This is a genomic window from Bradyrhizobium sp. 197, from assembly GCF_023073375.1.
Taxonomy (GTDB): Bacteria; Pseudomonadota; Alphaproteobacteria; order Rhizobiales; family Xanthobacteraceae; genus Bradyrhizobium.
Window position 1 is genome coordinate 115344 of the sequence record NZ_JADPJJ010000007.1, and the last position, 57430, is coordinate 172773.

Annotated in this window: 51 protein-coding genes (2 of these 51 only partly in view); 20 read left to right on the forward strand and 31 right to left on the reverse strand. The window is 64.4% G+C overall.

Translation table 11 applies throughout. The annotated features are described in order from the left end of the window. The 6 genes from IVB27_RS02390 to IVB27_RS02415 all read right to left on the reverse strand — a co-directional run. Window positions 1-399, reverse strand: partial view of an adenylate/guanylate cyclase domain-containing protein gene (locus IVB27_RS02390; protein ID WP_247441113.1) — the 5' end (the start) only. Its footprint begins 792 nt before the window's first position; 399 of the gene's 1191 nt are visible here — the first part of the coding sequence; it begins with the start codon at window positions 397-399; its stop codon lies beyond the left edge, outside the window. Window positions 400-513: 114 nt separating this feature from the next. Beyond that, window positions 514-1098 (reverse strand): HutD/Ves family protein, encoded by a 585-nt coding sequence (locus tag IVB27_RS02395; RefSeq protein WP_247441115.1) that lies wholly within the window; start codon window positions 1096-1098, stop codon window positions 514-516. A 45-nt stretch (window positions 1099-1143) separates the two neighbouring features. Continuing rightward, the gene (locus tag IVB27_RS02400) at window positions 1144-1659 is read right to left on the reverse strand and encodes a hypothetical protein (protein WP_247441118.1); all 516 of its coding nucleotides are present in this window, start codon (window positions 1657-1659) and stop codon (window positions 1144-1146) included. A 199-nt stretch (window positions 1660-1858) separates the two neighbouring features. Beyond that, window positions 1859-3013 (reverse strand): ABC transporter substrate-binding protein, encoded by a 1155-nt coding sequence (locus IVB27_RS02405; RefSeq protein WP_247441120.1) that lies wholly within the window; start codon window positions 3011-3013, stop codon window positions 1859-1861. A gap of 26 nt (window positions 3014-3039) precedes the next feature. After that, window positions 3040-3885: an amidohydrolase family protein gene (locus tag IVB27_RS02410; RefSeq protein ID WP_247441121.1), complete on the reverse strand. Its 846-nt coding sequence runs from the start codon at window positions 3883-3885 to the stop codon at window positions 3040-3042. 25 nt (window positions 3886-3910) lie between these two features. Beyond that, on the reverse strand, window positions 3911-4753 hold the full coding sequence (locus tag IVB27_RS02415) for a shikimate dehydrogenase (RefSeq protein WP_247441123.1): 843 nt from the start codon (window positions 4751-4753) through the stop codon (window positions 3911-3913). Window positions 4754-5317: 564 nt separating this feature from the next. On the opposite strand from IVB27_RS02415, the gene IVB27_RS02420 reads away from it, so the two are divergent. Next, the gene (locus tag IVB27_RS02420) at window positions 5318-5617 is read left to right on the forward strand and encodes a hypothetical protein (protein WP_247348914.1); all 300 of its coding nucleotides are present in this window, start codon (window positions 5318-5320) and stop codon (window positions 5615-5617) included. A 60-nt stretch (window positions 5618-5677) separates the two neighbouring features. Here IVB27_RS02420 and IVB27_RS02425 read toward each other — a convergent pair whose 3' ends face one another. From IVB27_RS02425 to IVB27_RS02435, 3 genes are read right to left on the reverse strand one after another with little or no spacing between them, the layout of a single operon-like run. After that, window positions 5678-6523: an SDR family NAD(P)-dependent oxidoreductase gene (locus tag IVB27_RS02425; RefSeq protein ID WP_247348915.1), complete on the reverse strand. Its 846-nt coding sequence runs from the start codon at window positions 6521-6523 to the stop codon at window positions 5678-5680. A 1-nt stretch (window position 6524) separates the two neighbouring features. Then, window positions 6525-7085, reverse strand: coding sequence for a carboxymuconolactone decarboxylase family protein (locus tag IVB27_RS02430; protein ID WP_247348916.1), 561 nt, complete (start codon window positions 7083-7085; stop codon window positions 6525-6527). Then, a complete protein-coding gene (locus IVB27_RS02435; RefSeq protein WP_247348917.1) occupies window positions 7063-7764 on the reverse strand; it encodes a TetR/AcrR family transcriptional regulator in 702 nt (233 codons plus the stop codon). The genes IVB27_RS02430 and IVB27_RS02435 overlap by 23 nt, the downstream gene beginning before the upstream one ends. A 105-nt stretch (window positions 7765-7869) precedes the next feature. On the opposite strand from IVB27_RS02435, the gene IVB27_RS02440 reads away from it, so the two are divergent. The 5 genes from IVB27_RS02440 to IVB27_RS02460 all read left to right on the forward strand — a co-directional run bounded on the left by IVB27_RS02440 (window position 7870) and on the right by IVB27_RS02460 (window position 12620). Next, window positions 7870-9072, forward strand: a complete 1203-nt coding sequence (locus IVB27_RS02440) for an ABC transporter substrate-binding protein (protein ID WP_247348918.1) — start codon at window positions 7870-7872, stop codon at window positions 9070-9072. 4 nt (window positions 9073-9076) lie between these two features. Further along, window positions 9077-9970, forward strand: a complete 894-nt coding sequence (locus IVB27_RS02445; protein ID WP_247441124.1) for an MBL fold metallo-hydrolase — start codon at window positions 9077-9079, stop codon at window positions 9968-9970. A 10-nt stretch (window positions 9971-9980) separates the two neighbouring features. After that, complete coding sequence (locus IVB27_RS02450) at window positions 9981-10949, forward strand: Bug family tripartite tricarboxylate transporter substrate binding protein (RefSeq protein ID WP_247348920.1); 969 nt, start codon at window positions 9981-9983, stop codon at window positions 10947-10949. Window positions 10950-11172: 223 nt separating this feature from the next. After that, window positions 11173-11712, forward strand: coding sequence for a VOC family protein (locus IVB27_RS02455; RefSeq protein WP_247348921.1), 540 nt, complete (start codon window positions 11173-11175; stop codon window positions 11710-11712). A 95-nt stretch (window positions 11713-11807) separates the two neighbouring features. Continuing rightward, complete coding sequence (locus tag IVB27_RS02460) at window positions 11808-12620, forward strand: class I SAM-dependent methyltransferase (RefSeq protein ID WP_247348922.1); 813 nt, start codon at window positions 11808-11810, stop codon at window positions 12618-12620. A 24-nt stretch (window positions 12621-12644) separates the two neighbouring features. On the opposite strand, the gene IVB27_RS02465 is transcribed toward IVB27_RS02460, so the two are convergent. Together IVB27_RS02465 and IVB27_RS02470 are read right to left on the reverse strand one after the other, a co-directional pair. Further along, a complete protein-coding gene (locus IVB27_RS02465) occupies window positions 12645-14207 on the reverse strand; it encodes a L,D-transpeptidase (protein WP_247348924.1) in 1563 nt (520 codons plus the stop codon). Window positions 14208-14490: 283 nt separating this feature from the next. Next, on the reverse strand, window positions 14491-15927 hold the full coding sequence (locus IVB27_RS02470; RefSeq protein ID WP_247348925.1) for a lipopolysaccharide biosynthesis protein: 1437 nt from the start codon (window positions 15925-15927) through the stop codon (window positions 14491-14493). A gap of 306 nt (window positions 15928-16233) precedes the next feature. Between IVB27_RS02470 and IVB27_RS02475 the strand changes: the two genes are divergently transcribed. Beyond that, complete coding sequence (locus IVB27_RS02475; RefSeq protein ID WP_247441126.1) at window positions 16234-17301, forward strand: endo-1,4-beta-xylanase; 1068 nt, start codon at window positions 16234-16236, stop codon at window positions 17299-17301. Window positions 17302-17313: 12 nt separating this feature from the next. Here IVB27_RS02475 and IVB27_RS02480 read toward each other — a convergent pair whose 3' ends face one another. The 4 genes from IVB27_RS02480 to IVB27_RS02495 all read right to left on the reverse strand — a co-directional run bounded on the left by IVB27_RS02480 (window position 17314) and on the right by IVB27_RS02495 (window position 23710). Then, entirely contained in the window at window positions 17314-18267 is a 954-nt protein-coding gene (locus IVB27_RS02480; protein ID WP_247348927.1) for a DUF6492 family protein, read from the reverse strand. Between the two features lie 109 nt (window positions 18268-18376). Then, window positions 18377-18979, reverse strand: coding sequence for a DUF6036 family nucleotidyltransferase (locus IVB27_RS02485; protein ID WP_247441127.1), 603 nt, complete (start codon window positions 18977-18979; stop codon window positions 18377-18379). A 472-nt stretch (window positions 18980-19451) separates the two neighbouring features. Further along, complete coding sequence (locus IVB27_RS02490) at window positions 19452-20243, reverse strand: protein-L-isoaspartate O-methyltransferase family protein (RefSeq protein ID WP_247441128.1); 792 nt, start codon at window positions 20241-20243, stop codon at window positions 19452-19454. Then, a complete protein-coding gene (locus IVB27_RS02495) occupies window positions 20240-23710 on the reverse strand; it encodes an ATP-binding protein (protein ID WP_247441129.1) in 3471 nt (1156 codons plus the stop codon). The genes IVB27_RS02490 and IVB27_RS02495 overlap by 4 nt, the downstream gene beginning before the upstream one ends. A gap of 142 nt (window positions 23711-23852) precedes the next feature. On the opposite strand from IVB27_RS02495, the gene IVB27_RS02500 reads away from it, so the two are divergent. The 4 genes from IVB27_RS02500 (at window position 23853) to IVB27_RS02515 (ending at window position 32559) form a co-directional block, all read left to right on the forward strand. Continuing rightward, window positions 23853-30305 carry a non-ribosomal peptide synthetase gene (locus IVB27_RS02500; RefSeq protein WP_247441130.1) on the forward strand — a complete coding sequence of 2151 codons (6453 nt, stop codon included), beginning with the start codon at window positions 23853-23855 and terminating at the stop codon, window positions 30303-30305. Between the two features lie 142 nt (window positions 30306-30447). Further along, on the forward strand, window positions 30448-30618 hold the full coding sequence (locus IVB27_RS02505) for a hypothetical protein (RefSeq protein ID WP_247348931.1): 171 nt from the start codon (window positions 30448-30450) through the stop codon (window positions 30616-30618). Window positions 30619-30850: 232 nt separating this feature from the next. Then, window positions 30851-31582: a 4'-phosphopantetheinyl transferase family protein gene (locus tag IVB27_RS02510; protein ID WP_247441131.1), complete on the forward strand. Its 732-nt coding sequence runs from the start codon at window positions 30851-30853 to the stop codon at window positions 31580-31582. Then, complete coding sequence (locus IVB27_RS02515; RefSeq protein ID WP_247441132.1) at window positions 31579-32559, forward strand: LLM class flavin-dependent oxidoreductase; 981 nt, start codon at window positions 31579-31581, stop codon at window positions 32557-32559. The genes IVB27_RS02510 and IVB27_RS02515 overlap by 4 nt, the downstream gene beginning before the upstream one ends. Before the next feature lie 2 nt (window positions 32560-32561). Here IVB27_RS02515 and IVB27_RS02520 read toward each other — a convergent pair whose 3' ends face one another. From IVB27_RS02520 to IVB27_RS02530, 3 genes are read right to left on the reverse strand one after another with little or no spacing between them, the layout of a single operon-like run. Next, the gene (locus IVB27_RS02520; RefSeq protein WP_247441133.1) at window positions 32562-33395 is read right to left on the reverse strand and encodes an ABC transporter ATP-binding protein; all 834 of its coding nucleotides are present in this window, start codon (window positions 33393-33395) and stop codon (window positions 32562-32564) included. A gap of 13 nt (window positions 33396-33408) precedes the next feature. Next, window positions 33409-34209 carry an ABC transporter permease gene (locus tag IVB27_RS02525; protein WP_247441134.1) on the reverse strand — a complete coding sequence of 267 codons (801 nt, stop codon included), beginning with the start codon at window positions 34207-34209 and terminating at the stop codon, window positions 33409-33411. 4 nt (window positions 34210-34213) lie between these two features. Next, window positions 34214-35611 carry an ABC transporter substrate-binding protein gene (locus IVB27_RS02530; protein WP_247441136.1) on the reverse strand — a complete coding sequence of 466 codons (1398 nt, stop codon included), beginning with the start codon at window positions 35609-35611 and terminating at the stop codon, window positions 34214-34216. Between the two features lie 327 nt (window positions 35612-35938). Between IVB27_RS02530 and IVB27_RS02535 the strand changes: the two genes are divergently transcribed. Then, window positions 35939-36778 carry a Crp/Fnr family transcriptional regulator gene (locus tag IVB27_RS02535; RefSeq protein ID WP_247441138.1) on the forward strand — a complete coding sequence of 280 codons (840 nt, stop codon included), beginning with the start codon at window positions 35939-35941 and terminating at the stop codon, window positions 36776-36778. A 12-nt stretch (window positions 36779-36790) separates the two neighbouring features. Here the strand turns inward: IVB27_RS02535 and IVB27_RS02540 are convergent, their stop codons facing one another. The 3 genes from IVB27_RS02540 to IVB27_RS02550 form a co-directional block, all read right to left on the reverse strand. After that, entirely contained in the window at window positions 36791-37816 is a 1026-nt protein-coding gene (locus IVB27_RS02540) for a histone deacetylase family protein (RefSeq protein ID WP_247348938.1), read from the reverse strand. Between the two features lie 124 nt (window positions 37817-37940). Continuing rightward, complete coding sequence (locus IVB27_RS02545; RefSeq protein WP_247441139.1) at window positions 37941-38882, reverse strand: SMP-30/gluconolactonase/LRE family protein; 942 nt, start codon at window positions 38880-38882, stop codon at window positions 37941-37943. After that, window positions 38839-40911: a PQQ-dependent sugar dehydrogenase gene (locus IVB27_RS02550; RefSeq protein WP_247441141.1), complete on the reverse strand. Its 2073-nt coding sequence runs from the start codon at window positions 40909-40911 to the stop codon at window positions 38839-38841. The genes IVB27_RS02545 and IVB27_RS02550 overlap by 44 nt, the downstream gene beginning before the upstream one ends. Before the next feature lie 205 nt (window positions 40912-41116). Here IVB27_RS02550 and IVB27_RS02555 point away from each other — a divergent pair, with 205 nt between their 5' ends. The 3 genes from IVB27_RS02555 to IVB27_RS02565 all read left to right on the forward strand — a co-directional run bounded on the left by IVB27_RS02555 (window position 41117) and on the right by IVB27_RS02565 (window position 43394). Beyond that, window positions 41117-41350 (forward strand): DUF6894 family protein, encoded by a 234-nt coding sequence (locus tag IVB27_RS02555; protein WP_247348940.1) that lies wholly within the window; start codon window positions 41117-41119, stop codon window positions 41348-41350. Between the two features lie 9 nt (window positions 41351-41359). Beyond that, window positions 41360-41536, forward strand: coding sequence for a hypothetical protein (locus tag IVB27_RS02560; protein WP_247441143.1), 177 nt, complete (start codon window positions 41360-41362; stop codon window positions 41534-41536). Window positions 41537-41804: 268 nt separating this feature from the next. Beyond that, on the forward strand, window positions 41805-43394 hold the full coding sequence (locus IVB27_RS02565; protein ID WP_247441145.1) for a gamma-glutamyltransferase: 1590 nt from the start codon (window positions 41805-41807) through the stop codon (window positions 43392-43394). Between the two features lie 2 nt (window positions 43395-43396). Here the strand turns inward: IVB27_RS02565 and IVB27_RS02570 are convergent, their stop codons facing one another. From IVB27_RS02570 to IVB27_RS02585, 4 genes are read right to left on the reverse strand one after another with little or no spacing between them, the layout of a single operon-like run. Next, entirely contained in the window at window positions 43397-44683 is a 1287-nt protein-coding gene (locus IVB27_RS02570) for an NAD(P)/FAD-dependent oxidoreductase (protein WP_247441147.1), read from the reverse strand. Between the two features lie 12 nt (window positions 44684-44695). Continuing rightward, window positions 44696-45427 (reverse strand): amino acid ABC transporter ATP-binding protein, encoded by a 732-nt coding sequence (locus IVB27_RS02575; protein ID WP_247441149.1) that lies wholly within the window; start codon window positions 45425-45427, stop codon window positions 44696-44698. Further along, window positions 45424-46077 carry an amino acid ABC transporter permease gene (locus tag IVB27_RS02580; RefSeq protein ID WP_247348947.1) on the reverse strand — a complete coding sequence of 218 codons (654 nt, stop codon included), beginning with the start codon at window positions 46075-46077 and terminating at the stop codon, window positions 45424-45426. The genes IVB27_RS02575 and IVB27_RS02580 overlap by 4 nt, the downstream gene beginning before the upstream one ends. 31 nt (window positions 46078-46108) lie before the next feature. Continuing rightward, window positions 46109-46867 carry an ABC transporter substrate-binding protein gene (locus tag IVB27_RS02585; protein WP_247441150.1) on the reverse strand — a complete coding sequence of 253 codons (759 nt, stop codon included), beginning with the start codon at window positions 46865-46867 and terminating at the stop codon, window positions 46109-46111. Between the two features lie 181 nt (window positions 46868-47048). Here IVB27_RS02585 and IVB27_RS02590 point away from each other — a divergent pair, with 181 nt between their 5' ends. Then, on the forward strand, window positions 47049-47705 hold the full coding sequence (locus IVB27_RS02590; RefSeq protein WP_247441151.1) for a helix-turn-helix domain-containing protein: 657 nt from the start codon (window positions 47049-47051) through the stop codon (window positions 47703-47705). Window positions 47706-47974: 269 nt separating this feature from the next. Here IVB27_RS02590 and IVB27_RS02595 read toward each other — a convergent pair whose 3' ends face one another. Together IVB27_RS02595 and aptA are read right to left on the reverse strand one after the other, a co-directional pair. Further along, window positions 47975-49240, reverse strand: coding sequence for a D-amino acid dehydrogenase (locus IVB27_RS02595; RefSeq protein WP_247441153.1), 1266 nt, complete (start codon window positions 49238-49240; stop codon window positions 47975-47977). 70 nt (window positions 49241-49310) lie between these two features. Further along, window positions 49311-50639 (reverse strand): omega-aminotransferase AptA, encoded by a 1329-nt coding sequence (aptA, locus tag IVB27_RS02600; protein WP_247348951.1) that lies wholly within the window; start codon window positions 50637-50639, stop codon window positions 49311-49313. A gap of 161 nt (window positions 50640-50800) precedes the next feature. Here aptA and relB point away from each other — a divergent pair, with 161 nt between their 5' ends. Both relB and IVB27_RS02610 read left to right on the forward strand, forming a co-directional pair. After that, complete coding sequence (relB, locus tag IVB27_RS02605) at window positions 50801-51349, forward strand: type II toxin-antitoxin system RelB family anti-toxin (protein WP_247348952.1); 549 nt, start codon at window positions 50801-50803, stop codon at window positions 51347-51349. A gap of 140 nt (window positions 51350-51489) precedes the next feature. After that, window positions 51490-51642 carry a hypothetical protein gene (locus tag IVB27_RS02610; RefSeq protein ID WP_247348953.1) on the forward strand — a complete coding sequence of 51 codons (153 nt, stop codon included), beginning with the start codon at window positions 51490-51492 and terminating at the stop codon, window positions 51640-51642. A gap of 38 nt (window positions 51643-51680) precedes the next feature. On the opposite strand, the gene IVB27_RS02615 is transcribed toward IVB27_RS02610, so the two are convergent. The 3 genes from IVB27_RS02615 to IVB27_RS02625 are packed head-to-tail and all read right to left on the reverse strand — an operon-like array spanning window position 51681 to window position 55484. Then, a complete protein-coding gene (locus IVB27_RS02615; RefSeq protein WP_247441154.1) occupies window positions 51681-53942 on the reverse strand; it encodes a xanthine dehydrogenase family protein molybdopterin-binding subunit in 2262 nt (753 codons plus the stop codon). Then, window positions 53935-54990: an FAD binding domain-containing protein gene (locus IVB27_RS02620; RefSeq protein WP_247441155.1), complete on the reverse strand. Its 1056-nt coding sequence runs from the start codon at window positions 54988-54990 to the stop codon at window positions 53935-53937. The genes IVB27_RS02615 and IVB27_RS02620 overlap by 8 nt, the downstream gene beginning before the upstream one ends. Beyond that, on the reverse strand, window positions 54987-55484 hold the full coding sequence (locus IVB27_RS02625; protein ID WP_247441156.1) for a (2Fe-2S)-binding protein: 498 nt from the start codon (window positions 55482-55484) through the stop codon (window positions 54987-54989). Before IVB27_RS02625 ends, IVB27_RS02620 begins: the two co-directional genes overlap by 4 nt. Window positions 55485-55724: 240 nt before the next feature. Here IVB27_RS02625 and IVB27_RS02630 point away from each other — a divergent pair, with 240 nt between their 5' ends. Both IVB27_RS02630 and IVB27_RS02635 read left to right on the forward strand, forming a co-directional pair. Further along, window positions 55725-56366, forward strand: coding sequence for a TetR/AcrR family transcriptional regulator (locus tag IVB27_RS02630; protein WP_247441183.1), 642 nt, complete (start codon window positions 55725-55727; stop codon window positions 56364-56366). Between the two features lie 53 nt (window positions 56367-56419). Continuing rightward, entirely contained in the window at window positions 56420-56827 is a 408-nt protein-coding gene (locus IVB27_RS02635; RefSeq protein WP_247441158.1) for a DUF4864 domain-containing protein, read from the forward strand. Here IVB27_RS02635 and IVB27_RS02640 read toward each other — a convergent pair. Next, a protein-coding gene (locus IVB27_RS02640; protein ID WP_247441160.1) for an MFS transporter crosses the window boundary here: on the reverse strand, window positions 56824-57430 show its final stretch. 659 nt of this gene lie beyond the right edge of the window; the window shows 607 of its 1266 coding nt (coding positions 660-1266); its start codon lies beyond the right edge, outside the window; the stop codon is at window positions 56824-56826. The genes IVB27_RS02635 and IVB27_RS02640 overlap by 4 nt on opposite strands.

A 57430-nucleotide genomic window follows, 5' to 3' on the forward strand; every position in this document is an offset into this window, starting at 1 on the left:
GTATTCGGTCAGGCCTTTCGCGCGCATCTCGTCGTAGAGGGCGTGCTTGCGGCCGAGCGAGGGGTCGCGTTCGAGATTCTCGCGCACCTCGGTTGCGCCGTCGAACATTTCGTTGGCGGGACTGCCGATGTATTCGGACCGCTCGCGGACGTCATAGTCGACCCGCGCAATCTCCGCCTCGCGCATGCCGTCGGACCACATGAAGCGGGCCCCGAGCCATTGCGGGTGCTGGATCAGCACGTGAAGCGTCGACCGCGCCAGCGGAATGCCGGCCTGCTGGAGCCGGATGCACATCTCGGCAAAGATGTTGTCGATGAAGCGCTGGTCGCGCGTGCCGTTGGTCAGCCAGTCGACGACGCCGTCGGACAGCGTGGCGGAGTTTTTGTCTGGCGCGGTCATATCCTGCCCTTCAGCGGCGGTCTGCATCAGGCCAGATATCGTGCTCCGACGCTGCGGCGTCAACCTGGCCAGATGCACGGATTGTGCGCATCGCTCGGTGGGCAGGATCGCCGTTCAACCGACGATCCGGATAGACCCCAGCACGGCCAGCCCCGAAACGAGCACGAGCGTCGATGCCCCGGTCAGTTCGACCTTCAACGTGTTTTCGTGCGAAATCGCAAAACCCACGCCGTCGAGACGAATGCTGCAATCGCCGGACACCGCATGGACGAGATGCGTGCCGGCGGGCAGTTGCCGCTCACCGGGCTCCCGGAGTGCCAACAGCTCGATCTCCGCCGCACCGCGCCGCGCCATCAGATTGACGACCTCGACCGGGCCGGCCTCGAGCTCGGTGACGATCTCCATCTCGCCGGTGAAGCGCACGGTCGTGAACGGCTCGCGCTCGTCGAACTCCCGCACCGGGGCTTTGAGCACCAGCCCGCGCCCGCCGATCACCATCTGCAAGCGGTCGATGCCGGACATATGGGAGAACGGCCCGGGCGCCACGATCGGCGTGGACGCGAAGCGCCACAGCAGGCTGTCCCAATCCTTCACCGCGCTGCCTGGGCGATGCGCATCCGCGATATCGGTAAAGATGCCGCCGCCGTTCTTCCAGGACGAACGGGCGTAGTCTTCGGATTTCAGCAGCGTGGTTTTCATTTGTATGGGCGTCCGACGGGGATCACCCGCACATCATTAATCGTCTCACACCTTCGCGTCGAGCGTGCTGCTCAGCTCGTTGACGAGCGAATCCACGAACTGGTTCTGATAGGCCGAGATGCCGTTGAAATACACGGGGCCGCCGGCTTGCACCAGCATGCCGCCGCCGGAGATGGCGGCATCCTTGGCGCCGCCTGCTGACTTGGTGTCGAGCTGGCCCATAGCGTCGTTGAGCTGCGCGGAGGTCTTGTCGTCCATCTCACCATTGGCCTGAAGCGTGGCAAGCAGCGACCGATAGGCACTGCCGAGATCGGCTCCCGTACCGCTCTCGGCCGTGGCGGAGAAGGTGCCGTTGGTCTTGCCGGAATAGCTCTTGTAGGTCAGCGTCTCCGTGCTGGTGCCGTCGGCATTGGCTTTGCTGTCGAGCATCAGCTCGAACGCGCTGCCATAGGCTCCCGTCGTCAGCATGTTCGGATCGTTCGGATTCTTGCTCTTGCTTGCCCCTGATTTGTCGGAGCCTGCGGTCCAGTTCGGCGGGACGGTGTAGCTGACGCTGGTCACGTCGTCATTCCTGTGTTCATTGCGCGGAAATATTCAGCAATTTTTGTGCCAGCGAAGGATCAGTTGATTTGCCTCGACTTTCTTCTCCAGAGCTGGCGGGCAGACGTTGCCGCGTCGTGCAATGCTGCAAAAAATGCCCGGCAGTTTGATCCCACCGCGTGATTGCCCGAGGCTTGCGTCATTGCAGCGGGAGGGCTGCTCACTCGCCCTTGCCACTCTTCAGCTTCGGCAGCGTCTCGACGATCTTCTGCTTGCCGTCGACGATCTCGGCGAGAAAACTGGCGCGGTCGATGTCGCCGTTCTGGTCCCAGCTTGCCTCCATCAGCATGCCAGGCGCCTTCTCCGGCGCCAGCGTCAGGCCCTTCATCGCGGCGCCAAACGCCTTGCTGTCGAACTTTCCGACTTTCTCGGTCACGTATTTGACGAGATAGACGGCGGTGTAGCCCTTGATGCCGTTATGGTCGGGCCGGTATTTGTAGCGCTCGCTGAACTTCCTGGTGAAATCCTCGATCGCCTGCACCGGTGCATCGGCGGAAAGGCCGACATGGCCGCGCACGCCGTTGGCGGCGGGACCGGCGAGCTCGACCACCTTCTGGCTGAGCAGCGTGGTCTCGCCGAACAGCGGGGTCGAAAGACCCTGCCGCTTCGCCTCGATCAGGAAGCGGGCGCTCTCCTCCTCGTTGGTGTAGACGAAAACGGCGTCGGCCTTGGCGCCCTTGAGCTTGATCACATCGGAGCCGAAATCGACCTGGCCCTGCTCGGTGGAGATGTCGGCCGCGATCTCGATGTTGCGCGCCTTCATCTCCTTGGCGAAATTGTCGTGGCCGCCCTTGCCGAAATCATTGTTGACCCAGACCAGCGCAACTGTCTTCACCTTGAGCTTGTCATGCAGATAGTTGGCGATCTTCGGCATCGAGAATTGCTGGCCGAAGGCGGTGCGGAACACCCAGGGGTTTCCTTGCGTGGTGATGTCGGCCGCCTCGGCGCCGACGATCTGCGGGATCTCGGCTTGTTGCGTCAGCGCCATGTTGACCTTGACCGAGCCGGAATAGATCGGCCCGAGCACGACATAGGGATCCCTGTCCAAGACCTTCTGCACCTGCGCACGCGAGACGCCGGGGTTGCTCTGGGTATCCAGATGCTCGGTCTGGATCTTTCGGCCCAGGATGCCGCCGGCAGTGTTGATCTCGTCAACGGCGAGTGCGACCCCGTCGCGCCAGTTGGTGCCCGACACCGCGCCGGGGCCGGAGAGCTCGATGACATCGGGGATGTAGACCGTGCTCTGCGCCTGCGCTCCACTTGCGCCTAGCGCTGCCGCGATCGCAACGACGACCGTCCCTGCAAGGTGTCTCATGATGTCTCCTCCCCTTTGTTGTCTTGTTATGCTTGATCTACCGCGCCGTCGAAGCCGAGCAGCCTTGCCGGCGTGCGCCAGAGCAGGCGGTGCTGGTCGCCCGGATCCGGAAACAGTTTTGTCAGCACCGCGAGCAGCGGCCCGTAGTCGAGCCGTTCGGCTGCGCGCAGGAACGGATAGTCCGAGCCCCAGACGCAGCGATCGATCGTGAAGGCTTCGACCAGTGCGGCGATGAACGGCCAGGTGTCCTCATAAGGATGTGGCTGCTGCGAGAACTTGTAATAGCCGGACAGCTTGACATGCGCGTCGCGCTCGCGGCCGATCGCCAGCAGCGCCTGGAATGCTTTGCCCCTCACGCCCTGCGCGACCGAGGGACGACCGCAATGGTCGAACACCAGGCGCACATGTGATTTTTCGATCAGCGGCAGAAGGTCGAGCAGCTGGTCCTGCTCGACCTGGATCTGGAGGAACAGGCCGAGGCTGGTCAGCTTCTCCAGCAGCGGCGCGGTGTCGCGATAATAATCGGCGCCGTGGAACGGCACGTTGAAGGCGACGCCGATCACGCCGGCCGCCTTCAAGCGTTCGAGCTCGCTGATACCGACGTCGTTCTCAACCACGGCGACACCCTTGAAGCGGCCGCCGCCCTGAACCAAGGTGTCGAGCAGGATGCGGCTGTCGTTGCCGTAACCGGTGTTGGTGGCGACGATCAGCGCATGCCTGACGTCGAAGGCGTCGAACACGCGGATGAGCTGTGACGCGGGCGCGATCTCCTGCCCGCTCGGACGGTATGGCGTGTCGCCCGAATAGGGAAAGCGAGCGGGATCGATGGCGTGGACGTGGCAATCGATCCTGGGGGACGCCGGCAGTGTCATGGCGCAGAACTCCCCATTGTGCGTGTCAGAACGTCGCTTCGATCGCCTTGATCAGCGCGGGCGTCACGTCGGGCATCACGCCGAACCAGGCCTTGAAGGCGTGCCGGGCCTGGTTGAGCAGGAGGCCGAGCCCGTTCACGGTCATGCAGCCGCGCGCACGGGCGTCGGCCAGGAACGGCGTCTCCAGCGGCGTGTAGATGAGATCGGCGGTGAGCGTTTCGGGCCTCAAGCGCGACAGGTCGATCTCAAGCGCACTCTTGCCGACCATGCCACGATCGGTGCAGTTGACGAGGAGGGCGACATCGCCGAGCGCCGCGCCGCGATCGTCCCAGGCAACCGTGCGGATGGCGGAACCGAAGTCGTTTGCAAGGGCCTGCGCCTTCTCCGCCGTGCGGTTGGCGATGCGTATCTCGCGCGCGCCGTTTTCGAGCAGCGCCACGACCACGGCACGCGATGCGCCGCCGGCGCCCAACAAGAGGATCGGCCCGGCGTCGCCGCGCCAGTCGGGCCTGGCATCGCGCAGGCTCTGGACAAAACCGTTGCCGTCAGTGTTGAAGCCGGAGAGCGTGCCGTCTTCTTCGACGACGATGGTGTTGACGCCACCGATGCGCCTCGCGGTCTCGTTGACGCGGTCGAGCAGCGGCATCGCCGTCTGCTTGTGCGGCATGGTGACGTTGCATCCGCGGAAGCCGAGCGCGACAAGTCCGCGGAGCGCATCCTCCAGCCGCTCCGGTCCCACCGCGAGCGGGACATAGGCGCCGCGGATGCCGTGGGCCTTCAGCCAGTAATTGTGAATGACGGGCGAGCGCGAATGCGCGACCGGCATGCCGATCACGCCCGCCAAACCAAACCCATCCGCCTGCGGCATGCTGCGCTTCCACCCAAACCGCGCCCTTCGGCGCGCGACCATTTTATTTGGTCAATTGTACAAATCATTAGAGGGAATGGCTATCGCGCGCAATCTGAATCTCGGGATGGCGGTACGGATGGAAACCGGCGTCGGCCAACTGAGGGGCCGCCTCCTCTTGCCCTTGTCCGGTGGAATTTAGGTCAGAAGTACACCCCTTTTTGGTGCCTTGCACGAAGTTCGGAGTACCGTAATAATCCATACATTGGGTTATCCGTTCGCGCTTCGGCTAGGCAATTGCGTAACGCGCTCCTTTCAGTGGGAGAATTGCAATGCCCGTGTTGGACTTGCCGCACTGGTTGATGATTGCAGGCTCCGCGTTGGTATTGGGCGGGCTCATTGGCTTAGGGGTTAACCGCAACAAGCAAGTTGAGACCGATCCCATTCTGCTCCCGGGCGACTTAACGGCATGGAGAGCCGAGGGATCAGAGACCTCGGGCATTGCGGCCGCCCGGGATTCGCACAGGTGAGCACTGACGACTTGCGCCCGTGGCCAATTCCGCGGAGCAAACTCTGGAGAGTCATATGGCCCTGCACTTTGCTCGCATCGATACTCCGGTGAATGAGCTTGAAATCTGGATGGCATGCAGCGGCGGATTTTCGTTTGTGATCAGTAACGAAAACCGCACCGGTCCTGGCCTTCACGGAAAGCCGGGCCTGGTTGCCTCATGGCGACCCGTCCAGGTGAACAAGTCCGCAATCAAACTTGGCGGCTCACCCTTCAATACCTTCGCTGAAGCCGAGAAGGCGTGCGAGGCTCTCCTGAAAGCACTTGAGCAGATGAACGCATTGCAAACCCGGACGATTGCGGCCTCGCCGCAATGAAGAGAGGCCTCTGCTTCGGCGGGTGCGTCCAATTCCGCGGTGCAGGATTGCGCTTGCGTCTTACATTCCGCTCAAACCACTATCCACCGCGAGCGTTTGCGCGGTGACGTAGACGCTCTCGTCCGAGAGGAAGAACAGCACGGCGTAGGCGACTTCCCAGGCTGTCGCCTGGCGGCCGAAGGGGACGTGGCCCTTGCCGCGGTTGGGTCGGCCGGCGCCGGCCTCGCGGCCATTCGGCGTGTCGATGAGGCCGGGATAGACAAGATTGGCGCGGATGCCGCGGCGCGATCCGAGATGGGCGATGTTGCGCATCAAGCCGCCGAGCGCGGCTTTCGATGAATCATACACCGCCATCTGCGAGCCGGCCTTCAGTGCGGCGATCGAGGAGATGAACACGACGGCACCGCCATCGTCGAACTTCGGCATCGCGGCGCGGCAGCACAGCATCGGGCCGCGCACGTTGACGTCGTAGATCCTGTTCCACTCCTCGGGGCTGACGGCATCGAGGCCGACCTTGCCGAAGGTGCCGATATTGAGCACCATGCCGTCGAGGCCGCCCATGGCGCGATGCGCCTCGTCGATCATGCGCACGACGTCGGCTTCGGACGTGACGTCGGCCGCGATCGCAAAAGCTTCGCGGCCTTCGTCCGTGATGCGCTTCACCGTCTGCTCGGCCGAGGTGTGGTTGAGGTCGGCGACCGCAACCTTCGCGCCTTCGCGGGCGCAAAGAATGCTCATGGCGCGGCCATTGCCGATCGGATCGGTGGCGGCGTCGAACACGCGTTGTCCACCGCCGACGATCAGGATGCGGCGCCCTTTGAGACGTCCCCTGCCCGGCGCTTCGCCCAATGACTCGGCGCTTGGCGGGCGGACGTAACGGTCCGGCTTGCTATCGGTATCCGTCATCTCAGGCGCCCGGCTTCTTGCCGCCGTCGTAGACTTTCATGCCGGCGGCAGGATCGAGATCGGTCTCGGTCGCCTCGGTGAGACGCGCCATCATCATGTAGAAGCCGAGGGCGACGATGGATTCGACGATCTCCTGGTCGCTGAAGTGTTTTCGCGCGGCAGCGAACGTGGCTTCGGGAACGCGGACGTTCTCGACTACCTCGCGGCCGAGCTTCAGCAGCGCGCGCTGGGCATCGCTTAAGCCGGCGGCATCGTAGTCGGCGCGTTCGACCGCATCGATCTGTGCTTGCGTGCAGCCGACGCCAAGCGCGATCGGCACGTGCTGGCGCCATTCATAGGCGCCGCCTTCGAGCTGCGCGGCCTGCAGGATCAGGAGCTCGCGGTTGACAGCGCTGAGCTTCTGCTTGTGCAAGATCGAATTGCCGAGCCGCATCGCCGGGATCATGTTGGCCTCGGCGTGGGCCATCATGCGGAAAATATTCAGCTTGACCGGCATGCGGTCGAACGAAGCGCGGATGTCGCCGCTGGTCGTCTCCGGATCAATCAGGGGCAGCCTTGCCACGATTCTCTCCCTTGGCTTTTCGTTTCTTGTTGTCGTTTGTCCCGCCATCCGCCGCGATCAGCGACAGGAAGAAGGCGAGATAGCGGTCGATCGCCTCGATCACCTTCGGCCGCGGCGACGGTGCCGCGCCCATCACGTAATGTTCGAGACGGATGTAGATGAGCCCGGCCGCGAACAGCCGCGCGGTCTCACGCGGATCCGGCGTCGAGACCAGGCCGGCGAGCGCAAAGCCGCGAAAATAATCCGTCATCATGCTCTGCTCGCGCGCGTAAAAATGATCGGCGAATTTGGCGCGGATGCCGGGCACGCGGTTGCGCTCGGCGGTGATGACCTTCTGGAACTGGTGCTCGCGCGGATCGGACCATTGCTCGACGAGGTCCAATGCAAACTGCCGGCAAAACGCGGCGGGCTGACGCGCGAGCTGCTTGTAGCGCGGCTCCTCCAGCCTGCTCGCCGAGCTGGCGGGACCGTGCTCGCTGACGATCGCCTCCAGGATCGCGGCCTTGCCGGCGAAATGGTTGTAGAGACTGCTCTCGCGGATGCCGACGCGACGCGCGAGCTCGCGCATCGAGGCGCCGCCATATCCGCTGTGCGCAAACAGATCGAGCGCTTCGGCGAGGATGCGCTCGCGGGTGGTGGGCGCAGCCGCTTCTGCCGCGCTGGTGGTGTGGACAGCCATGGTGCTTGACTAACGAACGATCGTTCGCTAGTCAACCGTACGAACGATCGTTCGTTTCAACTCCGCGCCTTGAGAAGCGGAGAGCAAATTTGGGGAGACGACGTCATGGCGCGCTTCGCCCGCCTTCGCGCGGCCTGCATCCTGTTGCCGATGCTCGCAACAAGCACCGCTCAGGCCCAAAGCAAATACGATCCCGGCGCCGACGACAAGACCATCAAGATCGGCACCACCGCGCCGCTGAGCGGCCCAGTGTCGGCCTTCGCGCAGATCGCGAAATCGGCGGAGGCGTATTTCCGCAAGGTGAACGACGACGGTGGCGTCAACGGACGCCGCATCCAGATGATCATCGCGGATGATGCCTACAGCCCGCCGAAGACGGTGGAGCAGACGCGGCGGCTGGTCGAGAGCGAGGAAGTGCTGCTGATCTTCGGCGGCGTCGGCACACCGACCAACAGCGCCGTGCACAGATATCTCAACGACCGCAAGGTGCCCCAGCTCTTCCTAGGGTCCGGCGCCGCCAAGTGGGACGATCCGAAGAACTTTCCGTGGACCGTCGGCTGGCAGCCGACCTATCGCGACGAGGCGATCGCTTACGCCAGATACATCAAGGCCAGCCATTCCAGCGCGAAGATCGGCGTGCTCTATCAGAACGACGATCTCGGCAAAGATTATCTGAGGGCGCTGGAGGAAGGCCTCGGCAGTGGCGAGGCGATCGTGGCGCGCGCGGCCTACGAGACCTCGGCGCCGACGGTGGACACCCAGATCCTGCAACTGAAGACCGCCGGCGCCGATGTGGTGCTGGTGGCGGCAACGCCGAAATTTGCCGCGCAGGCGATCCGCAAGATCGGCGAAATCGGCTGGAAGCCTGTCACCATCATCTCCAACGTCTCGGCCTCGATCAGCGGCGTGCTGGCGCCGGCGGGCAAGGACAATTCCACCGGCGTCATCTCCAGCCAATATCTGAAGGACGCGACCGACCCGGCGTCAAAGGACGATGCCGGCTACAAGGAATGGCTCGCCTTCATGGACAAATACCTGCCCGAGGCCAACAAGAGCGACTGGCTCAACGTCTATGGCTACACCATCGCGCAGACGCTGGTCACCGTGCTGAAAAGTGCCGGCAACGACCTCACCCGCGCCAATGTGATGAAACAGGCAACGACCATGAAGGACGTGCGCCTGCCGATGCTGATCAACGGCACCGCGGTCAACAATTCGCCCGAGCATTACACGCCGATGACGAGTCTCCAGCTGATCCGTTTCGACGGCACGCGCTGGGTGCCGTTCGGCGATCTCCTGAAGAACTGAGCAAATGCGGCAGGTCAGGATCGGCAGCATGCGGGTCGATCTCGTCAGCGAGATCCCCGCGCTCGCGTTCGACAAGACCTGGCTGTTCGCCAACGTCACCGACGAGGTGATCGCGGCGAACCGGAGCTGGCTCGATCGTCGCTATATCGAGCCGGAGACCGGCCGCTTCATCCTCAGCCACCATTCGTATCTCGTGCGCACGCCGCGCTGGACCGCCATCGTCGACACCTGCTGCGGCAATCACAAGCAGCGGCCGCGCGTCCTGGCGTGGAACAACCTCAACCAGCCCTATCTCGAAAACATGCAGGCGCTCGGCGTCAAGCCCGAACAAGTCGACTTCGTGATGTGCACGCATTTGCATGTCGACCACGTCGGCTGGAACACGCGCCTCCTCGACGGCCGCTGGGTGCCGACCTTCCCCAACGCGCGCTATCTGATGGGCCGAGACGAGTACCGGCATTTCGAAGCCGCGCACAATGCCGCGCCGAACAACCCGGTGAACCACGGCTCGTTCGAGGATTCGGTGCTGCCGGTAGTCGCGGCCGGCCTTGCCGAGCTCGTCGAGACCGATCATCGCCTGTTTAGCGATCGCGATGCCGCCTTGCGCTTCGCGCCGGCGCCGGGCCACACCGCCGGCAACATGCAGATCCATCTCAATGGCGGCCACGATCACGCGGTGATGTCGGGCGATGTCATCCATCATCCGATCCAGTGTGCTGCGCCGTGGCTGTCGAACGCCGCCGATGTCGATCCGGCCGCGGCGATCGCAACGCGGCTCGCGTTGCTCGAAGAGCTCGCGGATACGCCGAGCTATCTGCTCACCGGCCATTTTCCGGCGCCGACCGCCGGGCGCGTGATACGGCATGGCGAGGCATTCCGGTTTCGGTTCGAGGATTAGGGGAAACACCATGAAGCTGCGCACGATCACGCTCTCATTGCTCGCATTGCTCTCGGCGGCGCTGCCTGCGCGCGCCGAGGATCCAGCCGCCTATCCCACGCACAAGATCAGGATGCTGCTGCCTTATGCGGCCGGTGGCGGCGGCGACGTGATCGGGCGGCTGCTCGGCGACAAGATGGGCAAGACGCTTGGACAGAGCGTCTATATCGAGAACCACACCGGAGCTGCCGGCACGCTCGGCACGCAGATGGTCGTGGCGTCGGCGAATGACGGCTACACAATCACTGTCGGCGGCATGACCACGCACGTGCTGGCGCCGGCGATCTATCCAAAACTGCCCTACGATTCGATCAAGGATTTCACGACGATCGGACGCATCGGGACGTCCTCGATCATGCTGGTGGCGACCAAGGACTTTGCCGCCAACGACATCAAGGGCCTGATCGCGCTCGCCAAGAAGGGCGAACCGATCCAGTATGGAAGCTGGGGCGTGGGCTCGACCGGACAATTCTGCGCGGAAATCCTGATGCAGCAGACCGGAATCAAGATGGATCACGTGCCGTTCAACGGCATCGCTAAACTGGCCGGCGATTTGCTCGGCGGCCACATTTCGCTGGCGACGCTCGACATGGCGACCGCGACGCCGTTGGTGAAGGACGGCTCGATCAAGGCGCTGGCCGCCTGCGGCGAGCGCTCGCCGAGCCTGCCGGATGTCTTGAGCTACAAGGAGCAGGGCGTGCCGTTCGACCGCAGCCTGTCCTGGGCGATGTATGCCCCAGCGGGCCTTGCTCCGCCGATCGCACAAAAATTGTCCGCGGCGTTGAAGGACGCACTCGGCGATGCCGAGGTGAAGCAGAAGCTTCTCGGCCTCGGTATCACGCCGCAATTCGTGCCCGGCGACGAGCAGCGCGACATCAACGCCCGCGATATCGCGGCCTGGAAGCAGGTTGCCAAGGATGCGGGCATCGAGGTCAAGTGAGCAAGGAACGTAGCGGAAAGCTTGCGTGCGGCCATCCTTCGAGACGCCCGCCTGCGGCGGGCCCTCAGGATGAGGTCCCGTTTCGCGGCAAGGTATCAGACCCTCATGGTGAGGAGCCCGCAAAGCGGGCGTCTCGAACCATGCAGGCCGAACTCGCCCGACAGCGTCCCGCTGTCATGTGCGATAGTGCTGACGTGATTGGACTGACAAGGGGAGCGCGGGCATGAGCCGCATCTTCGGCGCGGTGCGCCAGAACGGATATGTGGTGCGGGACATCCACGCCGCGATGAAGCACTGGATCGACGTGATGGGCGTCGGTCCCTGGTACTACATGGACCGCGTCAAGACCGACTGGTTCCGGCATCGCGGCGAAAATTCCGCTGTCGAGATGAGCATTGCGCTGGCCAATTCCGGCGATCTCCAGATCGAGTTGATCCAGCAGCGCAACGACGCGCCCTCGCTCTACAGGGAGTTTCTCGATTCCGGCCACGAAGGCCTCCAGCACATGTCCTACTGGAGTCACGACTACCAGGCGCTCTACGACAGGGCGCTCGGGCTCGGCTACAGGATCGGCCATGAGGGCCAGATCGGCGGCGACAAGGGGCGCTTTGCCTATTTCGACACCCAGGCCCACCCGGGCACCGTGATCGAGATCTCCGACATCAGCGGCACCAAGGGGCCGTTCTTCGAGCGTGTCAGGCAGGCGGCGATGAACTGGGACGGCACGCGGCCGATCCGCGAGGTCGGCGGGACGAAATCGTAGGGCAGGTCACCGAGCGGGTCCACCTCGCTGCTGGCGCGGTAGACGGCAATCCATGGTAACATGAGCCTCGTGTCCGAACCTTCAGCGAGGCAAGCATGTCCAACACTGACAAGGTTTTCGCCGGCTCGATCCCAAAACTCTACGACGAATATCTGGTACCGATGATCTTCGCCGTCTACGCGGAGGACATCGCAAGACGTGTCGCGGCCCGCTCTCCCTCCGTGCTGCTCGAGATCGCGGCAGGCACGGGCGCAGTGACGCGCGCCGTGGCGGCGGCGTTGCCGCGCGGCGTCCGTTATGTCGCGACCGACCTCAACGAGCCGATGCTCGCGGTCGCGGCGCAACGTCAGGCAGATGACGATCGCATCTCATGGCGCCAGGCGGACGGGTCGGCCTTGCCCTTCGACGACGCCGCCTTCGACGTGGTCTGCTGCCAGTTCGGCGCCATGTTCTTTCCGGACCGCATCAAGGCTTACGGCGAAGTGAAGCGCGTCCTGAAGGGCGATGGCACGTTCGTGTTCAACGTCTGGGACCGCATCGAGGACAATGTGCTGACGCATGAGGCAACGGTCGCGCTCGAAAAGCTGTTTCCCGATGACCCGCCCCGTTTCATGGTCCGGACGCCGCACGGCTATTACGACAAGGCCGTGATCAGAACCGACCTCGAACGCGCAGGCTTCCATGACATAGCGATCGAAACGCGATCCGAGATAAGCCGCGCGCCGTCGCCCGAGTACGTCGCAATCGCCCTCTGCCAGGGCACGCCGCTGCGGAGCGAGATCGAGGCAAGGGATGCCAGCAAGCTTCAGGCTGCAACCGGCATCGTTGCCGAGGCGATCCGGACACGCCATGGGTCCGGAGCGGTCGAGGGCAAGATCCAGGCTATCGTGATCGAAGCGCGCCGGTAGCGGCGGGCTTCGGTCTGGCGCGCCTTACCAAAAACTCCGCTGCATCGGCTGTGCGGGCTGATAATACTGATACTGCCCGCCGCGCTGGCGGCGCGGATTGACCGGTTGCGGGGCCGGCTGCTGGAAAAAGAAACCAAAACCGTTGCCGCCATTGTCCCAGCCGTCGTCGCTTGCCATTTCCATCGGCGGCGCCGCAGTCGGCTTGCGCGTGATGAAGCCGCCCTGCGGATGGTTGCTCAGCACGGCAACGAACTCGGTTCGGTAGTTGGTCTCGGCGCTCAGCGGCTCGTCCGAGATGACGATCGACGAGCGCGGCAATGCCGTCGGCGCGATGCGATCCCACACCTCCTGCGGGATGGTGATGCGGTCGAGCGCGTCCTTGGCGTCGTCGCCGCTTTCGATCGTGACCACGCTCCAGCGCAGGCCCGTGTCGTTCTTCGCCATCGCCGTGAAAATATGTGTGCCGAGCGGCTGGTCGGGATTGCGGATGGTGACGGGAACCTCGATGCTGGTGTCGAACACCTCGCCGCCGCCATCCGGCGCCGGCTTGTGCGTGTTCCGCCGCACGTAGAGTTTCTGCGTCGCACGGCTGATGTAGACAGAGACCGGCTCGAGCGCGAGTTTTGCGTCGGTCGCAGCCTTCACGGCATCCGCCTTCTTCGTCGCCGCGACCTTCGCGGCTTCCTTGGTGGCGGCGACGGCGTCGCGCTTCGGCTGCGCGGCGGCCTTGGCAGCATCAAGCGCCGACGCGGCGTCAGCAGCCTTGGTGGCAACCTTCTGCTTCAGCTCCTCGGCCTGCGCCCGCGCCTGATCGGTCTTGGCAGTCGCGAGCTTCTTGTCGGCGAAGGCGAGTTCGGCGTCGGCGCGAGTCTTCTGCTGTTCCAGCTTGCGCAGCGATGCCGGGAGCGAGACGGCGTCTTTCGCGGCGGCCGAGGCGGCTTTCTTGGCATCATCCGCGGCGCGGGTGGCCTCCTCGGCCTCGCCGGAGAGCTTGTCGATCCGGCCGGGCGCGGCCGTAATGGCCTCCCGCTTCGGTACGAACAGCGAGGGGTGGGAGAAATCGACCGGGGCGGCGTCGTTCGGCGAGATGATCACCCGCATCCCGATGTTCGTCTTTTCGAACAGGCCTTCCGCGAAGCCAAAGGGCATGCGCACGCAGCCGTGCGAAGCGGCATAGCCGGGCAACGGCCCGCCATGCAGCGCGATGCCGTTCCAGGTGATGCGCTGCATGTTCGGCATCCAGGCATCGTCATACATCGTCGAATGGTGGTCCTTGTCCTTCTCGACGATGGCGAACACGCCGGCGGGCGTCTCGCGACCCGTGGTGCCCGTGGACACCGGCGCGCGAAAAATCCAGCCGTCGGCGTCGTAGAAGGTGACCTGCTGGCTCTTGATCGACACGATTGCCATGATCGGCTCGCCGGCCGCGCGCTGCGCCACCGCCTCGGCCGGCTGGCGCGCCTGCTTGGCCGCGATGGCCGGGGACGCCGCCGCCAATGCGACAATCGCCGCCAAGGTCGCAATTCCGGGAGGCCCCCAACGCCGCATCGTCATGGTGGATTGCGTCGTTGTCAGTCGGTTTTTCATGCCATCCTCGGTCGAAATGCCAGTCCGTTGTGCCGTCACGTGTCAGATTGCTATCTTTACATTAAGAAATAGCAGCCGCCTTACGTTCCGTCTGTGGCGAGATTCGGCACGTTCCGGCGACAAAATCTCTCATATAGGACGGCTCGCGCAGGCGGAAGGGCGGCGTGCAGCCGTGGCTGGCCCGAAGCTAGCGGTCTAACTCGGCGGCAGAATGTCCGGGGTTCGGTGACGCAGCTGCCGCCAAGGCCTGGCGTCGGGCGCCGAGGCCCCCGACGGACGCATGCTAAACGCCCAGCGCCTTACGGTTGAAGGTTCGCAGGAAGCGCAGCGACAGCGTCCGGACATTTGCGACATTCAGCAACCAGGCGCCAGCCGCATAAGCGAGGCCGCCGGCGAGGCTCACGACGACGAGCGGGACGAAGCCGGAGCCATCGACCTGCGATCGTGCAACGAGAATAGCAACCGCCATCGCCGCAGCGGAGGCGGCAACACCGGCGAGGCGGTGGAGATCGAACGGGAGCGGGTGGGCGCGATGCATCAGGACGACGGCAACAAGGAGGCCGATCGCCTCGGTCGCGAGCGTCGCCAGCGCCGCGCCGTAGAGGCCGTAGCCGGCCACAAGCGCGAACATCAACGCCACGCTGACGACCAGCGTGAGGAAAGACTGCGCGGCCAGCATGAACGGCCGTTCGGCGAGCTGGAAGCTGATCTGCACGTAGAATTGATTGGCGATGCCGAAAAAGCGCGCGAGCACCAGGGTCGGCAGCAGCGCCGACACGCCGGCGCGAAAGTCGACGCCGACGAGCGTGCCGGCGACCTGATCGGCTGCAAGCGCGAGCCAGACGGCGACGGGCGCGACCACGACGAGCAGCAGCTCGAGGCTCTCGCTCAGCCGGTCCCGTGTCGTCTCGTTGTTTTTCTCCGACAATGACCGGAACACCAGTGGCACGGTCGCCGCGGCGACGCTGGAGGCAATCATGACCATGAACTGGCGCGGCAGATCAGCGGCGACGCCAAAGATGCCTGCGGCGTCCTTGCCGAGCAAATAAGCGACAATGAGCCGGTCGCAGGCCGAATAGACCGCAACGGACAATCCGGCCAGCGTCAACGGCAAGCCGTAGCGCGCAAGCTGCATGAACTGGCTGCGCTGGAACCGCGCGATCCTGCTGCGGTCGCCGACGAGGTTGAGGATGATCCCGGTGAGCGAACCCAGGCCGAATGCGGCGAGCAGCCCCAATCCACCCCAGCCGAGCCAGACGCCGAGCAGGCCAAAGCCGACGCTCGACACGCTGCGCACGATCGAGATCGCCGCAAACCTGTAGGGACGCAATTTGGCGCGCTCGAACTCCTGGCCGACATCGACGGCATTCGCCATGATCGCGACGAACATGCTGGCAAGCAGCAGCCCGACGCTGAGATCGCTGCGAAACAGGAAGACCAGCGGCGTCGTGGCGCAGAGGACGGCCACGGTGAGCCCGAAAGCAACCATCGCCGTGCCGCGGAAATCGATCTCGGCCGACATCGCCTGATAGCGCGACACCGAGAGCTTGATCCAGGCAAAGAAGATCGCGCCCAGAATGCCGGCAAGGCTGATGCCGACGACATAGACGCCGTACTCCGCCGGCGTCAGCAGTCGTGTGTAGGCCGTGACGGCGAAGAAGCCCACGGCCGCAGGCAGGATGTAGGCGACCAGATAAATCGAGAAATGGCGATTCAGCATGCGAGCACGGGACCGGCAACGATGTTGAGAATGTGACGGCCGTTAATCAATCGGACCTTGGCGGGGCGAACGAACTGCGCCGCAGCATCTCTCAAGAGTGTCACATAAGTCTGGAGATCGGGCGGCAAATGAGGCTTTGAGGCCGCTTTCGCGCGGTAGCGTTAAATTTGCCCTTCCCGGAACGGGAGCGCGCGACCTCAAAAGGAACCATGCTTCGTAGATGGCAAAGTTAACCCAACGAGGGAAAACCCCGGCGTTGCAAGGCACCGCTTGGTACGATGGCGCGTGGGCTCGATAAGGAATGCCGTGACCAGGCTCGACAGACGCGAATTTCTCCTCGGCAGCGCCGCAGCACTCGCCGCGGGCACATCGGCGTCCGCAGCACCGGCGTCGAAACTCGCCGAGCGTCGTCCGGGATTTGGCGCCGCGGCCACGCTCTGGGACCTGCAAGCCGATCCGAGGCTCGGAGAAGCCATCAGCACCTATTGCACGCAGGTGGTTCCGGTGCTCGAGCTGAAGTGGCCGATGCTGCGCCCGGACGCGCACACCTTCGCGTTCGAGCGCGCCGACGCGATCCTGGACTTCGCCCGGCAGAACGATCTGACGATGCGCGGCCACGCGCTCGCCTGGTATTACGACATTCCGGACTGGACCAAGCAGATCAAGGATTCCAAAGGCGTCGAGCGCGCCTATGTCGATCACATCGGCACCGTCGTCTCCTATTATAAAGACAAGCTGACGTCGTGGGACGTCGTCAACGAGCCGATCCCGGACAATCCCCGCAGTCCAAAAGATCGGCGCGACACGTTCTGGACCCAGCACCTGGGCAACGGCTGGATTCCGCTGGCGTTCCGCACGGCGGCCGCTGCAGATCCTTTCGTCAAGCTCGCGATCAACGAATACGACATCGAGTCCGCGAAGGATTCGTTCATTGCGAAGCGCGCGGCGTACCGCAATCTCATCATGGACCTGCTCGACCAAGGCGTGCCGTTGCACGCCGTGGGGCTGCAATCGCATCTGCACGCCGAGCTCGATATCGACACCCATGGGCTCGCAGAATTCGTCACCGAGCTGCGCTCCTGGGGCCTTGAGGTGCTCGTCACCGAACTCGATGTCGACGACCAGAAGCTGACGGGAACGCCGGCAGAGCGCGACGCCGTCGTCGCCAAGCGCGTCAATGACCTCCTGACCGCGATCTCGACCAGCGGTCCGGTACGCTCGATCCTGACCTGGGGACTCTCGGATCGCTATAGCTGGATCAACGGCACCTTCGCCCGTGCCGACAAGCAGCCGAACCGTCCCCTGCCGCTCGACGGCGAGTTCAAGCCGAAGCCATTCATGGGCGTGATCAGCAAATTTACGAGAGACGCTTAAGCGCGCTGTTCTTCAGCGCGTCTTGGTCGGTACTTCAAATTCAACCGCATCGCCCATGTGATCGGGCGACAGGCTCGGACCGCGACGGTCGCGCGAGTTCAGCCGGAACACATCGCGGATGTCGTCGATCGAGGTCGACGAATAGGACTGGATGCAGAGCGCGACCTGCTCGGGCGAAGCGGCGCGCATCATCGCTTCGATGGCCGGGCGGTCGAGGCGCGTGTCGTCCCAATGCGAGACCGCGATGCTGTCTTCGGTGACCCGATGGGCGGCCAGATGCGCGGGCGAGTTCGCGACGAAATGGCCGTACATGAGATATTCCGAGAACTTCTTCTTCCGGCACAGTGCCAGAACCCAGTTCAATCCCGTTGCCGACTTGATCGCGTCGGTCATCGCGCGCGCGGTGTCCTTGTCCCAGACCAGCGCGTTGCCGACATAATCGTCCGCGGGGAAGGACCTGTCCTTCACGCCGAGGAGTTGGTCGACCGTGCGCAGCCACAGGCCGTGCAGGGGCGCATCGGCGCTGATGGCCTTCGGGGTAACGAACAGCGGCGTCTTCTCGGCGCCGGCGTACTGACCGACGTCGAATTCGCGGAAGAACAGATTATCCGAATCCAGGATGCAGACGCGCTGCTCCGGCGCGTTGAGGACACCGGCGATCTTCAGGATCTGCTGGATGTGCCAGCCATGGACGGGTGACGACAGCAGCGACAGCCAGACGCGCCGTTTGCTGATGAACTGGAGAGCCGGCGGCAGCGCCCAGAGCCATTTCGGCAAGTAATGCGAAGCCGGAACGATGACCCGCTTGTCGGAAGCGAACCGCGCGAACAGCGGCACATCCTCATCGTTAACGAGAACATAATGCCGCGTGTAGCCCGTCAACCAGGTGTCGATGCTCTCGCTGAGCAGCGAAAAGCGCTCGATATCCTTGGCGTAGCTGGCAGTCAGCAGGGCAACGGAATGCATGGGCACGCTCGAATGGCGATCAGGCCGTAGTCATAGCTGCATTGCGAGGTGCTGGAAACTCACGATTCAAATCAAGGTAAAGTGAAACAAAGCGCGACCGCGGAAAAGACTAGCCTCGAGATTTCAGGCTTCTGATGTAGGCGATCGCTCGCTCCGCTACAGCGGGATCAAGGTCCGTTTTACGGATCCTTTGCTCAATCAGCTCCAGGTCCAAAGGCCGCGCGCCATGGATCGCGCTGACGAACCGTTTGTCCCTCTCATCCAATCTGGCGACTTTGGACACGACGAGGTCTTCCGGCGCAGGCACTACGCCGGTCACCGTCCGTCCCGCGACCTCGGTTTGTACTCTAAGCGCTCGGCTCTGCCAGCCTCTCGGGAGCTTGGCCGTCGTCTCGTCGACACCATCGATGTAGAAGCCATAGGTGCGATGAAAGGGGCTTTCCGACCCGAAGAGGCCGTCAATATGTTCGGACGCTATCGGCTGCACTCCGTCACGCGTTCGCTTGGCTTCCGTCAATTCCCAGATTCTCGCATTTGCGGGAAATGCGTCGATTTCCGGCGATTCTCTCGCGGCCTCGGGGGCATCCGGCATAGAAGCCAGAATCGCCTGGCTACCCACCACAAACACGGTGTCGGTTTCGAATTCGTAGGCTAGAGCCCTTACGACCCTAAGCAGATCATCCAAGGTACGCCGCGGGCTGCCCTCGGACATCACGGCCCTCTGGAGGAAAGAGCGCGAGTGCCTAGGGCTCGTTCGGCCACACGTCTCGCCGCTCTCCTCAATCGAATTCTTGCGTCATAGTCGCCGAAATGAACACCTTCGACGAGATAGAACGGGGACGAGTTGCGCAGCCGCACCATCTCGCGATCGCGACTGGTCAGTCTTGACGCAAGTTCCCCGGTCGGAAGAGCAAGCAGTTCCTGCCATTCGCGTACGAATGGCCAATCGTAGAATTGGTCGGCCTGACGCGCGTGAGCTGCCTTGGCCTTTTCCACGAGAGATGGGTCGCGACGAAGTCTCCGCACGATCAGCCGATGCATCATCAGCTTCGCGGTGTCGCCAACCAGGCCCTCGTTTAAGCCATCCTTCATGCGTTCATCCAGACCCAGCTCGAATATAAACGACCTGCCAGGAACAAAAAAGGGCGCAACTTCCCGATAGTTACCGCTTTGGCTCGGCGGACCTAATCCGATGGCAGCCCCTGCTCGATGCCGCAAAAGCGTAGCGGCGCCAGGGCGGAGGCCCGCTGCCACCAATCGGCGACGCGGTCGTCGAGCGCGGTCACACCTCGACCCTGGCCGGGGAAGATCCGGATCTGCTGCACCGCCTCGGCTTCGAACCCCTTGCCCTTGCGGGTGATCTTGAGGGCAGCGCCTTCGCGGTCCCGCTGGGTCAGCGGCACCAAGAGGCGGCCGCGCGGACGAAGCGACTGAAGCCAGAGCGGATGCGGCTGAGAGAATCCGGCATGCACGATGATCACGTCGGCGGGTTCGCCGATGTCCTCGCATCCGTCACCATGGACGACCACGACGTTGCGATAGGCGCGAAGATAGGTCGCGGCGCGCGCCGCAAGCCGCGCGTCGCATTCGATTGCATGCACCCTGCCCTTGGGGCCCACGATCTCCGAAAGCACTGCCGAGAAATAGCCGAGCCCGCAGCCGATCTGGACCACGCGGTCCTTCTCCCCGACGTCGAGCAAATCGATGAAGTGCGCCCACAGGCTCGGCAGTCCGGTATCGAGCTTGCGGCGCGCATCGATCGCGACCAGCACATTGTCCTGGAGATGAACGGGATCGGCATCCGGCGTCAGCCGATAGCTGCGCGCCGCCTCGCTCTTGATGCGCCAGGGTCCCTTCGCCAAAAACTCCTCGCGCGGAACGGTGGCGAGGGCTTCGAGCAGGCGCGGTGAGGAGATCCGTTCGCGCTTTGCGATCAGCTCCACGTAACGCGCACGCGCGGCGGCAAGATCGCTCATCTCACGGGATCGGCCTGTTCACGAACAGGCGCGTCCGCGCCGAGCTCGTTGATCAGTTGCATCGCCTGTTTCAGGTCCGGCGTGTAAAAGCCCTCGCTGAACTTGCCGACGATCGGTGCGAGCAGGAGACTTGCGTGCTCGCGCTTGCCGGCTTGGTGCGACAGCCGCGCGAGGCTGACGGCGGTGCGAAGCTCCCAGGACAGCGCGCCCTGCTTGCGCGCGATCTCCAGCGACAGGCCGAACAACTCCTCGGCCTCCTGCACCGAGGCCGGATTCCCGTCCGACAGGGTGATCTCGCCTTGCAGGCGGTAGACCTCGGCGAGGTAGGAATGATCGCCGGTCCGCCGCGCGGTCGCGAGCGCACCGTCCAGCGCGCGCAAGGCGGCGTCGCGCATCCCGACCTTGGCGTAGGCCTCCGCGAGCAGGCAGCGGAACCAGCAACCGGCGAGCCAGGAATCCATCGCCTCGTATTCGTCGAGGCCGAAGCGCATCTGGCTGAGGCCTTCGTCGGCCTCGCCGAGCTGCGCCAGCGCCCAGCCGCGCAGGATCGCCGCCTGCTGCTTCCAGTGCAGGAAGTTGTGCTCGGTGGCGATGATCATGGCGCGGTTGGCGTGGTCGCGCGTGCCCTCGACATCGCGCAAATGCTGGCAGAGATAGGCGCCGAACACGAGCGCGAAGGCGAGCGTGAAGGGGTGGCGGATCTTCTCGGCGTTCGCGATCGCCTGCTCGCTGTGCTGGCGCGCCGCGTCGGGCCGGCCGAGGAACCACAGGAGATAGCCGAGATAGGACAGCGAGACGACGCCGGGATCGGTGCCGTGCCGCTCCATCAGGTCGGAGTGCAGATCGGGGCTGTAGAGGTTGATGCAACGGTGCAAATGATGCTGGGACGCGGCAAAGCGCCCGCGATAGAGCATGGTCATCGCGATCGAGCGGTGCGCCTCGATCAGATAGCCGGTCTGCTGCGCCGGCTGCGTCCGCTCGTTGAGCCGCTCGCGCTTGGCGAATTTCAACAACTCGACGCTGAGATCGTGCGCGCGGATGAGATCGGCGCGGATGAAATGACAGACCCAAAGCCCGCGCGTGGCGGCGAAGGCCTTTTCGTCGTCATCGAGCTGCTGGCCCAGTTCGAGGGCGCGGATGTAGTTCTCCTCGACCTCCTGCACGGCATAGCCCTTGGCGGCGATCAGTGCGTTGCCGAGCGCGATGCGCAGCTCGAGCTCCATCTCGTCGGCGCCCTGCATACGCGCATTGGCCTGGACGACGCTTAAGCCCCGGCGCAGATGGCCGATCGCCTCCAGATTGGCGCCGCTCTTGGCCGCTTGCTTGCCGGCCTTGAGCCAGAAGCTGGCGGCCCCCTCGCTCTGGCCGGATTCGGTCAAATGATGGGCGAGCAGCTCCGGTTCGCGCTCGGTCTTCTCCGGATACATCTCGGCGAGCACCTGGGCAATCCGGGAATGCAGCTTGCGCCGCTCGCTGTGCAACAGGCTCGCATGCGCGGCGTTCTGGATCATCACGTGCTTGAAGGAGTAGAGCGCGTCCGGCGGATGGCCGCGGCGCATGATCAGCCCGGCCTCCTCCAGATGATTGAGCGCGGCCTCGATCTGTTCGGCGGGCGTGTTGGCGACCGCGTGCAGCGTCTCGTAGGAGAATTCGCGGCCGATGGTGGCGCCGATCTGCGCGATCCGCTTGAACGGCCCCATCCGGTCCAGTCGCGCCATCAGCGAGTCCGTCAGCGTCGCCGGGATCGCGAGCTGCCGCCACGGGCCCGACAGCACGTAGCGCCCGTGCCGCTCGGTCAGGAGGTTGGATTCCAGAACCGTCTTGGTCAGCTCTTCCAGAAACAGCGGCACGCCGTCGGTCTTGACGATGATCTCCTCGACGACCTCCTTGGGAAGCTCGCGTCCCGCCACGCGCTCGACCAGCGTCGCGCGCAACTGCCGGCTCAACCGGTTCAGCACCAGCGTCGTAACGTGCGAATGGGCGCTCCAGCTCGGCTGGAATTCGGTGCGCGCGGTCATGATCACCAGGATCGGCCGATTCTGTGCCCGGTCGACCAGGAGATCGATCACCTCACGGGAAGTCGGGTCGATCCAGTGCAAATCCTCGAATGCGATCACCAGCGGCTGCTCGCGCGCAAGGCCGAGGAAATGATTGACCAACGCGGAGACGGTCGCATCCTTTTGCTGCTGCGGCGACAGCTCGAGCGGCGGATAGCGGTCACCGATCGGAATGGACAACAGCGCGGCCAACAGCGGCGCAACCTGCTCGATGTCGCCATGAGCGGCGGAGATCGCGATCTCCAGGTTCGCCAGCGACTGCGCGGACGCATCCTCACGATCGAGGCCAAGGGAGAATTTGAGTTGCTCGGCGAACGGATAGAACGCTGTGGAGGTGTAATAGGGCGAGCACTGGAACGAGACCTGTCCATGGCGGTCGCCTGCGATCCGCTCGAAGATCTCCTGGATGATGCGCGACTTGCCGATGCCGGGCTCGCCGAACTTGACCACGACCTGGCCGTCGCCCTCCTTGACCTGCTGCCAGCGGCCCATCAGTAGCGCGATCTCTTCCTCGCGGTTGACGAGCGGGGTTAGCCGCGTGCCCATGGCAGCGGCGAAGCGGGTCTCCACCCGCGACGCCCGCATCACATGCCAGGCCTGCGCCTTGTCCGAGATACCCTTCAGCGCATGGACGCCGAGATCGCGGTAGTCGAACTTCCCCTTCAGTAGCGACTGGGTCGAGGCGGAAATCACCACACCGTTGGGCGGCGCCAGGCCTTGGAGGCGCGCGGCGAGATTGACGGTTTCTCCGACCGCGGAGTCGCGCTCTTCGGTGCCCTGTCCGACGAGGTCGCCAACCACGACGAGACCGGTCGCGATGCCGATGCGGACGGCGGGTGAGTGGCTGAGCGCACCACGCGGCTCGACCGCGCGCGCTGTCGATAGCACCCGCACGATCTCGAGCCCCGCGCGCACCGCGCGCTCTGCGTCGTCCTCATGTGCGGTCGGATAGCCGAAATAGACCAAAATACCGTCGCCGACGAAGCGAGCGGCAAAACCCTCGTAGTGCTTCACCACGCGGACACAGGTTTCGCGGAAGCTCGCGATCATGTCGCGCACGTCTTCGGGATCGAACTGCACCGACAGCGAAGTGGAATCCACCATGTCGCAGAACATGGTGGTGAGCTGACGCCGCTCGGCCCCGACTTCCGTGCGGGGTTGAGGGCGAGCCGCCGCGTCGGACTTCTCCGCTGTTTCGGCCCGGAACAACGCGGTCATGGCCCGCTGGAGCCGCTTCCGATCACCGAGCGGCAATCCGAGCTCGACCAGATCGGATTCGGTCAGATCTCCCATGACGTCGAGATCGAGACGGTGCTCTGCGAAGAGATCGGTATAGTGGCCGAGACCGACGCCTTCGAGCCAGCGCTTCAGCCCGCCTTCCGTTCCCGTGACCGGCTCATTCTCCAGCATGGTGATTTCTGCCCGACCATCACTCCGTCGAAGCGCTTAGGGCCCCTCAACCACAGATTTTGGGGCCAAAACTTCACCTCAGACTGGACGCGTTCCCTTACTTCTTGGAAGAATAGCCCAATCGGATCAAAAGGGAACGGAATTGTCGGACGTCACGCTTCCAGCGCCGCAGGGGTCAGCCAGCACAACGGCCGAAACGAAGATATTCGCGGATATCGGCGGCCTTCTCGATTTCCATGCCCGCAAGACGCCGGCGGCGCCCGCCCTCCTCGCCCCTGGCCGGCCGGTCCTCAACTACGGCGCGATTGGCGACCGGACGCAGGATCTCGTCCGTACGCTGCGCGGGCTCGGCATAATCCCTTCCGACCGGGTTGCGGTTGCGCTGCCGCGTGGCGCCGACAGCGCACTGGCCCTGATCGCGGTCGCCTCGAGCTGCGCCTGCATTCCTGTCAATCCCGACCTGACGGCGGACGAGCTGCAACGCTATTTCAGCGAATTGAAGTTGACGGCGCTGATCACACGGGCTGATACGAACTCGGCGAGCCGTGACGTCGCGAAAGCGCTCGATATCGCTGTGATCGATTTCATGCCGGGGCCGCAAGACGATCTCGGCGGCTGCACGTTCGTCGGACCGGAGGTTGGGCCGGCAAACAACAGCGGCACCTCGCGCGGCGACGACGACGCGTTCATCCTGCTGACATCGGGCACGGCAGCGCGGCCGAAGATGGTGCCGCTGACGCACCGCAATGTGTGCCTCTCCGCTTACAACGCCGGCCGCGTGCTGTCGCTGACGTCGCACGATCGCCTGCTCAACGCGCTACCTCTGTTTCACGCCCATGGTCTGATTTCCGGTCTGCTGACGGCGTTGGCCGCGGGCTCCAGCGTGATCTGCACCGACGGTTTCGACGCATCCTCCTTCTTCGGCTCGATGCGGCAGCTGCAACCCACCTGGTACACGGCGGTGCCGACCATCCATCGCGCGCTGCTGACGGCGGCGGAAGCGAACCCGGACCTTGCCCGATCGTCGTCGTTGCGCGTGATCCGCTCGGCCTCCGCCTCGCTTGCGCCTGCGATCCTCGACGGGCTGGAGGCGACGTTCGGCGTTCCCGTGCTCGAAACCTACGGCATGACGGAGGCGGCCTCGCAGATCGCGGCTAATCCGTTCGAACTGCGCAAGGCCGGATCGGTCGGCCGCGCCGCGGGCCCCGAGATCGCGATCATGGATGAGACTGGCCGTACGCTCGCGAGCGGCGAGCACGGCGAAATCATGCTTCGCGGACCGAATATGAGCCGCGGCTACTATAATGACGAGGCGGCAACACAGGCGGCCTTCCGCAACGGCTGGTTCCGGACCGGCGATCTCGGCTACCTCGACTCCGACGGCTATCTCTTCATCGTCGGCCGTATCAAGGACGTTATCAACCGCGGCGGGCAGAAGATCTCGCCGCTGGAGGTCGAAGAAGTTCTGCTCAGCCATCCTGCGGTGCTGGAGGCCGGCGTCTTTGCCGTCCCGCACCAGAAGCTCGGCGAGAATGTCGCCGCGGTCGTGGTGCTGCGGCCGAATTCCGAGGCGACCTCGGATCTCTTGCGCCAGTTCGCGCGGAAACGACTCGCGGCCTACAAGGTGCCGAGCCTGATCCGCAGCGTCGCCACGCTGCCGAAAGGCGCCAGTGGCAAGGTCAAGCGCAATGCGCTCGCCGAGTTGGTCGTGACAGTGGACGGCGGCGACGAGACGCGGCTGCCACGAACCGAACTGGAGACCCAGCTCGCGGGGATTTGGGCCGGGCTGCTGGAGCTACCGCAGGTCGGCGTCGATCAGGACGTGTTTGCGCTCGGCGCGGACTCGCTCGCGGCCACACAGATGCGCTCGCGCCTGCGCGAAAGTTTCAACGTCGATTTCTCGTTCGAGGACATCTTTGATTGCGCCACGGTCTCAGCCCTGGCGGCCCAGGTCGAGACCGCCACAACCCATCGCGAGTCGATGCTGCCGGCCTGGCGCAAAGCCGCGGAAACAGACGCGCCGCTGTCGTTCCAGCAGCAGCGGATGTACGTGCTCTCGCGGCTCGACCCAACTCGCTACAATTATAACGTCGTCGAAGTCGCGCTCCTCAAGGGCCAGGTCGACGTCGCCGCGCTTTCTGCCGCCCTCACTGCGGTCGCTGCGCGCAATGAGGCACTCCGGTCGGTCTTCGTCGAACGCGAGGGTGAGCCGGCGCAGCTTGTGCTGCAATCGCCGCCGCGGTTCGAGCGGATCAAGCTCAAGCCCTGCTCCGCGGACAAGCGAGCTGCTGTGATCAGGCGCGAGGCCCTCAAGCTCGCGCAATATCCGTTCGACCTTGCGCGCGAGCCGCCGCTGAAGGTCACGCTGCTGTCGTTCGACAAAAGCAGCCACGCGCTGGTGGTCAACGTCCATCACCTCGTCACCGACGGCTGGTCGCAGCGGCTGTTCTGGCAAGAACTCGCCGCCCATTATTCGGCAGCGCGCAAGAACGACGTGATGGCACTGCCTTCGCCCGCCTTCCAGTACCGCGACTTTGCGCTCTGGCAGCAGAGCTGGGCGCAGACGCCTGCGGCAAAGGAGCAACTCGATTACTGGCGGGCGCAGCTCGACGGCGTCACCACGCTGCCGCTGCGGACCGACCGGTCAAGGCCGGAGGTCTGGAGCGGACACGGTGCCCGTCGCTATCTCGAGTTCTCCAGGACGCTGTCGGCCGACCTGCATGCGCTGAGCCAGAACCAGGGCGTCACGCCCTTCATGACCCTGCTCGCGGTGTTCCAGTGCCTACTATTCCGCCACACCGGCCACGAGGATGTCGCGACGGGATCGCTCATCGCCAACCGTAACCAGATCGAGAGCGAGCGGCTGATCGGGCTGTTCGCCAACACCCTGATCCTGCGCAACGATTTCGGCGGCGATCCGAGCTTCGGCGACATGTTGCGACGGGTGCGGCAGGTCACGCTCGATGCCTACCGCAACCAGGACCTTGCGATCGAGGAAGTCCTGCGCGCGCTTCAGATCGCGCGCCGGAGCGACGGCAATCCGCTGTTCCGGATCATGTTCATCCTCCAGAACGCATCGATCGAGGCGGCACGTTTCTCCGGCTTGTCGACGCGGCGGATCGAGATCGATCCAAAAGTGGCTCGCTTCGACATCACGCTCGAACTGGTCGAGGCCGACGGCCGTTTCGCCGGATTCTTCGAATACGCTACCGATCTGTTCGACGCAGCGACGATCGAGGGCATGGCCGCTCAGTTCACGACTCTGCTCAAATCCGTCATCGCCGATCCGGAGCAGCGCATCTCGCACCTGCCACTCCTGACCGCGGCCGAACGCCGGCAGCTGCTGGCGCAAGGCCGCGGCGTGCCGGCCAATGTCACCTCGCGCGACAACCTAAGCGAACGCTTCGACCGTCAGGCCAGGAAAACGCCGAACGCGATCGCGGTGTCGGACGGCAGCACATCCCTGAGTTATCGCGAGTTGGCGCGCCGCAGCCAGGCGGCCGCGCGCTGGCTGGCCCGGGAGGGCGTTGGTGCCGAGGCCGTGGTCGCCTTGCTTGCGGATCGCGGGCCCGACCTGCTCGCCGCGATGATCGCCGTGCAGCGCGTGGGCGCGGCCTTCCTCAATCTCGATCCCGACCAGCCGCCGGCACGGCTCGCGACCATCCTGGGATCGAGCTGTGCCCGCATGCTGCTGACCGGACGCGCGCAGTCATCCATGGTCGAGGCGCTGCTCGAACCGCTGGTCGAGCGCATCCAAACGGCCGCGCTCGAAGACGCGATCGCGCCGGGAGCGACCAATCCGGCCCGCGAGGCGCCGCGCACGGCCTCCAGCCTCGCTTATCTCATCTATACCTCCGGATCCTCCGGCGCGCCGAAGGGCGTCATGATCGAGCAGCGCGGTCTGTCGAACCATCTGGCCTCGCTCATCTCCGAGCTCGGCCTCTCGTCCCGGGACGTGATCGCGCAGACCGCGCCGCAGAGCTTTGTCATCTCGGTGTGGCAGTTCCTCGCGGGGCCCATGGTCGGCGCGCGCGTTCATGTCTGCGGCAGCGCGACGGTGCGGGACCCGATTTTGCTCGCGCGGGAGATCGAGCGCGAGGGCATCACGGTGCTCGAGATCGTCCCATCGCTGCTGCGCGTGATCCTCGATCGCATGGACGAGGCACCGATCCGACGCGCCTTTGCGAGGCTGCGCCTCCTGATCTCGACCGGCGAGCCGCTGCCGGTCGATCTCTGCAAGGCCTGGTTCGCGCGCTGTCCGAAAGTGCCGCTGATCAATGCCTATGGCGCGTCGGAATGTTCCGACGACGTCTCGCTGCATCGCCTGACCAAGGCGCCGGCGACCATGACGGGCAACGTCCCGGTCGGCACGCCGCTGCCGAACACCCAGCTCTACGTGCTCGACGCAGGCCTGCAGCCGCAGCCGGTCGGCGTGACCGGCGAGCTCTGCATCGGCGGCGCCGGTATCGGCCGCGGCTATGTCAACGACCCCGCACAGAACCGGCAGCGCTTCCTGCCCGATCCGTTCTCGCGCAAAGCAAGCGGCCGGCTGTACCGGACCGGCGACCTAGCCCGCCGCCGCGCCGACGGCACGATCGAATGCCTCGGCCGCGCCGACCATCAGGTCAAGGTTCGCGGCTACCGTATCGAACTCAAGGAGATCGAGAACGCGCTTGCCGACCATCCGAGTGTGCGCGCCGGCATCGTCGAGCCGCGTCGCGAAGCAAGCGGCGATGTCAGGCTGATCGCCCATGTCGTCGCAAGGTCAGGCAGCCGGAGCAGCGCCAGCGAGCTGCGCGAATTCCTGAAGAGCCGGCTGCAGGGCCATGCCATCCCGTCCGCGTTCCTGTTCCTGGATCAGGTACCGCTCAACGCCCATGGCAAAATCGACCGGACCGCGCTGCTGGCGCCGGCGCAGCAGGAAGCGCTCGAACCTGATGCGGCCGTGCCGGCGCGGGGCTTCACCGAAAAGGTGCTGTCCGACATCTGGATCGACCTGTTGAAGGTCGAGAGCCTCGGCGTCACCGACAATTTCTTCGACCTCGGCGGCCATTCGCTGCTGGCGGGCCAGGCGATGGCGCGCGTCGCCCGTGCCCTCGGCGTGTCGCTGCCGATCAAGACCATCTTCGAGGCACCGACGATCGAAGAGCTTGCCCGGCGGATCGACGAGGCCGCGGCGGCAAAGCCGCGCAAGCCGGCTGCAAGCGCAGCAAGATTGGCGAGAGCGAGCCTGGCCGAAAGCGGCCCTCCCGCGCTCTCGATCGCGCAGGACCAGATGCTCCGGATCGAGCAGAATCTTCCCAGACTGCCGCTGTTCAACCTGCCTTTCGCCTTTCGTCTCCAGGGGCCGCTCAATTTGGCCGCCCTGGCGCAGGCGATCGACGATGTCGTGCACCGGCACGAATCGCTGCGAACCAGTTTCGGCTGGAGCGGCGGGGGGCCCGTCAGCTGCATCGCCGCGCCCGGCACCTTCGGCCGCGTTCTGACTGTCGAGACGATCGGCGATGGTCAGCCCCACAACAACAAGCGGCGCAAGGCGCTGGAGCTCCGCAAGATCGATCTCCTGATCGAACAGGAGACCTATGCCCCGATCGACACCAAGCGCGCGCCGCTGCTGCGCGCCCGGCTGTTGCGGCTCCACGACGGCGATCATGTGTTGCTGCTGACGTTGCATCACGCAATCGTCGACGGCTGGTCGATCGGCGTGCTGTTCGAGGAATTGTCCCACCGCTATGCGGCGCTGGCCGGCTATCCGTCGGTGCCGCTGCCGAAACTGCCGCCGGCCTTTTCGGACGTCGTGCGCTGGCAGCACTGGTGGTGCGGCACCGATGCCGCCCGCCGTCAGGCGACCGAATGGACGGAGAATTTGCGCGGGGCGACACCCGTTTTCGACCGGGAATCAAGCCCGGGCGCGTCCACGGGGCACCGTCCGGTCAGTCTCGAACGTGAGCTGATCGGCCGGCTCACCGCGTTCGCCGGCCAGCACAATTGCACGCTGTTCATGTGCCTGCTGACCGGCCTGAAAGCCCTGCTGCTGGCGCGGACCGGCCACAACGACATCTCGATCGCCACCGCCATGGCCAATCGCGCCCAGCCGGACACCGACCGGATCGTCGGTCCGTTCGAGAACACGGTGATCGTTCGCACCAAAATCACGCCGGAGCTGTCGTTCGTGCAGGCCCTGGCCCGGGTCCGTCAGAGCGTGCTCGACGCGTATGCGCGCCAGGAGCTGCCGTTCAACATCCTGGCCGATCATCTGGAGCAGGAGGGGGTCAATCCGGCCTCGCTGCTCCAGGTCTATTTCACGCTGCAAAATCCGCTGCGCCAGCCGCTCGATCTGCCCGATCTCACGACGGCGTCGATCGGCAACATCGCGCGCGAAGGCCAGCCGGTGCTGCCGATCGACCAGACCTGGCTGTCGCTGATGCTCAAGGAGCGGCCGACCGGAATCACCGGTTCATGCAATTACAAGAGCGAGCTGCTCGATGGCGCTACGGTCGGCCTGTGGATGGAGGATCTCGTGGCGCTGCTCGGGGCCGCCGTCGCTCAACCCAACGCGCCGCTCGGCCGATTGCTCAATCGCAGGGCGGCATGACCGGCCGCAAAGCACGGGCGAATACGGGTTCACTCGCCATAGCTGTGAATGACCAAGTTGCATCTTGATTATTTGGTGCCACCGCGCGAGATTATTCTCGCGTTTTGATTTGGACGATTATTTTCAACCGGGAGCGTTAGTTATGGGTTTCATCAAATTTACCAAGGGCGCCTCGTTGAGCGACAAGGACCGCAAGGCCCTGCAGAAGCTGCTCGGCGCCGAGAAGAAGAAGCTGCAGTCCGCGCTGAAGGACGTCGACGCCAGCATTTCGATGCTCGGCAGCTCCAAGAAGGCCAAGAAGAAGAAGAAGTAAGGCTCGGCGGCCCGGACGCCGCTCGAAATCTTCAGGCTTCAGTTTCGGAAATGGGCCGCTCGCTTGCCGAGTTGGTGTCTCGCACAAGCTTGCGCCCGTAAACCGACCAGCAATCGACAAGGATTCGCCCGAGTGGACCGCTAGAAGCGGTCCGCTCAGTTGATTCTTGCTCAGTTGATTCTTCCATCATGGCAGGGGATTTGGCCCCGGCCTGACGCCATGGGCCCAATTGATGGCAGACGACAGGATTGAACTGTTTGTCGGACTGATCGAGACTTTTGACGCGCCGGGTGCGGTCGATACGTGCCGGCGTTTGCTCTCGGTCGACGAACGGGTACGAGCCGACCGCTTCAAGTTCGAACGGCACCGGCGGCAGTATATCTTCGCGCACGCGATGTTGCGGCTTGCGCTCTCGCACGTCGCGCCGAATGTCCCGCCCACCGACTGGTCATTTGCGGACGGGCGTTACGGGAGGCCGTTTGTCGCATCGCCCAAGATCTCGAGCGCGCTGCATTTCAGCCTGTCCCATGCCGATGGCTGCGTTGCCTGCGTCGTGTCAGGGCATGAGACCGTCGGCGTCGACGTCGAGACCGTGTCACGGCGCGTCGCGCCGCTGTCCACCGCGCTTCGGTTCTTCGCGCCGGAAGAAGTCGAAACCCTGCGTGGACTTCCGGAGCCCGCCGCGATCGAGCGCTTCTTCGACTACTGGACGCTCAAGGAGGCTTATTTGAAGGCCAGGGGTTTCGGCCTCAATTTGCCGCTCGACGCCTTCGCGATGCAGGTGTCGCGAGAGGCGATCGAGATCAGCTTCAAGCCCGATATCGCCGACGATCCGCAAGGGTGGCGATTCCAGCTATTCTCGCCGTCGCCCTCGCATCGCCTCGCGATCGCCGACGGCTCCCGCGCCACCGGCGGCCTGCCCATCACCCGCAATGCCTGGCCGCTCCAGGAAGCGGCTGAATGACGCCGCCGCGGCTGCGCGTCTTTCCCGCGATTTCGCGCAACCGCGATCCCGAGAAATATGTCGGCGAGCTGATGCGCGTGGCCCAGTTTGCCGACCGCAACGGCTTTGAAGGCATCCTTCTGTTCGAAGGCAACGACGTGTTCGTCGAGCCCTGGGCGATGGCCCAGCACATCATGGCGGAAACGACGCGGTCCTCGCCGCTGATCGCGGTCAATCCGGTCTACATGCACCCGTTCACGGCGGCGAAATTCGTCTCGTCCTTTGCGCAGCTCCATGGCCGCAAGGTCTATCTCAACATGATCACGGGCACCGCGGTCAGCGATCTGCAGGGGCTGGGCGACGAGCAGTCGCATGCCGACCGCTATGTCCGGCTCGGCGAATTCGTCGCGCTGATGCGCCAATTGCTGGCAAGCCCGCGGCCAGCGACTTTCGCGGGCCGGTTCTACCGCGCAAGCAATCTGCAACTGCGCCCGCGCCTGCCGCCGGAGCTGATGCCGGAATTTCTGGTCGCCGGCCAGTCCGAGCCGGCACAGCGCGTGGCGAAGGAGACCGGCTGCATCAAGATGCAGATGCTGCCGCCCGATCTTGAAGGCGGCCTCGATGTATCAGGCATGAATTTTGGAATTTTTGCGCGCGAGGGACGCGACGAAGCCCGGCAAGCGGCGAAGGTGCGTTTCCACGACAACCCCGACGATCGTGAGCTGCTCGCGCTCACCGTGGAGAACAGCGATTCCGTGTGGAAGCGGCGCCTGTTCGAGGGCCAGAGCGGCGAGCTCGCGGACAATGGCTACTGGCTGCTGCCGTTCCTGACCTTCCAGGCCGACTGTCCCTACCTCGTCGGCAGCTACGCCGAGATCGGCGCGAAGCTGAAGGAGTTTGCGGCGAAGGGGCTCACCACGATCATGCTCGACATGGTCGCAGACGAGACCGAGATGCAGCACGTCTGCAAGGCGCTCGCGGCGAGCGGAATGTTTTGAGGTCAGACGCCGAGCGGACTGAGCCGTGCCAACGGCTCGCTGCCTTCCGGCCGCCGTAGAAGCTGCATGACATGCCGCTTCAGGCGCACGAACTCGGGCTCGGTCACGAGATCGTGGCTGCGTGGCCGTGCGAAGGGCAGCACGACATCCTCAATCACCCGGCCGGGCCTCGCACTCATCACAACGATGCGATCGGCGAGGAACAATGCCTCGTCGATATCGTGGGTGACGAAGACCGTGGTGGTCGGGATCTTGCCCCAGATGTCGAGCAGGACCTCCTGCATCATGGCGCGCGTCTGCGCGTCCAGCGCACTGAAAGGTTCGTCCATCAGCAGCACCCGCGGCTGGTTGATCAGGACCCGCGCGATTTCGACGCGCTGCTGCATGCCGCCCGACAGTTGCGCCGGATAGAACGCCTCGAAGCCGGAAAGGCCGACCAGCTTCAGGATGGTGTCGGCGGCGCAGTCGCGCTCTCTTCTCGCCAGGCCCCGCATCTTCGCGCCGAAGGCGACATTGTCGCGCACCCGCTTCCAGGGAAACAGCGTGTGCTGTTGAAACACCATGCCACGGTCCGGACTCGGTCCCTGGACCTTCTGCCCATCGATCGCGAGTCGGCCGGCCGTAATCGGCAGATGTCCGGCCAGTGCGCCGAGCAGCGTGGACTTGCCGCAGCCGGAGGGACCGAGGATGCAGACGAGCTCGCCCGGCGCGATGGCAAAGTCGAGACCACTCACCGCCTCGAACGCATCGCTGCCTTCGCCGAGCGAGATCGAGACATCAGCAATGTCGATGCGACCGACGCTCTTCGCGTCGACATCCGCGACCCGAATGTTCATCGCGCCACGCCTTTCATCGTCTAACTCTTGAGCTGCGCCAGGGCATCAGAAGCCGCCCGGCGGTCGTCAGCAGCCAGCTGGAGCCCATGCCGAGCAGGCCAATGATCAGCATGCCGACGATGATGTCGGCATAATTCTGCAGCGTGTAAGCCTCCCAGGTATAATAGCCGATCCCGAATTGACCGGAGATCATTTCCGCGGTGACGAGACAGAACCACGACGTCCCCATACCGATCGCAAGCCCGGTGACGATGCTCGGCGCGGCGTCCGGCAACACCACTTCCGTGAGAATCGCAAAACCGCCTGCACCGAGGCTCCGGGCGGAGGCGACCAGCCGGCGGTCGACATTCGCAACACCATGGACCGTGTTCAGCACGATCGGAAACAAGGCGCCGATGAAGGTGATGTAAATCATCGACAGCTCGGACGACGGGAACATCAGGATCGAGAGCGGTATCCACGCCACCGCCGGTATCGGCCGCAGCAATTCGAGCGGCGGCAGCAACAGGTCGCTCGCGGCACGCGACCGGCCAATCGCAAAACCCAGGATCACGCCGATCACCACCGCCGCACCGTAGCCCGCGAACACGCGCCAGAGACTATTGGAGATATGCGCTGTCAGTTTTGGCGACCGAAACAAGGCGACGGCGGATTGAACGACCTCGACCGGCGGCGGCACGTTGCGGAAGGTGACGATCCCCAGATTGAGGTGGGTCGTCGAAGCGACCTGCCACAGGGCGATGCAGGCAAGGATCGACAGGCCGCGGATCACCCATCGGATGCCAGCGGGCCGCGCCTGGATTACGATGGCCATCGCTTCACCGGCTCGCAATGAGCGACTCACGCGCCGCCGTGAAGTCGAGCACCGCGCCGCCATGCTGCTTCGACCAGCGTTCGGCCGCGTCCTTGAGCAGGAACGCGCTCAGCTCGCCGCTGGACGATCGCACGAACCAGGCCTGGTTTGCAAACAGCTTGATGCCGCTCTCACGATCCTGAGCGTAGACGACGCGGATGGTCTTGCCGTCCTTCTCAAGGCCGGCGAGCGCCTTGAGCGCGTTCTCGGGCGACGCGTAATGGCGCACATGAGCCTCATCCCTGACCCAGATCTGCGCAACGCGGGTGATGTCGCCGATCTCGGCGCCCGTCGCCGCGTCCATGGCCCGAAGCGGAAGCTGCGCATAATTCGTCAGCTCGGAGTCGTAATCCCGCCCCGCTTGAGCGGCCGCCACGCGGATGAACTTGTCCGTGACGAACTGGTCGATATCGAGATCGCTATCCGCCCGCTTGAGCAGCTTCAGCGTCTTGATCGAGGTTGCGACTGCCTGGCGGTATTCCGGCTTCCAGGTCACGTCACGGGTCTGAAGACCGAGCGGGCCGTGGAAGAGATAGTCGACCTCGGCGTCAATGCCGGTCACCTTCGCGATCAGCTCACTGTACTTTTCTGGCTCCTCCGCGATCAGGCGATCCGCCTCGAGCGCAGCGCGTAAATAGGCGACGACGATCTCCGGGTATTTTACGGCATAGTCGGCGTCGACCAGTCCGCCGTGGAACGTCGGCGCGTTTGCCTGCGCGCCGTCAAAAATCTTGCGCGCAAAGCCGCGCCACGGAAACAGTTCGGCGAACGGGACGAAATCGGCATGCGCCTCGATCTTGCCGGTCTGCAAGGCCGGCCCTGCAACTTCGGGCGCCTGCGTGATGATCTTGACATCGGTCTCGGGATTCCAGCCCTTGGCCTCGATGGCGCGGAGCAACATGCCGTGCGAGGTCGAGGCAAAGGGTACGGAGATGGTCTTGCCTTTGAGCTCGTCGAGCGACTGCACCGGCGAATTTAACGGCACCACGATTCCGTTGCCGCTGCCCTTGGTGCTGCCGGACAGCACGCTGATGAAGAGGCTGCGGCGCCCCGCCTTCTGGAACGCAACGCCGTTCAGCGATCCTGGAAAATCCGCCATCGCGCCGAAATCAAGCTTGCCTGCGACCATCTCGTTGGTGAGCGGCGCGCCGCTGGTAAAGTTCTTCCACTGGATGTCGTAGGCCACATCCTTGTACTTGCCGTCACGGGGTAGGAATTTCTCCAGCAGCTTCAGCTCGCGAATGAGCAGCCCGCCGGTCGCGCAGTTGATGGTCGTATCCTGCGTGCCGACCGCCACCCGGATCGTCTCGGCCTGCGACGGACCCAACATGGCGACGGTGATGGCCATGACGGCTGCACTCATTCTCACAGAGCTCAAATCGATCATCAAACTGTCCTCGGAGGCCGGCCCATGCCGGCGGCGACGCGAGCTGGGACTATCGAAGGCGTGGCGCCAGGGTTGAAGCAATTACTTGCATCGCTGTCGCAGACCGCTCACGTCGTGATTTCGTCATGCAGCGGCGCAAAGGATTTTCTCAAGACAAAGCCATCGGCAGAGGAAACGTTTCGCGGTCGATCGTCGCGCGTATCAAGCTTTGCTAAGTGATTTGGAACGATCGCAAAGAGATGGACATCGCACCACCGCCGCTCTTACCTGTTCGCAAGACCTCTGAGACCTAAACGGATTGCGATGACCATACTCAAGGAAGCTGCCGCGATCGAGCCTGCCGCTTTCGCCGACCGGCCTCACCCAGGCGTTCAGTTCGACTGGACCGACCGCGAGAAGACGCATACCGTCCGCGGTACACGTGCGAAGACGGCGAGCTCGGCGCTGTTCATGAGCGAGACAATCGACGGATTGAATGTCGGTGCGCATTTCCTCGGCCGTTTGTCGCCGCTCGAGCAATCGCGCGTTCACGCGGCCGGCCGCGCGATCACGGTGCCCCAGGGCGGGATGGTATTCAGCCAGGGCGACGGCCACGACGGCATCTTCATCATCCGCGGCGGTCAGGTGCGGGTCTATTATACAGCGCCCTCGGGGCGCGAAATCACACTCGCCTACTGGACGCCTGGACATTTCATCGGCGGTCCGGAGATTTCTGGCGGCGGCATTCACATGTGGTCCGGCATTGCGATCGAGGCCTGTGAGATCACGGCACTCTCCGGCCCTGCGCTCGAGAAGTTGTTGACCGCCATGCCGAGCTTCGCGCTGGCGCTGATCGACGGCCTGATCGCCAAGGGCAAGTGCTACTCCTCGATGGCGCAGATCCTCGGCACGCGCTCGGTGATCGAACGGCTGGCGCAGTTCCTGCTCACCTTGTCGGAGCTTCATGGCGTCGCCGATGGCGACAGCATCGTCATCAACCGCAAGATCACCCATGACCAGATCGCGGCCATGGTCGGCTCGACCCGGCAATGGGTCACGATGATGCTGAAGCGCTTCCAGAACCGCCGCATCATTGCCATCGACGGCAACAGCATCCGGATCAGGCGGGTCGACCTGCTGGAGCAGATCCTGTTCAAAGATTAGGAGGCTGCCCCCTCACCGCGCCTCTTCGAATCCCGCCAGCACCGAGGTCAGGTTCGCGCCCAGAATATCCGAGAGATAGCCGCCCTCCTGCACGAACACGGTCGGCAGGCCCATCTTCGCGATGGCCTGGCCGATGCGGCGGAAGCCGGGCGTGGTGACGGCCAATCCCTTCAGCGGATCGTGCTCGGAGGCATCGAGGCCAAGCGCGATGACGAGGGCGCCGGGCGCAAAGGATTCGATCGCCTTGCGCGCGACGTCCATGGCCTGGATGTAACCGTCGTCGCCGGTGCCGATCGCCAGGGGGATATTGAGGTTGGTACCGAGGCCGGGACCTTCACCGCGCTCATGGGCGTAGCCCCACACGTAAGGATAATACGCGACGGGATCGGCATGGATCGAGACCGTGTAGACATCGGGCCGCGCGTAGAAGATGCCTTGCGTGCCGTTGCCGTGATGGACGTCGACGTCGAGGATCACGACACGCTCGTGCCTCTGCCGCAGATGCGCCGCCGCGATCGCGCTGTTGTTGAGGAAGCAGAAGCCGCCGGCCATGTCGCGATAGGCGTGATGGCCGGGCGGACGGCAGAGAGCATAGGTCGCATCCTCGCCGTCCAGCACCATCTGTGCCGCGGTGACCGCGACGTCGGTGGCTGCGCAGGCCGCAGCCCATGTGCCCGCCCCGATTGGCGCCGCGGTGTCGGCGGTGTGCCAGCCGAGCCGGCCTATGATGTGAGTGGGATAAGTCGCGGCATGGCGCACCGGATGGATGTTGCCGATCATCTCCGGACCGGAATCGCCGAGCGCGGTCCAGGCCTCCCAAGCTTCGCTCAGGAACGACAGATATTCCGGGCTGTGAATGCGCGCGCGGGGCCCCTGCCCGAATGTGGTCGGTTCGACCAGCTGGTGCTTGCCGTCCTTCAGCCCCTTGAGCAGGCGGTCGGCACGTTCAGGCTGCTCGGTGGTGCGCTTGACGACACCGCGGACCAGGAAGAATTGCGGATCGTGGCTGCGATGCAGTTCGGTATGGACAGCTTTCACTCAGACACTCCGTGGTCGCTTTGATGGTGCCACAGTGGTCTAAATCCCTGCGGCGGCCAGACGCAAGCAAGAAGAATGCCCCCCGTCGCACCGCCCTGCGCCGGAAGCAGATCGCCTCTGATGCTCAGCAGCGCCCGCGCTGAAGACAGTGCTCGCGGCCCTGCTGGTCGGTGCGGAAGGACTCGACGAAGCCGCCCTGACGCTGGGTGACGAAGACGGTCTTGCCGTCGCTGCCGCCGAAGGCAAGATTGGTCGGCTCCTTGGCCCTCAACGCGATCTCCCGCTCGACCGCGCCGTTGGCCTTCATCAACGTGATCGTGCCCTTGAGAATGCGCGCGACATAGAGGCGGCCGGCCACGTCGGTGCGCAAACCATCGACGGTGTCGGGCTGAAACGCCTTGACGAGTTTTGCGCCTGTCAGCTCGTTGCCGCTGATGGTGTAGGACCAGATTTGGCCGTTGCTGGATTCGCCGACATAGAGCGTCTTGCCATCAGGGCTGAGATCGATGCCGTTGGTGGTGCCCATCGCGCGCGGCGCCGACATGACCTGTCCCTGCACAGTTCCGTCGGCAGCTTTCGCAATACGCCAGATGTGACCTTCCCTGCCCTTCCAGTTCGGATCGCTCGCATAGATTGTGCCGTCGCGGGCGATCGTGATGTCGTTGGGCTGGTTCATCTCGTCGGAATGAAACCAGATCGCGGGCTCGGTTGATCCCTTCGGGATCGCGAAGATGTTGTGCTTCTTGTAGTCGGCGATGAACATGGTGCCGTCCCGCGCGAAGCGGATGGCATTGCCGACGCTGCCCTCGGGCAGCACCGTGAACGGCTCCGACGTCGCCCCGCCCGCGGGCAGCTTGCCGATGGTGCCGGGCTTGCCAAAATTGACGACGAAGAGATTGCCGTCGAGATCGGCGGCCGGCCCTTCGATGCCGAAGGTGTATTCGCCCGGCGGCGTCACCTGCACGCTTTCGAACAGTTTTGTTTCCGCTCGGGCCGGTGCCGTCGCAAGGACGAGAAGAACGCTACTGCACAGGCACCAGAAATTCCTGCCGGATGTAATAGCCATCGTCGTCGCTGCACTCGCCATTCAGATAGGGATCGGCCGGCCGAAAGAAGCGGCTGAAGCCGGGTTTGTCTACAACGTTCCTTTGTGTCACGACGACGACCTTGGCGGCCGGTATTTCGCCGCATTCCTTGTTCGTTTTCCCAAAGAACTTGCGCTGCGGCGGGCCGGACTTGATCCGCATCCGGGTGCCCGGAACCATTTTCGCCACCAGCAGATCCGCCGTGTCGCGCAGGCCCGCATAGCCGGGCTCGGTCTTCGGCAATTTTTGCCCGCCCGGGGGCATCAGCTTCTCCGCGCCTAACCCACGAAGCCGCGTGCGCAGCTTGCCGGAGTCGGGATCACCCGGATAGATCCAGCCGTCCTGCGACAGCATGAAGCGAAGCACCGTCGCGTCCTTCTGTGCGTCCGATTGGCCGGGCTTCAGCCCGAAATCCGAGTGACAGCCAACGCAGTGCTTCTCGACGAGGCCCTTGCGCAACATCGTGAGGCGGACACCGTTCTGCGCGTCCCCGGCAACGAAGTTCGCGAGTTGATCAATCAGCGCCTGGCTGCGCATGTCGCAGGGCAGCGGCGGCGTCGCATCACCCGCGGCACGGTCGATCCGGATCACGGTCTGGTTCTTGTCCTCGACCAGCCAGATTGCGCCGTCTTCCGCGACCGTCATGCCGACCGGAGCGCCCTGCGGCCGCGCGCCATTGACGCGGTGCCAGCCGGCGATCAGTTCCTCGAACGGCGCGGCGGCGACGTCGCCGGCGTCGGTCTGAAAGCTGTGGGTCGGATCGGCCGCGCAGCTGACGTGGTAACGCACCGGGGCCGGGGCGGACTTCGGGAAGCCGTGGTCGTCAACGTCGTAGACGAGGACACGGCTGCCGGTCGGACGATAGCCATGCAGGCCGACCAGCAGCTTGCCCTCGAGCTCCGGAAATTTCGCGCCGTGATAATAGAGCATCGCGAGCGGCGCGCCATGCGGCGGCAGCAGCGAGAACGGCGCCTTGTAGAGAGCGTTGGCGGTGCACAGCGATCTGTAGACCCCCGACTGCAATACGATCCTGAACTCGGGGCTCGGCGTCGACAAATCGTAGCAATAGGGCCAGCCATAGTGCCGGCCCTGCTCGGTCGCGTTGATCTCCTCGTTCGGCTTGAAGACGTCAGGCAGGTCGCGGCCGTTCTCGGCTTGCAGGAAGGCATAGCCGGCATCGGGAAAGTTCGGGTGCAGCGCCAGCGCCATCGAATTGCGCAGGCCACGCGCATAGACGCTGTGCGGCGGGTCGGTATCGCCAGGCTTCAACGCCGGGAAGACGCCGCCCGGGGGCGGCGTGAACAGCCAGATCGATGCCATCGCGGAAGCACCCTCGGCCGCTGCGCAAGGCTTTGTGATCGGTGCCGGCGTGATGCAGTCGTCGCTGTGCGAGCCGACATTGACGAACAACTGGCCGTTCCTGTCGAACACAAACTGCTTGAACGGATGCGCGCTCTCGTCGAGCCTGGTGCCGTCGGGCAATGTAATCCGGCGGCCCGGCATGTGACGGATGACGGTCTCGACCGTGTCGCGCGGATTGTCGGCGAGCGGATCGAACCGGAAGATCGTCTCGGCGGTCGAGGCATAGAGCTTCTTGTCCGGGCCGATCACGAGGCCGAACGGATACTCAACACCGGTCAGCAATTCCCTGAACCGCTGGCCTTGGGGTGCATGCGGATCGAGCAGCAGCAGCCGGCCATCGGTGTGGCCCCAGCCGGCCATGTCGGCGACCACGAACAGGTCACGGCCGGGCACCTGGATGATCGAGCGCGGGAATTTCAGCCGATCCTCCTCGCTGGCGACGAGACCGGCGCAAAATCCCGCTTTCATGTCGATCTGGATTTTTGGAAAGGCGAGATCGGCGCTGCCGCAGGTCTCCGGACCGATCGCATAGCCGCTCTTGCGGACCGGTTCTGATGAGCCTACCGAGGCGAGGGTCAGGAGGACCACCAAGGCGCCCGCGCATGCGCGCAGGCTTCGGCGCTGACGCGGGAATGTGAGGTAGTTCACGGCGCCTCCCGGACTTTCCGTTCAAAGTTGTTCCATGCCGCCGCAACGCCGTCCAGTTGATCAACACCCCCTTGTGATCAAACCCGCAGGGGTCTTCGTCCCGACCAATCTCCGTAGATTCCCTTACCGGGCTCGGCCCGAATGTTTCGCGAATGCTTCGGGTGGTATTGCTTTGCCGTCCCAATGGATTTCCGAGGAGGCGTGTATGGTTCAGATGTATTTCCATTGTTCCAATGCCGAAGGCACGCTGGTCGATCGGTACGGCACCCCCGTCGCCAATCTGAACGAGGCCCGTGACCGTGCTGCTCAGATCATGCGCTCGATGATCCTGACGCCCGGCACTGAGGACTGGCGTGACTGGGTGATCCATATCAGCGGCGACGACGGCGAGGAGATCTTCGACCTCCCCTTCACTGCCATGCTCGGCAAGCCGCACTGAGGTGATGCCATGTTGTCCCCGTCATTGAGCCTGCTCCGCCAGCCCCTGAACTTCGTCGCCGCCAAATGGCAGACGTTGATCCGGGTCGCGGGCAATCCCTACCGACCCGAGCTTCACTACATGCGCGGGCCCGGCCCGAAATGGCACGCCAAGTATCAGGCCAGCCGGCTGGATCGCGCCCGCTGAGCGCTGCGGCTTCTGCTCCCCACTGACCGGTCTCTCAATTGGTCATGCCCGGGCATAGCCGTCCGAAGGACGGCGTCGCTTCCGCTCGCCTATGCCCCGGGCATTCACATCTTGGCGCCTCCCCCGCCTGCTTCACACCAGCCATGTCGCGCCTCCCTTTCGATGTTCTCGTTGGGGGCGATGTGCCATTGTCCGAGCACTCCGCCAAATTGCGGAGCTCAGCGCAACGAAGCCCAGACAATTCAAGCCAAGACACACAGACATCATCATGCCGCACCAGTTCAGCCTCGCCCAAACCGTCCGCAAGCCCGCCGTCACATCCAAAGGCGGCATCGTCGCCTCGCAATCCCGGCGGGCGGCCGAAGTGGGGGCACAAGTGCTGGCCGCGGGCGGAGATTGCGTGGACGCGATCGTCGCGACCACCTTCGCGCTCAACGTGCTGGAGCCCTGGAACAGCGGCATGGGCGGCGGCGGCGCGATGGTGCTCTACCGCGCCGCGGAAAATCGCTATGAGGTGATCGACTACGGCATGTGCGCGCCGCAAAGCCTGCGCGCCGCCGACTATCCGCTCAGCGGCGAAGGCGCGGCCTCCGATCTGTTCCCTTGGCAGCGGGTGAAGGACGACCGCAACATCCATGGTCCCGGCGCGATTGCCGTGCCCGGCGTCGTCGCCGGCATGGAGGAGGCGCATCGTCGCCACGCCACCCTGCCGTGGAAAGATCTGGTCGCGCCGGCAGCGGCCCTCGCCGGCGAAGGCCTGCTGGTCGACTGGTGGACCACGCTGATGATCACGGCATCGGCGGCGGACCTTCGACGCTATCCCGCGAGCGCGGCAACATTTCTGAAGGACGGCCTGCCACCGAGCGCGCCGTGGGGCATCAAGTCCGAGACGCGACTGCCGCTGGACACGCTGAAGGCGACGTTGTCGCATCTCGCGGCCGCCGGTCCGCGCGATTTCTACCAGGGCGACCTCGCCAAAAGCATCGCTTCCGACATCAAGGCCGACGGTGGCTCGCTGTCGGTAGAGGACCTCGCCGCGTTCCGGGCCCATCTGCGCGAGCCGCTGGCGATTCCCTATCGCGGCGGAAAGGTGTTTGCGACGCCCGAGCTCACGGCCGGACCGACGATGGCTCATGCGCTGCGCCTGTTGCAACAGAATTTGGAGCCGGCGAGCGCGCCGGATGCGGCCGCCTATGCCGAATATGCGGTGGCCCTGCAATCGGCCTATCGCGAGCGGCTCAAGGACATGGGGGATGCCGACGGCAAGCGCTCGCTCGGCGCGGAATATCTGGCACCCGACTGCACCACCCATTTCTCCGTGGTCGACCGCCACGGCAACATGGCGGCGGTGACGCAGACGCTGCTGTCATCCTTCGGCTCGAAATACGTGACGCCGCACAGTGGCATCGCCATGAACAACGGCATCATGTGGTTCGACCCGACGCCGGGCACCACCAACTCGCTCGTATCAGGCAAGCGCTGCCTCACCAACTACACGCCCGTCATCGCCGAGACCAAAGACGGCAAGCGGCTCGCGGTCGGCGCTTCCGGCGGTCGCCGCATTCTGCCCTCGGTGATGCAGCTCGTGTCCTTTGCGATGGATTTTGGCATGGACCTCGATACCGCCATACATCAGCCGCGCATCGACGCCAGCGAAGGCGCGATCGTGATCGGCGATATCAGACTGCCGGCGGACATACGCGAGACGCTCGCGGCGCGCTTCGACTACGAAGAAGCGCGGGTGCAGTCATTGCCGCAAAAATTCGCCTGCCCGAGCGTAGTAATGCGCGACGGCGACACGAATTTTGGCGCGGTCGAGATTTTCCAGCCCTGGGCCGATGCAGTGGCGGAGGGCTGAGCTTAGATCCCCAGCCGGTCGCGCACCCGGCCCGCGATTACCGCGGTCGTCACGCCCACAGGCCAGAACGCGTGCATCGGGATCGGCTTGATGCCGGTGACGGGCATGTCGATCTCGGCCTTGGCGCCGCCGATCAGGCGGCGCGCGAGCTGCGCGCCCATCGCGGTCGAGAGCGCGACGCCGCGACCATTGCAGCCGAGCGAGATCAGGATGTCGTCCGCGGGCTCGTGCACATGCGGGTAATGATCCCCGGTGATAGCGAGCCGGCTGTTCCAGCCATGGGTCCAGGCAATGCCCCTGAGCTGCGGCCATAGCCGTTCTGCATAACGCATGAGATAGGCGACGTCTGAGGGCGAGTTGATCCAGCGCATCGGGCCACGGCCGCCCATCAACAGCCGATTCTGCTGATCGATGCGGTAATAGACGGTGATGTGGCCGCTCTCGTAGAGGACGGGACGCGTCGGCATGATCGAACGCGCGACCTCATCCGAAAGCGGAGCGGTGGCGGCGATCGAGGAAAACACCGGCACGATGGTGCGGCGGAGCGCCGGCCAGAGATTGTCGGTGAAACCGTTGGTCGCGAGCAGCACCTTGTCGGCATGCACTACCGCACGCGGCGTTTCGATACGCCAGCGGCTGCCCTCACGGCGCAGCGACAGCGCCGGTGTCTCACCATGGACCTTCGCGCCAGCCGAGATCGCGGCGCGCGCAAGCCCGCGGGCATAGCTGAGCGGATGCAGATCGCCGCCGCGGGTGTCCAGCATGGCGCCAATGTAGCGATCAGTACCGGTCATCTCGCGCAACTGCTCGCGATTCAGGTACGACACCGGCATGCCCCGGCTGATGCACTGCTGCGCGGTTGTATCGATCGCAGCGGCGCTGGCCTCGTTATAGGCCGCGCGCAGCGTGCCGTTCTGCCGCGCCTCGCACGGGATCTGGTAACGGCGGATCAAATCGTGGGTGAAATTCGTCGTGCCGTAGGAGAAATCGATCATGCGGCGGCCAAGCTCAACGCCGAAATCGGCCTCGATCTGATCGGGGTCGTGCTTCAGACCGGGATTGGTGTGGCCACCATTATTGCCGGAGGCGCCCCAGCCCGGCTCCTGCGCCTCCAGCACCAGTGCCTCGACACCCTGCTCGGCCAGATGCAACGCCGTGGACAGGCCGGTGTAGCCACCGCCAATGATGGCGACCGGGACCGTCTTGTCGACGTCGAGCGGCGGCGTGGCAACCGGCGCGACGGCAGTGTCGGCATAGAGCGAGGGCGGCAGAGGCAGGCGCGCGTTCATGGCGAAGACCGGTCAGAGCGGATGCAGCACGCGGCGCAAAAAGTCCTGCGTGCGCGGATGCTGGGGTTGATTGAGCAGCGCCTTGGCCGGCCCCTGCTCGACGATGACGCCGCCGTCGATGAACAGCACGCGGTCGGCGACGTCGCGGGCAAAGCCCATCTCGTGGGTGACGACGACCATGGTCATGCCGTCGTCGGCGAGCTTGCGCATCACGCCGAGAACGTCGCCGACCAATTCAGGATCGAGCGCCGAGGTCGGCTCGTCGAACAGGATGGCCTTGGGCTGCATCGCCAGCGCGCGCGCAATCGCAACGCGCTGCTGCTGGCCGCCGGAGAGTTGCGGCGGATGTGCGTCGGCCTTCTCGGCGAGCCCCACTTGCACCAGCAGGGCACGGCCGCGCTCGAGTGCCTGCGCACGCGGCTCCTTCTTCACATAGAGCGGACCTTCGATGACGTTCTCCAGCACCGTCCGGTGCGGAAACAAATTGAAGCGCTGGAACACCATCGAGACCTGGGTGCGGATTTTCACGATCGACGGCGCGTCGCGGTCGACCTTCAATCCCTCGACGCTGATCTCGCCGCGGTCGTAGCTTTCGAGCCCGTTGATGCAGCGCAAGATGGTGGACTTGCCGGAGCCGGACGGACCGACGATGCAGACCACCTCGCCCTTCTGCACCGACGCCGTGATGCCCTTGAGCACCTCGTTCTCGCCAAAACTCTTGTGGACGTCGGTAAGCTCGATCATTTCTTGCCGGCCCGTTTCTCGAAGTGACGGACCAGCAGGATCAGCGGAATGCTCATGGTGAGATACATCAGGGCGACAAGCGTGAACACGTTGGTGTTCTTGAAGGTCGAGGACGCGATCAGCTTGCCCTGAAGGGCGAGCTCGGCGACCGTGATGGTCGAGGCCTGCGACGAATCCTTCAGCATCATGATCATGACGTTGCCGTAAGGCGGCAGCACGATGCGCACCGCCTGCGGCAGCACCACGCGGCGCATGGTGAGCCACCAGCCCATGCCGATCGACTGCGCCGCCTCGATCTGCCCCTTGTCGATCGCCTCGATGCCGGCGCGAAAATTTTCCGCCTGATAGGCCGAGTAGGCGATGCCGAGCCCGAGGATCGCGGCCTGCAACGCGCTGAGCGTGACGCCGAGATCCGGCATCACGAAGTAGAGGTAGAACAACAGCACGATGATCGGAATGCCGCGGATCACATTGATCAGGCTGGCGCTGAGCATCGACAGGACGCGGATGCCGGAGACCCGCATCATCGCCCAAACGAGGCCAAGCACCGTCGAGAGCAGCAGCGAGCCGATGGTGACGACGATCGTCAGCACGACGCCGCTCATCAGAATCGGGAAGAATTCAGCCGCGTCGTGCCAGAAGCCTTTCATCGATCAGCTTTCATCGATTGGCTCTGTTCGATCAGCCCTGCGCCTTCAGGCCCCATTTATCGAGGATCTTGTCGATGGTGCCGTTGGCCTTCAGCTTCGCGAGCGAGGCGTTGATCTTGCCGAGCAATGCGGTCTCGCCCTTGCGCACGCCGATGCCGACCGAACCGACAGTGACGGGCTTGTAGCCGTCGACGAGACGCACCTCGGGGAAACCGCCCTGCTTGAGATTATAGGCGAGGATCGGATAGTCGGCGTAGCCGGCCTTGAGGCGGCCGGTGTTCACGTCGCGCAGGATGTCGGGGATGGTGTCGTAGGCCTTGACGTCGGCGAACAGGCCGGACTTCTTCAGCGCGTCGACGAAGGCGGTGCCGACTTGGGCGCCGACCGTCTCGCCCTTCAGATCATCCTGCGTGGCGTAGGTCTTGGTGTCGCTCTTCGGCACCACGAGGCCTTCGCCATAAGTGTAGATCGGGTCGGAGAAGTCCACGACTTCCTTGCGCGGCGCCGTGATGAACATCGCGGCAGCAATGATGTCGATCTTGCTCGAAGTCAGCGACGGGATCAGCGTCGAGAATTGCATCGGCTCGATCTGCACGTTGAAGCCAGCATCCTTGCCCACTTCAGTGACGAGATCGACCATGATGCCCTGGATGGTATTGGTCTTGGTGTCGAGGAAGGTGAAAGGAATTCCAGTCGGCGTCGAGCCGACCTTCAGCACTTGCTGCGCCGAAGCCGGCAACATTGCTGCAATCGCGAGTGCCGCGACCGCGGCCAGACCAAAACGCTTCATCGCATTCCCCTTTGGGTCCGGCCGATGGCGGCGCTCGCGCGTGTCATAATCTCAGACGTTGCGGGCCAAGCCGTTTCGGCCTATTTTCACCAATATGAAAATTTGGTCACACTTTCACGAGCGATGCAAGCGGTTTTCATGCACATGAAGGAAGCGGTTTGACGTGAGCGGTGGCAAAAGAATGCGCAGACCGGCAGTAGCAAAGCCGGCAAAGAAGGTGAAGGCCAAAGCCAACACCAAGGCTATCGCCAAAGCGGCCGAGCCGGCGATGGACGTCGCGGTCGGGCGTCGTATTCGCGATCTCAGGCGCATCCGGCAATTCTCGCTCGAGACGATCGCTTCGCGCACGGACCTGTCGATCGGCTTCCTCAGCCAGATCGAGCGCGGCTTGTCGTCGCCGTCGCTGCGCGTGCTGGCGACGCTTTCCGACGTGCTCGGCGTCGGCATCGCCGCGCTGTTCGGCGCGAGCCCGAACGCCGACGGTGCATCCAACCAAATCGTCACGCGCGGGCTTCAGCGGCCCGAACTGAAACTCTGGCGCACCGGCGTGTCGAAGCAATTGCTGAGTCCGGCCAGTGCCGACAACCGGCTCAATCTGTTCCTAGTCCATCTGGAGCCCGGCGGCTCCACTGGTGATGAGCTCTACGCCCATGACGGCGAGGAGGCCGGCCTCGTGCTCGAAGGCGAGATGATGCTGACGGTGGACCGCGAGACATGGTCGCTGAAGACGGGCGACAGTTTTAGATTCGCGAGCCGGCGGCCGCACCGGTTTTCAAATCCGGCTGAGGATGCGAAAGCCGTGGTGCTGTGGGTGAATTGCGTGACGGGGGCGGGGTAGTTTCTTTTCGCTCCGCGAGCACGATCTCAGTCCCGTCATCCTGAGGTGCGAGCGAAGCGAGCCTCGCAGGATGCACGGCCCCGATAGAGCCGGGCTGTCGCCCTTCGAGGGCCGCCGAAGAAGTGGCCACCTCAGGGTGACGGTGATGGATGGAATACGCGGAGCCTCCACGCCGTCATTGCGAGCGAAGCGAAGCAATCCAGACTCTCACCGCGGAGACACTCTGGATTGCTTCGTCGCTTCGCTCGCAATGACGAGAGGATAGAGCTCTAGCCGAACCGATATTTGTATCGGTCCACCGTCAACGCGCTGACATCGACGTCCGGCTTCTTGCCCGACAGCATGTCCGCGAGCACGCGGCCGGAGCCGCAGGACATGGTCCAGCCGAGCGTGCCGTGGCCCGTGTTGAGATGGAGGTTGGCGTATTGCGTTGCCCCGATCACAGGCGGGCCGTCCGGTGTCATCGGCCGCAGACCGCTCCAGAACGTCGCCTTGGAGAGATCGCCGCCGCGCGGGAACAGATCGGTCAGCGAGTGATCGAGCGTGGCGCGCCGCGCATCATAGAGCTGGCTCGAGAAGCCGGAGATTTCGGCGGTGCCGCCGACGCGGATGCGATTTCCCAAACGGGTAATGGCCACTTTGTAGCTCTCGTCCATCACGGTGGATTCCGGTGCGCCGGAGGCGTCCTTGATCGGCACCGTGATCGAATAGCCCTTCACGGGATAGACCGGCAGCGAGATGCCGAGCGGCGCGACCAGACGCGACGACCAGCTTCCGAGCGCGAGGACATAGCTATCTGCCTCCAACATTCCGGCGCTGGTCGCGACACCGCTGACGCGCGCGCCGTCGGTGACGATGCGGTCGATACCGGTGTTGAACATGAAGCGCACGCCGAGCGCTTCGGCGTGCTTGGCCAGCGCCTGCGCGAACATGTGGCAGTCGCCGGTCTCGTCCTGCGGCAAGCGAAGTCCACCGGCGAACTTCTCCTTCACGCTCGCCAGAGCCGGCTCGACCGCGACGCAGCCCTCGCGGCTCAGCACCTCGTAAGGCACGCCATACTGCTTGAGCACGGCGATTTCCTCGCCAGTGCCGTCGAGCTGGGCCTGGTAGCGGAACAGCTGCAGCGTGCCCTGCGAGCGCTCGTCATACTGGATGCCGATGTCGCGGCGCAGGTCGCGCAGGCAATCGCGGCTGTACTCCGCGATCGGGATCATCCGGCTCTTGTTGATCGCATAGCGCTCGCTGGTGCAATTGCGCAGCATTTTAAGCAGCCAGACCCACATCACGGGGTCGAGCTTCGGCCGGATCACCAGCGGGCCGTGCTTCATCAGCAGCCATTTGACTGCCTTCACCGGTACGCCGGGGCCGGCCCACGGCGACGAATAGCCGGGCGACACTTCGCCGGCGTTGGCAAAGGAGGTCTCGAGCGCCGGCTCGGGCTGACGGTCGACGACCGTCACCTCATGACCGGCACGCGCGAGGTAGTAGGCAGAGGTGACACCGATGACACCGCTGCCGAGGATCAAAACTTTCACGCTTCGTCAAACTCCCGCGGCATTACGCTCGCCGCTGCAAGAGGACACTCCGCAACGGCGAGAGCAATTATCAGGCCACCCGCTTGATGGCGTCGCCAAGGATCGAGACGATATCGTCGATGTGGCTCTTCTCGACGATCAGCGGCGGCGACAGCGCAAAGGAGTCGCCGCTCATGCGGAAGTACAGCCCGCGATTGAAGCAGTCGACCATGACATCGTAGCCACGCGCACCGACGGTGCCGTCACGCGACGACAGCTCGACCGCGCCCATCAGGCCGCAATTGCGGATGTCGACGACGTTGGGCAGGCCCTTCAGCGAATGCAGCGCATCGCGCCAGTATTCGGCGATCGACGCGCCGCGCGTGAGCAGGCCTTCGTCCTTGTAGATGTCGAGCGTGGCGATACCCGCGGCGCAGGCGACCGGATGCGCCGAATAAGTGTAGCCGTGGAACAGCTCCATCGCGTTCTCCGGGCCGACCATCAGGCCGTCATGCACCTTGCGGCTTGCGAACACTGCGCCGCAGGGAACGGTGCCGTTGGTGATGCCCTTGGCCGTCGTCATCATATCAGGCGTGACGCCGAAGAAGTTGGCTGCGAACGGCGTGCCGAGGCGGCCGAACCCGGTGATGACCTCGTCGAAGATCAGGAGGATGCCGTGCTTGTCGCAGATCTCGCGCAGGCGCTGGAGATAGCCCTTCGGCGGCGGCAGCACCGCGGTCGAGCCCGGCACCGGCTCGACGATGACGGCGGCGATGGTCTCGGCGCCGTGCAAGGCCACCAGACGTTCGAGATCGTCGGCGAGCTCGGCGCCGTGTTCCGGCTGATCCTTGGCGAAAGCGTTGCGGGTGAGATCGTGGGTGTGGCGGATGTGGTCGACGCCCGGCAGCAGGGTTGCGAAGGCGCGGCGGTTGGCGACCATGCCGCCGACCGAGGTGCCGCCGAAGCCGACGCCGTGATAGCCGCGCTCACGGCCGATCAGGCGGGTGCGGCTCGCCTGACCGTTAGCCCGGTGATAGGCGAGCGCGATCTTCAGCGCGGTGTCGACCGACTCGGAGCCGGAATTGGTGAAGAAGATGCGGTCGAGGCCCTTGGGCGCGATCTCGGCGAGGCGTTCGGCGAAATCGAACGCCAGCGGGTGGCCCATCTGGAACGACGGCGCGAAGTCCAGCGTCATCAGCTGCCGCTCGACCGCGGCGGCGATCTGCTTGCGGCCATGGCCGGCATTGACGCACCAGAGGCCGGCGGAAGCGTCGATCACCTTGCGGCCGTCGACGGTGGTGTAGTGCATGCCCTCGGCCGAGGAAAACAGGCGCGGCGCCTTCTTGAACTGCCGGTTGGCCGTGAACGGCATCCAGAACGAGTCGGTCTTGATGGTGTTCGGAATCTGATGAAGGGTCACGGGCCACGCTCCTTTGCTGACATGCTACCAGAGCCACGGCTTTAAAAGCGCAACAAGTCCTTTTCTGATGACCTGTAAACCATTGATTTGACTGGGGCTGCCGGGCCATATTTGCGCGATCCGCAACACCTGCAACACGGGACCAGGGCAAGGACCAGGACATGAGCGTCGATATCGGTGGACGGCTGCGATTTATCCGGGCGCGCCAGAAGCTGTCGCAGCGCGAGCTCGCCAAGCGTGCGGGCGTCACCAATTCGACGATCTCGCTGATCGAGTCCAACCAGATGAACCCGTCCGTGGGGGCGCTCAAGCGCATCCTCGACGGCATTCCGATGGGGCTCGCCGAATTCTTTGCGCTGGAGCCGGAGAGCCGGCGCAAGATCTTCTATCGCTCGGAAGAGCTGACCGAGGTCGGCAAGAAGCCGATCTCTTATCGCCAGATCGGCGACAATCTGTTCGGCCGCAGCCTTCAGATCCTGAAGGAGCGCTACGAGCCTGGCGGCGACACCGGGCGCGTCCATCTCGTCCATGACGGCGAGGAAGGCGGCATCGTGATCTCCGGAAAGCTCGAAGTCACCGTCGAGGACGAGCGGCGCATCCTCAACCCCGGCGATGCCTATTATTTCGAGAGCCGTCGTCCGCATCGTTTTCGCTGCGTCGGCGGCAAACCGTGCGAAGTGATCTCGGCCTGCACACCGCCGACGTTTTGAAGCTATCCGCGATCCTACGGAGCCACCGGTATCTTACGGAGCTTGAGCCATCTCAATTTCCGCAGCCTGATCCTCTATATGTTTCGAGCCATAGCCAAGCAGCCTCCGCTTTCCGGAGCCGCTTCGTAACAGGGCTCGCTATGAAGATCACGCTCGCAAATGCAGAGGCTGCACTCGATGAAGTGCAGCGCGATAGCGACAAGCTCCATTCGGAGGAGCTGCGCAAGGCCATCGCGAACTACATCGAGTCGCAGCGAGAAGCGCTCAAGGCTCTTCGCAAGAGGCTGCACTAGCACGCGGCGGAACGAGACGGCCTCGCCCGCCCGCGGCCTCAGAGCTTCGTCAGCAGCTCCTCGATCCGGATCGGGAAACGACGCACACGCACGCCGGTCGCGTGCCAGACCGCGTTGGCGACCGCGCCTGCGCTGCCCGTGATGCCGATCTCGCCGACGCCCTTGATGCCGAGCGCGTTCACATGCGGATCGTGCTCCTCGACCATGATCGCGTCGAGCGGCGGCACGTCGGCATTCACCGGGATGTGGTACTCGCCGAGATTGGCATTCATGATCCGGCCGCTGCGGCGGTCGGTGATGGCCTCCTCGTGCAGCGCGAACGACATGCCCCAGATCATGCCGCCGAACAGCTGGCTCTGCACCATGCGCGGATTGACGATACGCCCCGCGGCGAAGGCGCCGACCATGCGGGTGACGCGGACTTGGCCGAGTTCGGGATCGACTTTCACCTCCGCGAACACGGCGCCATGGGCGTGCATCGCATACTCCTCCATCGCCGCCGGATTCGGCGCGCCGGTGCCGCGCGCCTCGACCTCGGCAACGTCGGCGCGCGCGAGAATCTCGGAATAGCCCTCGCCGCGGCTTTCGTCGTCGCGTCGGATCAGCCTGCCATCGCGCGCGATCACGCCGGCATTGCCGGCACCGAACAGCGGCGAGCGCTCATCGTTGGCGGCGAGATCGGCGAGCTTTGCGATCACGGCCGCGCCCGCGCTATGGATTGCGGCACCTGCGGTCGCCGTATGCGCGGAGCCACCGGCAATGCCGGCATCGGGCAGATCGGATGAACCCGCCTTGAACTCGACGCGGTCGATATCAAGCCCAAGTTCGTCGGCCGCGATTTGCGCAAGCGCCGTCCAGGCCCCCTGCCCCATATCATGCGCGCCGATCTCCATCGCGCCGGAGCCGTCGCGGCGAAGAACCGCACGTGCCTCGGCCTGGAACATCAGCGCCGGGAAGGTCGCGGTGCCCATGCCCCAGCCGACCAGAAGGCCATCGTCGTCGCGCATCTGCCGCGGCTGAAGCGGTCGCTTCGCCCAGCCGAACCGCGCCGCGCCCTGCTCGTAACAGGCGCGCAGCGCCTTGGACGAGAACGGCTTGCCGGTGATCGGCTCGACCTCGGCATAATTCTTCAGGCGGAAGGCGAGCGGATCGATGCCGCAGGCCCAAGCCATCTCGTCGATCGCGCTCTCCAGCGCGATCGATCCGGTCGCCTCGCCGGGCGCGCGCATGAATAGCGGCGTGCCTGTGTTGACGCGCACGGCGTCGTGCGAGGTGCGGATTGCAGGCGCTGCATAGAGCGTGTGCGAGGCATCCGCTGCGGGCTCGTAAAAATCGTCGAACGTGCTCGACACGGTCCTCGCATGGTGATCGAGCGCGGTCAGGCGCCCCTCGCCGTCGGCGCCGATGCGCAGCCGCTGCCGCGTCGGCGCGCGATGACCGACCGGGCCGTACATCTGCTCGCGGCGCAGCACCAGCTTGACCGGTTTGCCGACGAGCTTTGCCGCCATGATGCCGAGGACCGGAGGACCAGCCATGAGCCCCTTCGAGCCGAAGCCGCCGCCGAGGAACGGGCTGCGGATGTGGATCTTGTCGTGCGCGATGCCGAACAACTCGGCAACACGCGCAAGGGACAGCATGAGACCCTGGGTCGGCATGTCGATCTGCAGACTGTCGCCATTCCAGCTTGCCACGATCGCATGCGGCTCCATCGCGTTGTGATATTGCGGCGGCGTCTCGTAAATCGCGTCGATCTGCTTCTCGGCGGCGGCAAGGCCGGCCTCGACATCGCCGCGGTGATTTTCGGTCGGATTGCCCACGCCCACAACCGGCGGCACGAAACTTTCGCCGGCGTCGAGTCCCACGAGCGCGGGCAGCGTCTCATAGCGCGGCGCCAGCAACGCCGCGCCTTCCGTGGCCGCTTCCAGCGTCTCGGCGATCACGACGGCGATGGGCTGGTTGGCGTAGCGGACCTCATTGCTCTGCAACACCTCCATCCGGAATACGAATGGATTGGTCTTGATCTCAGGGTCGATCGCGAGCTCAGGCTTGTGGTCTGATGTCATGACATCAACCACGCCGGGATGGCGCCTGGCAGCGGCGACATCGAGCGAGGTCACACGGCCGCGCGCGATGCTGGCGACGGCCATCACCGCAAACAGCATGCCGGGCGGATGATTATCGGCAGCGTAGGTTGCCTGGCCCCTGACCTTGAGGACCCCGTCGCGGCGGGTCAGAGGCTGGCCGATATTCGAGCCGTGGCGCAGATGGGCGGGCGCGCTGGTGAGATTTAGCTCAGGCATGAATGGCTCCGGACGTCGAGGCAAAGGGAGAGGCCGGCAGCGCGGGGATACGCGCGGGCGTACCGGCGGCGGCGAGGGTCAGCGCGCGCACGACGATGCGGCGCGCGAGCTCGATCTTGAAGGCGTTGTCGCCGGACGGCTTTGCGTCGGTGAGCGCGCGCCGGCCGGCTTCCTGGAAAGCGTCCACCGTAGGCGCAACGTTTCTGAGCACGTCCTCCGCGGCTCGGGCGCGCCAGGGCTTTGCGGCGACGCTGCCGAGCGCAAGCCGCGCCTCCACGATCTTGCCGTTCTCGATCCGCAACGCAGCCGCAGCGGAGACGACAGCGAAGGCGTAGGAGGTTCTATCGCGAACCTTGAGATAGCGCGCATGCGCGGCAAAGCTGCGTGCCGCGGGCGGCAAACGCACCGCGACGATCAGGTCGCCGGGCTCGAGTGCGGATTCACGCTCGGGCGCATCGCCCGGCAGGCGGTGCAGCTCGTCGAGCGCGATCTCGCGCCGCCCGTTCCTGCCCTCGATCTCGACGACGGCATCAAGCGCGACCAGCGGTACGCAAAAGTCGGACGGATGCGTGGCGATGCAGCTTTCGCTCCAGCCGAGCACGGCGTGGGTGCGGTTCTCGCCGTCGCGCGCGTCGCAGCCGCTGCCGGCCTCGCGCTTGTTGCAGCGGCTGGCCGTGTCGTAAAAATAGGCGCAGCGCGTCCGTTGCAGGAGATTGCCGCCGACGGTCGCCGCATTGCGCAGCTGCGCCGATGCGCCGGAGAGCAGCGCTTCAGCGACGGCCGGATAGGACCTTGCAAAGTGGGCGTCATGCGCAAGATCGGCGTTGCTCACCAGTGCTCCGATGCGCACACCACCGTCGGCGAGGCATTCGATTTGATCGAGCCCGTCGAGATGCGTAACGTCGACCAGACGATCCGGACGGCTGACGCCGCCCTTCATCAGATCGAGCAGATTGGTGCCGGCAGCGAGATAGGCCGCACCCGGCTGCGCGGCGGCAGCGACGGCCTCGGCGACCGTGGCAGGCCTGACGTAATCAAATTGCTTCATGCGGAGCGCCTCTGATTGGATTCGTCCATACTCGCCTGGGCGTCGAGCACGGCATCGACGATGCCGGCATAGGCGCCGCAGCGGCACAGATTGCCGCTCATGCATTCACGGATGCGCTCGGGATCGTTGCCGGCCTGCGCCTCGCTCATCATGCCGATGGCGCTCATGATTTGGCCGGGCGTGCAGAAGCCGCACTGAAAACCGTCATGGGCGATGAAGGCGGCCTGCACGGGATGAAGCTGGTCGCCGCGCGCGACGCCTTCGATGGTGAGAATATCGGCGCCGTCATGGCTGATGGCGAGCGCGAGGCAGGAGTTGATGCGCTTGCCGTCGACGAGAATGGTGCAGGCGCCGCATTGGCCGCGGTCGCATCCCATCTTGGTTCCGGTCAGATGCAGGCGCTCACGCAGGAGATCGAGCAGCGTGACGCGCGGATCGTCCAGGACGAATTCGCGCCGCGCACCGTTCACGGTGAGGCTGATGGAGTGGTTCATACAAGGCTCCGATCAGAGATGGACATGAGTGATCGCGCGGCGCGCCACCGCCGTGGCCGCCGTCGATACGCGCCGCCCGAACATTATCCGAGCCAACGTCTTCCGCGAAGATACGGAGGCAGCCTCCGCTTAGCAAGGGCCGGCAGGAAATATTTGGAATTCGTCAAAAGCCCGTGCGCATCAACGCGATGCAGCTAACCAAGGGTTCAATCTAACCAATTCGTGATCTACATTGCGTGGATGGACGAGCACACCGCCCAGATCCGGAAGCCCCGCGCCGATGCCCTGCGCAATCGCGAGCGCGTGCTCGAGGCGGCCAAGGCCGTGTTCAACGCGGGTGGTCCGGAGGCGAGCCTGGAAGCCGTCGCAAAACGCGCCGGCGTCGGCATCGGCACGCTCTATCGGCATTTCCCGACGCGCGAGGATTTGTTCGAGGCGGTGTACCGGCGCGAGGTCGAACACCTCAGCGAGCTTGCCGAGCAGTTGAAGAATGCGAAGGACCCGGTCGATGCGCTGCGGCGCTGGCTGCACTCAGGCGTCGAGTTCGTTGCCACCAAAAAGGGCATGGTCGCAGCCTTGGCACTCGCGGTACAGAGCGGGTCGGAGTTGCATGCCTTTTCCTTTGAGCGCCTGACCAAGGCGATCGGCTCGCTGCTCGACCGCGCAGCCGCGGCCGGCGCGATGCGCGCAGACATAAGTCCCGAGGACTTGCTGCGCGCGTTCTTCGGCATGTGCTACATGCACGACCAGCCCGGCTGGCAATCCTCGGTGCTGCGGATGCTCGACGTGTTCGTCGACGGGTTGCGGGTGCAGCCTGTCGTGAAGGCTAAGGTCCGCGCGGCCGCAAAGCCCGCGAAGCCGGCTGCAAAGCGGAAGCGATAGCCGGCGAGATGTGCTAGGATCGGCGCCGCCGGGATTTCAACGCGGAGCCTGTCATGCGCATCGCCGCCTTGCTGGTCTTTCTTAGTGTCGCCTTCGATCCCATCTCCGCACGCGCCGACGATGTCGCGACGGCACGGGATATCATCCGCGCCCAGGAGCAGGCATTCGGCCGCGACGACGCGCGCGCGGCCTACTCCTACGCCGCGCCGGCGATCCGGGAGATCTTCCCCGCGCCCGACATCTTCATGTCCATAGTGCAAAACGGCTACCCGCCGGTCTATCGGCACAAGAGCTTTGAATTTGGCGACAGCAAGAGCGAGGGCAGCCGCGTTGCCCAGCACGTCCATATCATCGATGCCAATGGCGAGGCCTGGGAAGCGCTCTACACGCTCGAGCAGCAGGCGGACGGCAGCTACAAGATCACGGGTTGTTCGCTGCTGAAGGCGGGACAGGCAGTCTAGGTCGCAAAACCCGGGCCGGTCCTGACGGCATTCATCCGCGAGCGGATCAGCAGCGTCAAGACGATGCCGATATTGAGTGCGTTCCACGCCACGCCGTTGGTGAACGCCGCTGCGTAGGAGCCTGTGGCGTCGAAGATGACGCCCGAGACCCAGCCGCCGAACGACATGCCGAACACGGACGCGAAGATCACGATGCCGACTCGGGTTGCGGCCTCGCTCGCAGGCATCGCCTCGCGCACGATGATGGCATAGCTCGGCACGATGCCGCCCTGGAACAGGCCGAACATCGCGGAGATCAGATAGAGCGAGGTCAGGCTGTCAAAGAACAGGTAGAATACGAGCGCGAAGCCCTGCGCCAGCGCACCGATCAGAAGCGTCGGGATGCCGCCGATCTTGTCGGCGAGATAGCCCGAGCCGATCCGGCTGACGATGCCGCAGGCCATCATCAGCGACAGCATCTCGGCGCCGCGCGCCACGCCATATCCGAGATCGCCGCAATAGGCGACGATATGCACTTGCGGCATTGCCATGGCGACGCAACAGGAAATGCTGGCGATCGAGAGCAGCACCGTCAGCGTGTTGGTCGAGAGCTTGAGGTCGACC

Coding starts and splice junctions, on each gene's coding strand:
- IVB27_RS02395 (WP_247441115.1), bottom strand. CDS start 1,098: ATGAAAACCACGCTGCTGAAATCCGAAGACTACGCCCGTTCGTCCTGG.
- IVB27_RS02505 (WP_247348931.1), top strand. CDS start 30,448: ATGGGTTTCATCAAATTTACCAAGGGCGCCTCGTTGAGCGACAAGGAC.
- IVB27_RS02565 (WP_247441145.1), top strand. CDS start 41,805: ATGCCGCACCAGTTCAGCCTCGCCCAAACCGTCCGCAAGCCCGCCGTC.
- relB (WP_247348952.1), top strand. CDS start 50,801: ATGAGCGTCGATATCGGTGGACGGCTGCGATTTATCCGGGCGCGCCAG.
- IVB27_RS02485 (WP_247441127.1), bottom strand. CDS start 18,979: ATGTCCGAGGGCAGCCCGCGGCGTACCTTGGATGATCTGCTTAGGGTC.
- IVB27_RS02525 (WP_247441134.1), bottom strand. CDS start 34,209: ATGGCCATCGTAATCCAGGCGCGGCCCGCTGGCATCCGATGGGTGATC.
- IVB27_RS02580 (WP_247348947.1), bottom strand. CDS start 46,077: ATGAAAGGCTTCTGGCACGACGCGGCTGAATTCTTCCCGATTCTGATG.
- IVB27_RS02495 (WP_247441129.1), bottom strand. CDS start 23,710: ATGCTGGAGAATGAGCCGGTCACGGGAACGGAAGGCGGGCTGAAGCGC.
- IVB27_RS02575 (WP_247441149.1), bottom strand. CDS start 45,427: ATGATCGAGCTTACCGACGTCCACAAGAGTTTTGGCGAGAACGAGGTG.
- IVB27_RS02560 (WP_247441143.1), top strand. CDS start 41,360: ATGTTGTCCCCGTCATTGAGCCTGCTCCGCCAGCCCCTGAACTTCGTC.
- IVB27_RS02545 (WP_247441139.1), bottom strand. CDS start 38,882: ATGGCTATTACATCCGGCAGGAATTTCTGGTGCCTGTGCAGTAGCGTT.
- IVB27_RS02470 (WP_247348925.1), bottom strand. CDS start 15,927: ATGCTGAATCGCCATTTCTCGATTTATCTGGTCGCCTACATCCTGCCT.
- IVB27_RS02555 (WP_247348940.1), top strand. CDS start 41,117: ATGGTTCAGATGTATTTCCATTGTTCCAATGCCGAAGGCACGCTGGTC.
- IVB27_RS02520 (WP_247441133.1), bottom strand. CDS start 33,395: ATGAACATTCGGGTCGCGGATGTCGACGCGAAGAGCGTCGGTCGCATC.
- IVB27_RS02610 (WP_247348953.1), top strand. CDS start 51,490: ATGAAGATCACGCTCGCAAATGCAGAGGCTGCACTCGATGAAGTGCAG.
- IVB27_RS02420 (WP_247348914.1), top strand. CDS start 5,318: ATGGCCCTGCACTTTGCTCGCATCGATACTCCGGTGAATGAGCTTGAA.
- IVB27_RS02635 (WP_247441158.1), top strand. CDS start 56,420: ATGCGCATCGCCGCCTTGCTGGTCTTTCTTAGTGTCGCCTTCGATCCC.
- IVB27_RS02455 (WP_247348921.1), top strand. CDS start 11,173: ATGAGCCGCATCTTCGGCGCGGTGCGCCAGAACGGATATGTGGTGCGG.
- IVB27_RS02440 (WP_247348918.1), top strand. CDS start 7,870: ATGGCGCGCTTCGCCCGCCTTCGCGCGGCCTGCATCCTGTTGCCGATG.
- IVB27_RS02530 (WP_247441136.1), bottom strand. CDS start 35,611: ATGAGTGCAGCCGTCATGGCCATCACCGTCGCCATGTTGGGTCCGTCG.
- IVB27_RS02445 (WP_247441124.1), top strand. CDS start 9,077: ATGCGGCAGGTCAGGATCGGCAGCATGCGGGTCGATCTCGTCAGCGAG.
- IVB27_RS02515 (WP_247441132.1), top strand. CDS start 31,579: ATGACGCCGCCGCGGCTGCGCGTCTTTCCCGCGATTTCGCGCAACCGC.
- IVB27_RS02615 (WP_247441154.1), bottom strand. CDS start 53,942: ATGCCTGAGCTAAATCTCACCAGCGCGCCCGCCCATCTGCGCCACGGC.
- IVB27_RS02465 (WP_247348924.1), bottom strand. CDS start 14,207: ATGAAAAACCGACTGACAACGACGCAATCCACCATGACGATGCGGCGT.
- IVB27_RS02415 (WP_247441123.1), bottom strand. CDS start 4,753: ATGCCGCAGGCGGATGGGTTTGGTTTGGCGGGCGTGATCGGCATGCCG.
- IVB27_RS02405 (WP_247441120.1), bottom strand. CDS start 3,013: ATGAGACACCTTGCAGGGACGGTCGTCGTTGCGATCGCGGCAGCGCTA.
- IVB27_RS02630 (WP_247441183.1), top strand. CDS start 55,725: ATGGACGAGCACACCGCCCAGATCCGGAAGCCCCGCGCCGATGCCCTG.
- IVB27_RS02535 (WP_247441138.1), top strand. CDS start 35,939: ATGACCATACTCAAGGAAGCTGCCGCGATCGAGCCTGCCGCTTTCGCC.
- IVB27_RS02590 (WP_247441151.1), top strand. CDS start 47,049: ATGCGCAGACCGGCAGTAGCAAAGCCGGCAAAGAAGGTGAAGGCCAAA.
- IVB27_RS02435 (WP_247348917.1), bottom strand. CDS start 7,764: ATGGCTGTCCACACCACCAGCGCGGCAGAAGCGGCTGCGCCCACCACC.
- IVB27_RS02625 (WP_247441156.1), bottom strand. CDS start 55,484: ATGAACCACTCCATCAGCCTCACCGTGAACGGTGCGCGGCGCGAATTC.
- IVB27_RS02510 (WP_247441131.1), top strand. CDS start 30,851: ATGGCAGACGACAGGATTGAACTGTTTGTCGGACTGATCGAGACTTTT.
- IVB27_RS02585 (WP_247441150.1), bottom strand. CDS start 46,867: ATGAAGCGTTTTGGTCTGGCCGCGGTCGCGGCACTCGCGATTGCAGCA.
- IVB27_RS02460 (WP_247348922.1), top strand. CDS start 11,808: ATGTCCAACACTGACAAGGTTTTCGCCGGCTCGATCCCAAAACTCTAC.
- IVB27_RS02490 (WP_247441128.1), bottom strand. CDS start 20,243: ATGAGCGATCTTGCCGCCGCGCGTGCGCGTTACGTGGAGCTGATCGCA.
- IVB27_RS02480 (WP_247348927.1), bottom strand. CDS start 18,267: ATGCATTCCGTTGCCCTGCTGACTGCCAGCTACGCCAAGGATATCGAG.
- IVB27_RS02410 (WP_247441121.1), bottom strand. CDS start 3,885: ATGACACTGCCGGCGTCCCCCAGGATCGATTGCCACGTCCACGCCATC.
- IVB27_RS02425 (WP_247348915.1), bottom strand. CDS start 6,523: ATGACGGATACCGATAGCAAGCCGGACCGTTACGTCCGCCCGCCAAGC.
- IVB27_RS02620 (WP_247441155.1), bottom strand. CDS start 54,990: ATGAAGCAATTTGATTACGTCAGGCCTGCCACGGTCGCCGAGGCCGTC.
- IVB27_RS02570 (WP_247441147.1), bottom strand. CDS start 44,683: ATGAACGCGCGCCTGCCTCTGCCGCCCTCGCTCTATGCCGACACTGCC.
- IVB27_RS02450 (WP_247348920.1), top strand. CDS start 9,981: ATGAAGCTGCGCACGATCACGCTCTCATTGCTCGCATTGCTCTCGGCG.